Consider the following 57,671-nt stretch of genomic DNA (forward strand, 5'->3'; position numbering starts at 1 on the left):
CTGTTATCCTGACACAGGACAAGGAAAAACAGGACGCCGCATGGAAATATCTAAAATGGATTACTGGCCCTGAAGCGCAGAACGTAATTGTTCGCATCACCGGTTATCTGCCAACCAACAAACTGGCAACAGGTGAAGACTATCTTGCGCCTTATTATGCTGAACATCCAAATGTCAAAACAGCTTCATTACAGGCAGACCGCTCTCTGCCATGGGCTGGTTATCCGGGTGGCGATTCCGTTCGCATCTGGCGTACCCAGCGGGACATTATTGGCACTGTAATGCGTGGCGAAGTTTCACCTGAAGATGGCCTCAAGCAGCTTGTCGAGCAGACAAACGCATTGATGAAATAAGGCTCTGGAGACCGCCAGCTTAGCAAAACCAGGCTGGCGGTTTCCATAAATACTTCAATAATCTATTCTGACATTTATCACTCAACTGATACGCATCGATTAGAGCATGATCCGATCAGAGTGAAACGCGCTCTAACGCCGCTTTGCAGGATTATCAGTAATTTTCATTCCGTGTCGTTTGGCCAGCTCAGCGATTACAGCATCAAGCTCCTGCATCTTACGAGCTGCATCCCAGCCAAGTTCAAGGCCGACAATATCAGCAATTGCCGACAGATTGGCATATGAAAGCGCACCATCAATTGCCAGTGTCGTGCGCCGCAGAACGACATCAGACAGATGAACCACAAGTTCATTGCTTGCAATCCACGCAATTTCTGCGCGGCTGATGCTGTCCGTATCGGGCAGAAGTGTAACGCCAAGTTTGGCCTCGATCTGAATGATCGGCAAGGCGGTGGTGCCATAACGCTGCAACAGGATCTCGACACGCTCGGATGCCAGCCCGGTTTCCCTTGCATTTTTAACCACCCATGCAGCACGGGAACTGGCATCAAGAGGATAATCCCTGCCCCCGCCAATGCTGAGATTCCGGGTTGTTTTAATACGCTCGCGGCCAAAGCGCTTGAGCACCACATCTGCCACTTCTTCCGCAAAGCCGCGAAACGTCGTCCATTTGCCACCCACAAGCGAGATGATCGGGAACGGACGCCCTGTTTCCGGCTCAATAAGCGGTGCGGAGTGATCGCGGCTGATAAGGCCCGGCTCCGAAGCATTGGAGGCAGGCAGTGGGCGAATGCCGCTATAGGTATAGACAATCTGGCTATGATCAAATTTCAGCTTCGGCAACAGCGAACGCAGGCTTTCGATGAAATAATCGATTTCCTTATCTTCAGCAAAAACCTCATCAGGATTATTCGCCGGGATATCCGTCGAACCAACCAGTGCCAGACCATGATAATCATAGACAAGGCAGATGCGGCCATCATCTGCCTCAAAATAGATCATGCGCCCTTTAAGGCTCTTAACCAGCTCAGGATGATCAATCAGGATATGCGAGCCTTTGGTGCCGCCAATCAATCTGGTTTCTTTACCCAGCGCCGCGTTGACATGATCGATCCATGGACCAGCGGCATTGATGACGATCTTCGGCTTGATCGTGAAAGCCGTTCCATCCTGATCTTCAAAGCTTACTGCACCGTCGCGGGCTGCAACAATGGAAGTAAAATTGGCCGCTGCGTTCTTCGGATTGGCTTTCAATCCATCGCTGACAAGCTCATAAACCAGACGTTCCGGTTTACTAACCCATGCATCATAATAAATGCCGCCACCAACAATAGACGGTGTCATATATGGCATTTCCTTCAAGGCTTTTTTCCTGAAGAGAAAATTATGCTTTGGCATAACGCGCTCACGCGCACCAAAATAATCATAAAGCCCAAGACCGATCTTGATCAGCACCGCACCACGACTGCGTGGTGCGGTCGTTGAGCCAAACAAGGTCCTCAGTGCTGCGGGAATCCCCTTAGTCCACGAAAAAACCGGAATGAAAGTCGGCAATGGCTGGACATTATGCGGTGCATTTTTCAGCAAAATATTGCGCTCGACGGTTGATTGCGCAACGAGGCCAAACTCACCCGTTTCCAGATATTTCAGACCACCATGAATGAGGCGTGAAGGGGCCGCACTCGTGCCCGAGCCAAAATCACCCTTATCGACAATAAAACAGCTCACGCCCTGTTCACTCAAATCACGATAAAGACCCGCACCATTGATGCCCGCACCGAGAATGAGCACATCAACACCATCAGCTTCGAGCTGTCTGATGCGGTTCTTCATTTGCGCACTGTTTACGAAATCATTCATTTCATTGTCTTCGCTATGTTTTAATCAGTTAAGGCGTCAATTTTGGGCCAGATCGGCCCCATCGCAGACGCTATTTCCTTGAACAGCGAGTAACGCTTTTCATATTGCCCAGCTCGCGCTGCATCCGGCACATAGGTCCGGCCAATCGCATCCAGATCGCGCGGATCGCTGTAAACATCGGCAAAAACACCAGCCCCCTTGCCTGCACAAAGTGCGGCGCCCCATGCCGCCGCTTCATCGGTGTCAGTGACTGTGACCGGCATACCAAGCACATTGGCAAACATTTGCGCGAAAGATGGGCTGCGCGAAACGCCTCCCGTCAGACGAGCACTCGAAATTTCAAAACCGTCTTTGAGATGATCAACATGGATACGGTGATTAAAGGCAATGCCTTCCCAGACCGCACGCAACATGTCACCCCGTTCCTGCCAACCACGAAGCCCGAAAAATGCCCCGCTTGCCATCGCACCATAGGGCGAGCCAAACAGATAGGGATGAAACAGAGCCGTTGATGGTCTGGCCAATGCTGCATCGATTTCCCCGCGCAGCATATCATGAATAGAACGGCCCGTTTCCTCAGCTTCACGACGTTCTGCCGGGCACAACTTATCAAGAAACCAATCATAATTGGCAGTCGAGGCAGGCGAAATGGACATATTGTTCCACTCACCCGGCGCAATAGCATTGCGGCAGAACCAGCTCTTATCAACATTAGGTTTTGACGACAGCGTTTCATTGATCGAGTAAGTGCCGGCAACAACCGCAACCGTTCCGATTTTAAGACCACCAACACCCAGCGCTGAAGCCGTCACATCATGCAGACCGCCAACAACCGGCGTTCCGGCAACAAGTCCGGTGCGGCTCGCACATTCCTGTGAAACGCCGCCAATGATTTCGTCCGAGCGTGACATCCGTGGCAATGCATCCCAAAGTGCCTCCAGCCCAAACAGCTCAAGCGCATCTTTGGAATAGTCCTGCGTATTATAATCAGTGAATGAGGTCGAAGCCTCGGTACGGTCAGTACCGACCTCCCCCGTCAGACACAGCCGAAGCCAGTCCTTGCAGGCAATCACATGACCAATTTTGTTATAACGTTCAGGCTCGTTTTCTTTTACCCAGGCCAGAATTGCAGAAGGGGCAGAAGCATGCGGCAGTTGCCCGGTAATGGTAATCGACTGATCTGCAACTGCACTGCCCAGCCACCGCTCAGCAACATCAACAGCGCGGCTGTCGAGTGAGAGAATGCCCTTGCCAAGCGGCCGTGCATCGTGATCGAGCATATAAATGCCATCACCATGCGCAGTTGTGGCAATGGCGAGAATATCCGATGCCGGGCGTCCGCTTTTGGCGATTGCTTCAACAATTGCATCAGCCGTAGCGCTCCAGAATTCATCCATATCGCGCTCGACATGGCGCGGTTTGGGAAAATATTGGGGTACGCGACGGCGGGCAACGGCAAGCGTCGAGCCATCAACGTCAAATATCACGGCCTTGGTGACGGTCAGTCCGCTATCAATTCCCAACAAAGACGGCATGGATTGTATTTCCTGATATATATGCGCTGAATTCGTGAGCCTTCACGCTTGTTATTTTATTCCAGTAGCGCGGGCGACAACCACATTGATGTTTTGCGACTGCATGCGTTCAATATGCTCATAGGGTGTTTTGTCATCGACGATAACCACATCAAAATCTTTCAAGGCACCGAAATTATGCAGTGCTCTGCGCTCAAATTTGGTGTGATCAATCAAGAGGACACGCTTTGCAGCACTCTCCAGCATGGCACGCTTGGTTTCGACCATTTCCGGTGACTGGTGAAACAGCAGATCATCAGTAATGGCCGCGATTGAAATGAAAGCCACATCAGCACGCAGCCGACGAATTTCATGTATAGTCATGCCGCCGACAAAGGCATTGCACCAGTTATAAAGCTGACCGCCAAGACCAAGCAGGGTGATATCTTGCATATCACGCACTTCGTTCATCAAAATCAGGGAATTGGTAATGACAGTCAGCGGTCCTTTGCCGGAAAGGAAAGGAGCCATCTGAAGAACTGTTGTGGAATCATCGAAGAAAATTGCCTGCCCTGGCTCAACAAACTGCATTGCAGCTTCGGCAATCAGTTTTTTCTCTTCAGATTGGCGCGCAACACGATAGAGGTCACTTGCTTCAATAAGACTTGTGGGCGCTGCGGAAACAATCCCGCGCGTTTTACGAAACAATCCCCGACTGACCAGCTCATCCACATCACGATGCGCAGTCATCAGGCTGATCGCAAAGCGCTCTGTCAGATCTTCAATGCGTACCGATCCTTCTGACATAATCATTTCAGCAATTTGCTGACGACGAACCAACTGGCGTGCATGCCTGCTGTCGTTCGGCACCTGCTCCGTCAGAAGACCATCAATGTTTGCTTTATTTCTTGTAACCATGCCTGTCACTCGTCCCCAGCCCGTTCATTTTATTGACCGGTCCCGATTCATAGCATCGGTACGAAAAAATTGAACAGGGCACGGAATTTAATCCGCGCCCCGTTCATACAGATCTTACTGCTCAAGAACGAACGGCGCTGTATATTTGTCAACATTATCCTTGGTGATCAGGAAGCAATCAAAAAGCTGCTTTTCCTGATCAACACCGGTCTTGCCTGTCTTGATGAAGTTATCGGCCTGCCTGACAGCAGCTTCCGAGAAGATCGCAACCGGCTGCAAAACAGTGTACTGAAGTTCACCGGCCTTGATTGCTTCAACTGCATCAGGCGAACCGTCGAAACCGCCAACCTTGACCTGATCCAGCTTGCCAGCCTTCTTCAGAGCCGCGATCGCGCCGAGAGCCATTTCGTCGTTACCGGAGATAACGCCGATAATGTCAGGATTTGCCTGAAGCAGTGCCTGCATCTTGTCGTGGCCCTGTGTACGGTTCCAGTTTGCAACGTCCTGACCAACTTTTACAAGGTCCGGATACTGCGAAAGAACAGTTTCATAGCCATTGGAGCGGGTGGCAGCATTGTTGTCCGACGGCGAACCGAACAGCTCAACATATTTGCCTTCTTCGCCAACGCTCTCAACCCACTGTGTTGCACCCAGTGCTGCACCCTGTGCATTGTTGGAAACGAGCTGTGCTTTCGCAAGGCCTTCCTGGTTGATTTCAGCATTTACGAGGAACACTGGAATACCGGCTGCAACAGCACGCTTGACCGCACCAACCGAACCATCAGCATTTGCCGGGTCAAGAATAATCGCAACCGACTTGTTGGTGATCGCGGTATCGATCAGGTTGCTTTCAGTATTGGTGTCACCCTTGTGGCCGCCAACAACAGCCGAATAGCCGAGGCCTTCAGCGGTCTTCTTGGCAATTTCACCTTCGGTGTACCAATATGGGTTTGAAGGATCGTTGACCACGATTGAGATCAAGCCTTCAGCCCATGCTGTGCTTGCGATAAGCGGCAATGCTGCTGCTGCAGCAAAAAGAACGCGCATACCCTTCTTAAACATATCTCACTCCCGTAAAATTATCTTTGCGTTTACCGGTTACCCGGCGTTTCCATTCCAGGGGGCGAGACTTTTAAAGCTGATCGCCATCTTGGAACGTTTTCTCTATTCCCGAAAATCCGGCTCCGCCCGGAACGGGAGCGGAGCCGTAGAGATTAACGTTTGGAATATTGAATGCTGTTGAGCAGAACGGCGAGCACGATAACAGCACCCGTAAATACAGTCTGCCAATAGGATGATACACCGATGATCACGAGGCCATCGGAAAGGAAACCGATAACGAAAGCGCCAAGAAGCGTACCCAGAATTGTGCCGCGACCACCCGTCAGCGCCGCACCACCGATAACGACTGCGGCAATTGCTGTCAGTTCATAGGTTGTGCCTGCGGTTGGACCGGCTGAAGTCAGCTGCGATGCGAGAACCAGGCCAGCAATGGCAGCGCAAATACCTGAAATCACATAGACTGAGATCTGTACACGCTTGACCGGAACGCCTGAAAGTTCTGCAGCACGTTCATTACCACCCGAGGCATAGAGCCAGCGGCCAAATGCGGTGCGGTTAAGCACGACTGCAACGATAATGGCGAGAACTGCCAGTATAAGAACGCCAATCGGCACCCCAAACAAAGTGTTGAAGCCCAGCCAGTCAAAACCTGTATTGCCCAGTTCAGGACGACCACCAAGGTTGTTATAGGTCAGGCCGTTGGTCATCAAAAGCGCCACACCACGCGCACAATAAAGAACGCCGAGCGTTGCCACGAAAGCCGGAACGCGCAGATAAGCAATCAGAACGCCATTGATAGCACCGACAAATGCGCCAAGCGCACAGGTGATAAGCACGACTGCCCAGACCGGGAAATAAAGAATGACACCGAGTTCTGGAATATTGACGCCTTGCATCAAAAATCCAGCAACAACCCCTGCAAGCCCCAGCGTAGAGCCGACCGAAAGATCGATACCACCATTCAGAATAACCAGCAGCATGCCAATTGCCAGCAAGCCGAAAATGGCAACATGCGACGACATGATCAGGAAGTTATTGACGGTAAAATAATAGGGCGAAAGAAATGAGAAAGCTGCGATAATAGCGATCAGGGCAAAAAATGCGCGACCTTCGAGCAATAAATGCACGATGCTGATTTTCCGCTTTGCTCCGTTCGGAGCCGCTTTGTCTTTTGTAGTCGTGACTGACATTCTATCAGTGCTCCATAACTATATTAATGGCCGACCATGGATTCGCCCGAGGCAGCCATGATCTTTTCCTTGGAGACATCAGAGCCGAATTCGGCTGAGATACGTCCACGGTGCATAACAATGATACGATGAGCGATGCTGAGGCACTCGCCTACTTCTGATGTGGTATAAACGACAGCCAGACCTTCTTTGGCCTTTTCGGCCAGAAGCTTGAACACTTCAGCTTTCGCGCCAATATCAATACCGCGGCTTGGCTCATCAAGCAGAATAACTTTTGGCTCTGTCGCCAGCATCTTGCCAATCACGACCTTCTGCTGATTGCCACCGGAAAGCGAGCCGATTGCTGCTTCACCACCATCGGTCTTGATATGAACATTCCTGATCGATTGATCGACAATGTTCTTTTCACGTCTGGTCGAAGTAAAAAGACCTCTCGTCATTGCACCAATGCTTGCAAGCGAAAGATTGCGGCCAACCGTCATTGTCTGCACAAGACCATCGCGCTGGCGGTCTTCCGGCACCAGAACAAGACCCTGATCAATACGCTGAGCAATTGTGAGATCTTCAACGTCCTTGCCTTCAAGGAGAATACGACCTGAACTGGCTTTAAGCCGGCCTGCAACTGTTTCCAGAAGCTCAGTCCGTCCTGCGCCCATCAGACCATAGATACAAACGATTTCACCGGCACGCACATTAAGCGATAAATTATCAACAAGTGCGAAATCACCAGATTTATCCTGAACCGTCAGTCCTTCAACAGACAGTGCGACATCGCCCCATTCATAACCGGTTGGAGGAGAACCAAGATCAAAGTTCTCGCCAACCATGTTACGAACGATCCATTCCAGATCAATCTGCGCGCGTGGTGCATAAGCAGTCATGGTTCCATCGCGCAGCACAACGGCATGATCCGTGATTTGCAGTGCTTCTTCGAGGTGATGGGAAATATAGACGATCGCCACACCACGCGCAGTCAGATCACGAATAACCTTGAACAACACTTCCACTTCTGACGCGCTTAGCGCGGAAGTCGGCTCATCCATGATCAGAATGCGGGAATTAACTGAAAGCGCACGCGCGATTTCGACAACCTGCTGCTGGCCGAGACGAAGCTCTTCAACGGGGGTCAGTGGATCAATATCTTCTTCAAGTTCCGCCAGAAGCTCACGGGTCAGACGTTCTTCTTCTGCGAAATTCACACCCGATGCACCACGGATTTCGCGACCCATGAAAATGTTGTCACGCACATTCATATTGGGTGCGAGGCTCAGTTCCTGATGGATAATCGAAATTCCGCGGTCGCGTGCCTCGGTTGAAGAATTAAACACAACCGGTTCGCCATCAAGAACAATCGTGCCGGAAGTTGGCTGAATAACACCCGACAGAACCTTCATCAGTGTCGACTTGCCAGCACCATTTTCGCCAAAAAGCGTTGTGACCTGACCGCGGCGAATTTCAAAATTCACACCCTTGAGCGCATGAATGCGCCCATAAGCCTTGGCTACATCATGTGCAGAAAGAACGACTTCGCCGTGCTTGCCTTCAACTTTGTTCTGAGCGGTCATTTTACTTCCAGCACCACTGGCGTAACCAGCCAGTTTTTCGGGTTGACCAGCTTGAAAACGCCCGTAACTGAAACTGTCTTGCCGATAAGATTATCGACATCAACACCTTCGAGAACCTGCTTTTTCATTTCATTATTAAGAGCGGATCCGGCATTCTGGAACTCGATCTGGTTCTTGAACTGGCCAAATTCGATAGTGCCGGTTGCATCCCGCAAATCGGTGCCATTGACAGCAGGCCCCGTCTGGACACGGATTACCATTCCTTCAGGAAAACCATCGACTTTAACGACATTATAATTTGATTTACGCTCCTCAACGGTTCCGGTAAATTTGATCGGAATGACCGGGTTTACGTTGCCAACGCCATATTTCTTACCGGCTGCATCCTTGTCAGCAACAATAGCAGTTGCAACTTCAACTGCGTCAACAGCACGCTCTTCAATACTTGTTTTGACCTTGGGAAATTCAGCGGCGCCATAGGCCTCAGGCGAGAAAACCTGCTGACGCACATCGGCATCGGAACCGATTTTCACAACTTTCGTATCAAAACCAATTGCGCCGATCACCACAACCGCAGCAATCACACTCCAGAGGGTAGCGCGGCTTGTTTTGGCTGGCCTTGTTGCAACCTGATTAGCTTGTGTACTCATTATCAAACGCCTTCAGCAAATTTTGCCGGATTGTCGTTATAAACACGGGTGATGCAGCAAACCTTATTCAGCTTCACCACTGCGCCAACGGCCCTCAGGAATTGCACCCACAAACCCGGGCACAGACACAGAGATAACAAGAGCAGAACTCTGAAACATAAATCCTCCGCATGTTACCAGCACCGCTCCTCCGCGTAGCCTTGAAATAAGTATGCCGCCGTCATGCACTATGATGGCAGCATGTTATCATCTCCAATAATCATGTTATAAACAGTCATATCTGTCAATCAGCTCTTTTCAGGATGCGGCCTATTTTGCACAAATACGAGACAAAAACTCACAACATCCCAGTCATATAAGCATCAGAGCTGGTGGGCGCTTCACGATTTCAAGACCCGTTTCATTGATGCCGATTGTCATATCTATTGAATATTTTATTATTTAAAAACAAATATATAATAAAATATTCCCTGACTTATGTCACTGCATATTCCCTGTTTTCGACCATCCAGCCTTCTCATAAATTGCGCAAAATTCACAAGCTTCACTCTTTGGTGAAAAAAAATGCTTATGCACAAAAATTTTACAGACAGGCCGCAATCGTTATGTTATCTCGACAATAGAAAAGGGTCTGTTATCTTCAGAAATTGCAGGAAACGAACGACTGAATTTGTCGTGGGAGGAGATCCAGATGTTCATCACGGGTTACATGAATTGCCTGAGCTGCATTAAGAAAGCATCATTCTGTCATGCATGATAAAGGTGATATTATCATCGGCATCGACGCGGGAACCTCCGTCGTCAAGGCTGTGGCTTTTGATCTGAGTGGCCGCCAGCTCGACTCGGCCGCCGTCCGCAACAAATATGAAACCGGCGAGCACGGTGCGGTAACTCAGTCACTTTCCCAGACATGGGATGACTGCGCCAGCGCTTTGCGCAATCTTGCCGAGAAAATTCCAGGTTTAAGCAAGCGCACTGCCGCAATTTCTGTCACAGGTCAGGGCGACGGCACATGGCTGGTTGGAAAAGACAATAAACCGGTCGGCGATGCCTGGATCTGGCTTGATGCTCGCGCAGCCAATACAGTTACAAAGCTTGCAGCAGGCCCAATGAACCGTGCACGCTTTGAAGCAACCGGCACCGGCCTTAATACCTGCCAGCAAGGCACGCAAATGGCGCATATGGACAGTTTCATGCCGGAACTGCTCGATAATGCGGAAGTCGCCCTTCATTGCAAGGACTGGCTTTACCTTAACCTCACCGGCGTCCGCGCTACAGACCCATCAGAAGCAAGTTTTACATTCGGTAATTTCCGTAATCGTCAATATGACGATGTCGTTATTGAAGCGCTTGGCCTGCAAAAGCGCCGCAGCCTGCTGCCCGAAATTGTGGATGGCACTCTGACACAACATCCACTATCCCCCGATGCAGCAGCGCTCACAGGACTTAAGGCCGGAACACCGGTGAGTCTTGGTTATGTCGATATGGTGATGACCGCACTTGGTGCAGGTGTTTATTGCGGCACGGCTGATGCAGGCTGCTCAACCATCGGATCGACCGGTGTGCATATGCGGGCAAAATCTGTTTCCGACATTCATCTGAATGCAGAAGGTACAGGCTATGTTATTGCGTTGCCGGTTCCCGGCATCGTCACGCAGGTTCAGACCAATATGGGCGCGACAATCAATATTGACTGGATTTTGCAAATTGCTGCCGACCTGATGTCCAGCCCGGATAAACAAGTCTCCCTGAGCGATCTTATCCCGCGCCTTGATGAATGGTTTAACATGAGCCGCGCTGGTGCATTGCTTTACCATCCTTATATTTCGGAAGCAGGCGAACGCGGACCTTTTGTCAATGCCTTTGCCCGTGCCGGATTTATCGGTCTTTCAAGCCGCGACCGCTTTCCTGAACTGGTTCGTTCAGTGGTTGAAGGTCTCGGTATGGCAACGCGCGACTGTTATGCCGCCATGGGTGGAATGCCAGCTGAACTGCGACTGACAGGCGGTGCGGCACGCTCACGCGCACTACGCAGCACGCTTTCAGCAGCACTCAATGCACCCGTGCGCGTTTCATCGCGTGAAGAAGCGGGGGCTGCCGGTGCCGCAATGATGGCAGCGGTTGCCATTGGCGCTTACTCAAACATGGAAGACTGTATCACGCAATGGGTTGCACCTTTGCTGGGTGCTGGCGAAGCACCCGATGCGCAACAGGCTCAACGCTATGCTGAACTGTTCGTCGCTTATAAAGAGGCCCGACTGGCATTAACTCCGGTCTGGGACAAGCTTGCAGCCGGTCAATAATTTAACAACCGACTGAAATGACATATTATTTTGCCGGAATGCCGGCATCCGAAGGAGCATGAGATGGCCGAACCGGAAACCTATGATCTGTTTGTGATTGGTGGCGGTATCAATGGTGCGGGTGTTGCCCGCGATGCAGCAGGGCGCGGCCTTAAAGTTGTGCTGGCAGAAAAAGACGATCTCGCGGAAGGCACATCCTCACGCTCCGGCAAGCTTGTGCATGGCGGTCTTCGCTATCTCGAATATTATGAGTTCCGTCTGGTGCGCGAAGCTTTGATAGAGCGCGAAGTTCTGTTGAATGCAGCGCCGCACATCATCTGGCCAATGCGCTTTGTTCTACCGCACAGCCCGCAGGATCGCCCGGCATGGCTCGTGCGTCTTGGCCTGTTTCTCTATGATCATCTCGGTGGCCGCAAGAAACTGCCCGGCACCCGTACGCTTGATTTAAAACGCGACCCGGAAGGCACCCCAATCCTTGATCAATATACCAAGGGTTTTGAATATTCCGATTGCTGGGTCGATGATGCACGTCTCGTTGTTCTCAATGCTCTGGGTGCCGCTGAAAAGGGTGCAACAGTTCTGACCCGCACGCCGGTTATTTCTGCACGGCGTGAAAATAGCGGCTGGATCGTTGAAACCAAAAACCGCGATACGGGAGAAGTGCGCAGCTTCCGTGTGCGCTGCATCGTCAATTGTGCTGGCCCATGGGTGACAAATGTTATCACCAATGTTGCCGGCTCCAATTCTTCGCGCAATGTGCGCCTCGTCAAGGGCAGCCACATTATCGTGCCTAAATTCTGGTCCGGTGCGAATGCCTATCTGGTTCAGAACCATGACAAGCGCGTGATCTTCATCAACCCCTATGAAGGGGACAAGGCACTCATCGGAACCACTGATATTGCCTATGAAGGTCGTGCGGAAGATGTCAGTGCGGATGAGAAAGAAATCGATTATCTGCTCAGCGCAGTAAACCGCTATTTCAAGGAAAAGCTGCGCCGCGAAGATGTGCTGCACAGCTTCTCCGGCGTGCGCCCCTTGTTTGATGATGGCAAAGGCAATCCATCTGCTGTCACCCGTGACTATGTTTTTGATCTTGATGAAACCAATGATGCGCCGCTGCTCAATGTCTTTGGTGGCAAGATCACCACATTCCGCGAGCTGGCCGAGCGTGGCATGCATCGCCTCAAACATATTTTCCCGAAAATGGGTGGTGACTGGACACATGATGCACCGCTTCCGGGCGGCGAAATACCGAACGCGGATTTTGAGACTTTCGTCAACAGCCTGCGTGACAGCTATCCCTGGATGCCACGCAAGCTCGTCCATCATTATGGACGTCTTTACGGTGCACGCACAAAAGACGTGGTCACAGGCGCATTAGATCTGAGCGCTCTCGGCCAGCATTTCGGTGGTAATCTCTATGAAGCAGAAGTTCGTTATCTCGTTGCAAAAGAATGGGCAAAGACGGCAAATGATATTCTCTATCGCCGTACCAAGCACTATCTGCACCTGAGCGAAGCCGAACGTGCTGCATTCGTTGCATGGTTTGATAACGCTAAACTTGCTGCCTGAGGACAAGATGGCTCTTACGCTTTCACTCAATACCAATCCACTTGTAAACCGTTTTGCCGAGCCGGGCGATCTGATCGAAACAGTTGCACGTGACCTGCGTTTGCGCGATTTGCAGCTTACACATGAATTCATAAACCCAAGCTGGCAGGCTTCAACCATTCGCCGCCTCACCCGTGATATGGGCAAGGCATTGGAGCGCACCGGTGTCCGCATCACATCCGGCATGACCGGGCCTTATGGCCGCCTCAACCACTTCGGTCATCCAGATGCGCAAGTGCGCCGTTATTATATCGACTGGTTCAAGACTTTCGCCGACATTATCGGTGATCTTGGCGGCAAGTCAGTCGGTACGCAATTTGCGATTTTCACCTATAAGGATTTTGATAATCCCGAACGCCGCGAAGAGCTGATCAAAATCGCGATCGATTGCTGGGCGGAAGTTGCCGAACATGCGGCTGGTGCCGGCCTTGAATATATATTCTGGGAGCCGATGAGCATTGGACGTGAATTTGGTGAAACAATTGCTGAAAGCATCAAGCTTCAGGATCGGCTGACTGCAACCGATATGGCAATTCCGATGTGGATGATGGCCGATATAGATCATGGTGATGTCACATCATCAAACCCGGATGATTTTGATCCATATGCATGGGCACGCGCAGTACCCAAAGTTTCGCCGATCATTCATATCAAGCAGAGCCTGATGGATAAGGGCGGCCATCGCCCTTTCACAGCAGAATTCAATACCAAGGGCCGCATTCAGCCAGAACCACTGCTTAAAGCCTTGAGCGAAGGCGGTGCTGTGAACAATGAAATCTGCCTTGAACTGTCGTTCAAGGAACGTGAGCCAAATGACCGTGAAGTTATTCCGCAAATTGCCGAAAGTGTAGCCTTCTGGGCACCGCACATTGACACGGGCGTAGGTGATTTGAAAATATAAGCACAAGAAAACAATAAAGAATCGGGGGCGTTAAGCGAAAAAATGGCAGATGCAGACGATTCTTTGGCACTTCGTGCGGCCTGGCTCCATTTTATCGGTGGTATGACCCAGTCAGCCGTTGCAAAACGGCTCGGGCTTCCTTCTGTGAAAGCACACCGGCTGATCGCCAAAGCTGTTGCCGATGGAGCGGTCAAAGTCACCATAGACAGCGATATTACCGAGTGTATCGATCTCGAAAACCGGCTTGCTGAACTATATAATATTGAATATTGCGAAGTCGTTCCTGATCTGGGTGAAAGTGAAGACGCCCTTCCCCTGCTCTCACTTGGAAATGCTGGTGCAGAATTTTTGCGTCGCGAAATCGAGCATGGTGATCATGAAGTCATCGGCCTTGGTCATGGCCGCACTCTTTCAGCCGCCGTCAATCATATGCCCCGTGTAAGCGCCAAAGACATACAGTTTGTCTCACTGCTTGGTGGCTTGACGCGTAATTTTGCGGCCAACCCACATGACGTAATGCACCGGATTGCTGAAAAGACCGGCAGGCCTGCTTATGTGATGCCTGTGCCTTTCTTTGCCAATACATCCGAAGATCGCGAAGTCCTGCTGGCACAAAAAGGCGTGACTACGGTTTTTGAAATGGGATGTCGTGCAGAACTTAAAATTGTTGGCATTGGAACAGTCGATTCCCATGCACAGCTTGTAACATCGGGCGTGATTGATCTCACGGAAGTCGAAGAACTCAGCACCCGTGGCGCTGTGGGAGAAATGCTCGGCCATTTCTTCGATAAAAATGGTATCCGGCTTGAAACGGGCCTGACTGCACGCACAATTGCCGCATCAGTTGAAAATGCCGATATGAGCCGCATTATTGGTCTGGCAGGCGGGCTTTCCAAGGCTGAAGCCATTCGTGCCGTACTTAAAAGTGGGCGTCTTTATGGGCTTATCACCGATGAGCGAACCGCAATGGCCCTTTTAGACTAAATCGAAACAACTCAACAAAATATCACAAAATCACATTTTATATGGATTGTTATGTGATTTTGTGATTTATATATGCGCCATAAGCAACTGGCTTTTGGATCGGAATTTTCGTGAAACGCGACGAAAGAAGACAAGCGATCATCAATCTGCTGATTGAAAATCATGCCGTCGATCTTGATGATCTTTCGGAACGTTTTGCAGTTTCCAAAATGACCATTCATCGTGATCTGGATTCGCTTGAGGAATCCGGCGTCCTGCGCAAAGTCCGCGGCGGCGCAACGATGGATGCCGGCTCCCAGTTTGAAAGTGATTTCCGTTTTCGTGTACAGCAGGACAATGAAGCCAAAATTGAAATGGGCCGCGCTGCTCTTGATCTGATTGAACCAGGTATGACAGTCATGATCAATGATGGCTCCACCGCTGCGGTTCTGGGGAGCATGCTGATCGAAAAACGCCCCCTGACAGTGATCACGAATAATGCGGTCATTATCGAAAATCTCAAAGGCGAAGGCGGCATCAATCTGATCGCTCTTGGCGGCGTATTTTCTGCAAAATTCAACGCATTCTTTGGCCTGCTGACGGAGGAAGCTCTTTCAAAGCTCAGCGCAGACATCGCTTTTATTTCCGCGCCTGCAATCAATGGACGCCTCGTCTATCATATGGATGAAAACGTTGTGCGTACCAAGCGTGCCATGACCGCATCGGCAACCCGTACATGCCTTTTGGTCAACCATCAGCGTTTTCGCCGCACAGCCCTGCATGTCATGGCTGACCTTGGCGATTTTGATGCAATCATTACGGATAAATCGCCGGGCGATACTTTGCTGGCCGAGCTTGAGCCGGCAGGCATTAAACTGACAATCGCAGAATAAAACATCAGAAGAAAGAGCATTCAAGCATGACACAATTCGGAGCCAGGTTCTGGGTCGGAACAAGCTGGAAAATGAACAAAACACTGGCGGAAGCCCGCGCTTTTGCGAGCGCATTGAAGGACGCCGATCATAACCGTTCAGAAGACATTCAGCGCTTTGTAATCCCACCATTTACCTCAGTTCGTGAAGTGAAGGACATCCTGTCGGATACATCCGTCAAAGTGGGTGCGCAAAACATGCACTGGGCTGATCAGGGGGCATGGACCGGCGAAATTTCTCCGCTGATGCTTAAAGATTGCAATCTCGACATTGTTGAACTCGGACACTCCGAACGCCGCGCTCATTTTGGCGAAACCAACGAAACCGTTGGCCTCAAGGTTGAAGCAGCCGTTCGTCATGGTTTGATTCCGCTCATCTGCATTGGTGAAACGCTGGAAGACCGCGAAAGCGGACGCGCCGCGCAAGTATTGGCAGAAGAAGTGCGTGGCGCACTCTCAAAGCTTTCGGATGAACAGAAAAAGGCCGAAATCCTGTTCGCCTATGAACCAGTATGGGCAATTGGTGAAAATGGCATTCCGGCCTCGGCTGATTATGCCGACGCACGTCAGGCCGAAATCATCGCTGTTGCGACAAGCATTCTTGGCCGCCGCATAGCTTGTCTCTATGGCGGTTCAGTCAATCCCGGCAATTGCGAAGAACTCATCGCCTGCCCGAATATTGATGGTCTGTTCATTGGTCGTTCGGCATGGAACGTAGAGGGTTATCTCGACATTTTGAACAAATGCGCCAAGAAAATCAAAGCTAATTAAGGAGTAATATCATGAAAGTAGCAGTAGCAGGCGACAGTGCCGGTGAAGGTCTTGCCAAGATTCTTGCAGATCATCTGAAGGATCGTTTTGAAGTGTCCGAAATTTCCCGCACGGACGCAGGTGCTGATGCATTTTACGCAAATCTCTCGGACCGCGTTGCATCTGCCGTTCTCGATGGCACCTATGACCGTGCAATTCTGGTTTGCGGCACCGGCATCGGTGTTTGCATTGCAGCCAATAAGGTTCCGGGTATCCGCGCCGCACTCACCCACGACACCTATTCGGCTGAACGTGCAGCGCTTTCCAACAATGCGCAAATCATCACCATGGGCGCACGCGTTATCGGCTCGGAAGTTGCAAAGACCATTGCTGATGCATTCCTTGCACAGACCTTTGACGAAAAGGGGCGCTCGGCTGGCAATGTTGACGCAATTAACGAAGTCGACGCCAAGTATAATAAATGCTGATAATTTTATAAGCTATGATACTGAAAAGCGGCGGGTTTTCCCGCCGCTTTTTTATATTTGTTAAGAGGAACTCTTAACTGAACTTCGGGTCCAGCGAACCATCGCGGTAACGCTTTGCCATGTCTGACAACGGGATCGGACGGATAGACTGAGCATGGCCAGCAGTACCAAACTGCTCGAAACGCTCTTTGCAAAGCTTGGTCATCGCAGCCATTGCAGGTTTCAAATATTTGCGCGGATCAAACTCGCTTGGATCTTCCTGCAACACGCGGCGGATCTGGCCGGTCAGCGCCATACGGTTATCGGTATCAATGTTGATCTTGCGCACGCCATGCTTGATACCGCGCTGAATTTCCTCAACAGGCACACCCCATGTAGGCTTCATCTTGCCGCCATACTTGTTGATGATTTCCTGAAGCTCTTCCGGCACCGATGAAGAACCATGCATGACAAGATGCGTATTTGGCAGCTTGCGATGGATTTCTTCGATCACGTTCATGGCAAGCACCGAACCATCAGGCTTACGGCTGAATTTATAGGCGCCATGGGATGTGCCCATGGCAATTGCCAAAGCATCTACCTTGGTTTCACGAACGAATTTTACGGCCTCATCAGGATCAGTCAGAAGCTGATCATGTGAGAGCTGACCTTCTGCGCCATGGCCGTCTTCTGCTTCGCCCATACCGGTTTCAAGCGAGCCGAGAACACCCAGTTCACCTTCAACGGAAATACCCCCAAGATGGGACATTTCGCTGACCTGTCGCGTAACGGAGACGTTATAATCCCAGTCAGCAGGCGTTTTACCATCAGCCTTGAGCGAACCGTCCATCATCACGGAGGTAAAGCCAGCCTGAATTGCAGTCATGCAGGTGGCAGCTTCATTGCCATGATCAAGATGCACGCAGACCGGAATATGCGGGTAGATTTCTGTCACGGCATCCATCATGTGGCGCAACATAATATCATTGGCATAGGAACGTGCACCACGCGATGCCTGCAGGATTACCGGCGCATCGGCAGCATCTGCCGCTTCCATAATGGCGAGCGCCTGTTCCATATTATTGATGTTGAAAGCCGGAACACCATAGCTGTGTTCAGCAGCGTGATCGAGCAATTGACGCAGCGTGATACGTGCCATCTGAGTTTCCTCCTGATTAGTGCGCATCCCGAAAAATGCGAAGCGGTTTTCGGAACAAGATGCGTGTAAAAATGATCAGCAAGAGCATTAAATGCTCTGGCTTTGCGAACGCGCGTAATATTCGCCGAGCACATCGACTTCTTCAGCAACGCCAAACACCAGCGCACTGCGCTCGTGATAGGTTTGTGGAATGACATCGAGGATCGGTGTGGAACCGTTAGTCGCCTTGCCACCCGCCTGCTGGCTAAGAAATGCAATCGGATTGGCTTCATAAACAAGGCGCAACCGACCTTTTTCATAGCCCGGACGTTTATCGTCCACGTAGAAGAAAATCCCGCCACGTTGCATGATACGGTGCATGTCGCCAACAGCGGCACCCAGCCAGCGCATGTTAAAATTGCGCCCGCGCGGACCGTCTTTGCCCTTGTAGCAATCGTCAATATAAGCCTTCATACCAGCCGAAAGGTGATGATAAACGGAAGCGTTATAAGCAAGATCGGACGTGCGCTCAGGGAGCGTTACATTCTGGCGCGTGATCTGGAAAATGCCACTGGCTGGATCAAGTGTTGCGAACAATACCCCCTCCCCAACCGAAAAGGCGAGGTCGATAGAATTGCCAAACGACACGTAACCTGCGGCCAGTTGACGGTTTCCGGGTTGCAGAAAAGGCTCTGCCGTATCCGCCGGAAAAATCGAAAAAATTGTGCCAAGCGGTGCACCAAGACCAACATTGCCCGAACCATCCAGTGGATCAATTGCAACTGCAACCAGACCATCAGCCTTACCCGGAACCGGGAGGTCAGCTTCTTCAGATAATACCGAGGCAGCACCCGCAGCAATTAACAATTCGACAAAGAGATTATGTGCACCGACATCGATGCTCTTTTGTTGATCCTGATCGCTGTTGACACCAACAAGCTTACCCGGATCACCGGGGAGCGAGCCGCGTGCAATACGCCCGGCAAGACGCCCTGACCCTGCAAGGATAGCTTTAATAGCGTTGCTCGTTGCTAGACGCAGATTGTCTGCACCTGCCCAGCGGTCAAGATATTCACTGACAGGCTGCGCCGCCACATGCTCATTATCACCAGCCAAAACCAGTGGTGCAAAATTGCCTGCTAACGTCATTTACCCAACTCCCGAAGAAGTGGCGCATCAGGCGTGCATTCTGCACATTGCAGTATGGTCAAAACAGGGGGAAAGAAACTCATTTACCGGCAATCTCCATGCAGATGTCTTTAAGACACACCCTCATCAGGCGCTGAGACATGGGGTGCGTAACACCGTTTTGAGATCATCACAATAATCGCCATAACATTATAACGATTTAAATGTGATATTATGTTTTAAAAAGATGTTAATTACCGATATGCCACGTCATTTTTGGTGCAACCGCTCCATAGAAAGCAAAAAGCTTTGCGGTCGCCATCAAAGCTGATAATTCCCTTTCAGGGATTATCTTCATCGGTATTGGCAATGTTTTTTCTGCTGGTTACATTTATCGCAAGCGCCATTCTAAGTGGTGTCGGCCTTTATATTTTGTCTGCGGTCCTACCTGGCTCGTTTATGGCAGCGGGTTTTAACGCGCGTTCAAACCATATAGTGGCAGCCCGGCAGATAGGAGGGTTGGCTTTCATTCCCGCAGCACTCATTACCCTTGTCATGTTCGGAACAGATCTGGGCATTCCGATAGAGCTCGTCATCTGCCTTACCTTGGCTTCTTTACTATTATGGATCATAGGCGCTCTTGATGACCGTTACGAGTTGCCGATCTATCTGCGTTTCGGATCACAACTTATTGCGAGCCTAATCGTCATCTATGGCCTTGGTCCTGAATTCCGCTTGCTGCCGGACATTCTTCCACATTGGCTCGAAGCCACGATAATCCTCGTCGTACTCCTCGCTGCTATTAACATAACCAATTTCATGGACGGTCTTGATCTTATGACCGTTGCAGGACTGGGAATCCCGTTAATTGGCATAGTACTGCTTTCAGCACTTTCGCTTGCCGGTATGGAAAGCGGCGCAATCGCTGCTGTCCTTGCTGGAGGGTTGCTGGGATTTGCGTTCTTCAATCGTCCGCCTGCCAGCATATTTCTAGGTGATTCCGGCAGCCTGCCCCTTGGTTTGATGGCAGGCACAGCCTTGCTTATCCTTGCCCGGGAAACCCATATTGCAGTAGCGCTCGTTTTGCCGCTCTATTATCTTCTGGATACAGGCACCACAATTATTCTGCGCCTGGCAGAAAAAGAAAATATTCTAAAAGCCCATTCGAAACATGCATATCAAATGGCGAAACGGTCCGGCTGGAGCGTTTCTAAGATTGTTGCTCACGCCGCTCTGCTAAATATCATTCTCATAGCCTGCGCCTGCGCCATGCTGCTATTTGACCATCTCTTGTCGCAAATTGTTTTTCTGGTTATTTCAGCTGTTGCTGTCCTGCTGCTGTTGCTCGATTTTCGTGGACGCTTCAGAAAGCTATGACGCTAAAAAGTATTTTTCGAATTGTATCGACATCTTCAGTCTCAAGAGCTGCGCGTAAAGCATCCAGACTTTCAGGAACATTGACGGCAACCTTACGCCCCTTTGGTGCACGCATGATCTTCGGATGACATGTCGTCTGAGCCTGCGAAGGATCATAGAAGAGTTCTTCATACATCTTCTCGCCTTCTCTGATACCCGTAATTTCAATGGCAATATCGCCATTTGGGTTAGCCTCATTGCGAACGGTAAGACCAGCAAGCAGGATCATATTTTCAGCCAGATCGCGCACTTTGACCGGATCACCCATTTCAAGAAGAACCGTATCACCGGATTTTGCAATTGCACCCGACTGCACAATCAGTTCAGCAGCTTCCTTGATTGACATGAAATATCGGGTCATGTCTTCATGTGTCAGGGTAATCGGCCCACCATTGGCAATTTGCTCACGGAAGAGCGGTACGACAGAACCATTAGAACCCAGAACATTACCAAATCGCACTGAGTAGAATGTTTTGTTGGATTCTGATTTTTCCGCCAGCGTGCCATAATAATAGACAACCAACTCAGCCCAGCGCTTGGTGGCGCCCATCACATTGGTTGGTCGCACGGCTTTATCTGACGAGATCAATACCATCCGCTCAACATCAGTTTCTAACGCAGCCGCCGCAACGCTTAACGTCCCGAAAACATTGTTGTAAATTCCAACAAGTGGATTCTTCTCCACAAGAGGTACATGTTTATATGCAGCGCAATGATAAACCGTATCAACACTGTGAGCGCGGATAGTTTTTTCAACATATTGCTGACTGGCAACGGTTCCAAGCACCGGAATAATATCGCATTGAGCGATCTGTCTTAGCTGCCTTTCAACCTGATAAAGCGCAAATTCGCTTGATTCAAAAAGCACGATGCATTCTGGGTTCCATTGTACAATCGTACGGCAAAGCTGGCTGCCAATCGAACCGCCAGCCCCTGTAACCATGATACGTCGACCTTCAACAACCTCACGCAACAAATTGACATCAGGTGGCACTGGCGAACGACCCAGCAAATCATCAATTTCAACATTACGAAGTGCGCTGACGAGATATTTTCCCGCCGTTAAATCCGCAATAGGAGGAAGGATACGTGTACTTATCTGAAGAGAGCCGAGCAACCGCGCCAGCTCCTGCCGTTGTTTCTGATCCATCTCCGGTTCTGATATAACAACCTGGTCAACGCCAAAATTCTGAATCAAATCCGGAATCGCAGCGATATCATAAACTCGTAAGCCTATGATATCCATGCCACTAAGCTTTCCAGCGGGATCTACAAAACCCACGACCTGTGTGTCACTGTGGCTTCTAAGCGCTGTTGCAAGCTGACGACCAGGTTCGCCAATTCCAATGATAAGAGCTGTACTTGAATAAACCTTACTCGATTCCGCTCGCCGCAGCAGCCATTTGGCACCAAACCGGCTTGCAGAAATCAGCACTGTGCTCAACAGCCAATAGAGAAAAGGAACCGATCGCGGCAAGCCTGAGCCGCCATAAGACTCCATCAAAAAGACCAGCCCCACCCAGAAAAGTGCCGCAATAGCCGTTGCCTGAAAAATTGGCCAAATGGCACGTTCAGCCAGATAACGGATAATCGCACGATAAAGGCCAAAACGAATGAAAACCGGGATCGCTAACACAGGAGCAATAGCAATCAAGAAAATCTGTGTCTGGCTAGGTACAAAAACAAAACCAAAACGTATCACAAAAGCGAGATAGGCACTCAGCAATAGCAATATGCAATCGCTAATCAGAAGAATAATCTGCTTACCCAAACGTGGTAATAAAGCCAGTCTCTGCCATGGATATCTAAAACTCATACGAACATATCCTGCCCTCGATGCGATAATGCGACAATCGCCGTTGAGGTTTCGGCTAAACCTAACTCTTTTTAAATAGTGAAATCAGATATCTAGATTCAATATCCAATCACCTAACCAGCTCAATAACCGCACCGTTACCATGAGTCCACCTACAGTGCCATATTAATTGAGTTCACACATGGTCACAAAGATTACAATTAGTTTCCCTTAATCGTTTTGTTTTAAATATATTAACACGCACTTTCAGTTAAAAAATTAATATCTATTAATAATCGCGCCAATTTACTAAATATTATTTCATATCACTATATCTATATATAATATATACTGCATTCTGCGAATCGGAATCCCTTTTTCGGAATACAGTTTATAATTAAACAAATACATAGAGAACTGATAATATTTCAACTTTATGCATTAATTCTCTACAATAGAACAGAAGAGCTTGGTCTCTGCATGAAAATTACTGGAACTGCTATTCTCCATTCACAAGTGAGAGCACAAGCTGTTCAACATTCCCACCGCGCCCCATTTCAATCTGGTCGAAATCACGGCCCTGACGACGCTGAACGGCAACAAGAGCATTGATACGATTGATCAATTCGCGGCGCATTTTCTGACATTTCGGATCATTGAGAATAGAAAGACCAACCGTAGTACGGACAATCTCTCGCGTCATTTCCTTGGCTGTATCACCATGCACCAGCTCATGTTTATAAATACCGTCATAAAACCGTTCCCATTTTTCTTTAACCGGCGGGCTTAGCTTCTGGGATGGTTTTGGCAATGTATAGGTGATTTTCAACTTGGGCTTTGCTGAAACAATCGTGCAGGCATTATTGGTATGATTGAACTTGCGATCCCATGTCAGCACATAGCTCGTATGTGCAATAACGCGCCCAATTCCAATCCGCGGCCCTTTTTGTCCAATAGACTGATAAAGCTCTGCTCCAGTACGACCACTAATCGTATATGGCTTTATGATTTCAACGGCTTTCCAGTTATCTTCAGCTTGCCCCTGTTCTGAAGCCAAAATACAGCAAACAATTCCTAACACAGCTATACGCACGATAACTCCAGCCATCCATACCAATAAAACCACGTTATACATGTTACAATATCACAACACGGTAAAGAAGGCCGTAGAGAAGCTTTTTCATAGCCTTATTGCTCAGACATAAATCTCCCTGAATAATTATATTATGTGCATGATTGACTATATATTCAGATTTTCGTAGATACGCAAATATGAATAAAAAACACCCAATCGACCCGAGCATAAAAACCCATCTCGCGGCCGACAAGGCAAGTGAATTCCTCAAAACAATCGCCAACAATCACCGGCTTATGATTCTTTGTCGTCTGCATGGTGGTGAAAAATCCGTGGGGCAGCTTGCTGAGTTAATTGGCCTGCGAGATTCCACCGTCTCACAGCATCTGGCTCTGCTACGGCGAGAGGGTATTATTGCCCGACGGCGTGATGGACAGACAATCTGGTATCGTGTGGAAAGCGATATAGCGCAGCAGGTTATGGCGGTAATCTGCAAACATTTTCAGATGCCAGTAGAAGACTAGCTGGAAATTGAAGGCAACTGCATAAGTGACTATAAAGAAGCATAAAACATGAGTGACCAGACCATTGCCCGTCGTAATATTTTAGTGCTGACCGCAGCACAGGCTCTCGGTGCTGCAAGTCCACCGATCATCATTTCGCTGGGTGGATTGGTCGGTCAACAGCTTTCATCTGATCCGACACTGGTCACGCTGCCCGTGAGCCTGTTCAGTCTTGGTCTGGCACTTGGCACTCTGCCGGCTGCTTTCATCATGCGTTCTTATGGGCGACGTAATGGCTATTTGCTGGGTGCATGTTTTGGCATAACCTCTGGTCTTGTTGCAGCTCTTGGCATCTTCTCGAGTTCCTTTCTCATTTTCTGCCTGGGCACATTCATTGCGGGTTTTTATGCATCTTACGTGCAGAGCTATCGCTTTGCGGCAACCGATGCCGCTACAGGTGCACTGAAAGCGCGTGCCATTTCATGGGTCATGGTGGGTGGATTGATAGCCGCCATTATCGGGCCGCAGCTTGTGATCTGGACGCGAGATGCCCTGCCAGAAACGCCCTATGCGGGGAGTTTTATCAGTCAGGCAGCGCTTGCACTGCTCGCCATTCCCGTATTGATGCTGTTTCGTTCACCAAGGGTTGCGAAAGTTGTCACTGCCGGAAACACTGGCCGTCCATTGAGGCAAATATTACAAAGCCCGCGCTATATCCTGGCAGTCGCCGCAGGTGTTGTATCCTATGGTCTTATGACATTCGTGATGACAGCAGCACCCATTGCCATGGTCGGTCACGGCCATTCGGTTGATCATGCCGCACTTGGCATTCAATGGCATGTTCTGGCAATGTTTGCGCCAAGCTTTTTCACCGGCCTGCTGATTACCCGTTTTGGCAAGGAACGTGTTACCGCTCTCGGTCTGCTGATCATCGCACTATCGGCAATTGTTGCTTTGTCTGGACTTGCCCTAAGCCATTTCTGGGTTTCACTGGTCCTGCTCGGTATCGGTTGGAATTTTGGCTTTATTGGTGCAACGGCAATGGTTACCGATTGCCATACACCGGAAGAACGAGGCAAGGCGCAAGGTGCAAACGACTTCCTTGTCTTCGGAACAGTTGCTTGCGCGTCCTTCTTTGCTGGCTCACTGCTTCACTCATCAGGTTGGCAGACAATCAACTGGCTGATATTCCCGGCTGTCGCGTTTATTCTGGTGCCACTGGTTTGGCAGTCAGAACAAAAGCAGAAAACCAAAATTGCAGCGCAATAAAAGACGATCACATTGCTCGATAATACGGTTACAACAGCTATTAGGTCGCATGAACGAATGCCACGTGTAATAGAAGTGAGATTCCCGACAGGCTTAGAGGTCTGTATGCTCTCAAAAATAATAGATATTGATTGAGCCATTGCATTTAAAGTGTTTTAAGAACCACGGCCACGCCAGGCTGACAGAAGCCATAATAATAGGCTTTTTTCTGGAAGCGTTACATTATTCTTCGATTCACAACATCATCTGGACTCAATGCCTTCAAAGGATAGTCTGATATAAGTAACGATCGCTCGCGCCCATGGCACGGGTTCGCGCCATTATCGCGGCAATGGATGCGAAGGAGATCGCAAGGCTAAGCGCTCGGCAGATTATTCGGTGACTGCACTACCCAGATCCTCAGGAAGACAAACTTCAATGTCCCTCTCATCGCCTTCAACCTGACAGGCAGCGAGAAAGGGATGCGCCGTACTTTCTCAACAAGAGTTAGCTCGGTTTGTCTGAACAGTTCGGGACAAGTTCTTACGTGGGTTTCTGCCACAATTATGCTGCCTGCATCATGATTGACAGTCGCCACGACAGAACCTTGCCGCCGAACCAATCCACGACAGCGCAGAGATAGACAAAATCGCGTACCATTGGAATATAGGTAATATCCATAACCCAAACTTAGTTAGATCTGATAACCGTCAACTTGTGCAGGAGATAGGGATAAATTTTCTGTCCAACTGCCGGTTTAGAGGTGTTGGGCCAACGATATATCACTTCAATCCCCATCTTCTTCATCATTGTGGCGACGTGCAAAAGACCGACACCAAATCCTTCTCCTTTTAAAAGTTCCTTCCAGCATTCGACTTCCCGCGAACGAATATTCGAAATGCAATTCATCGATCCCGTGCATCAGTACCAGATCACCATCAGATGTTGGATGCCCAGAATAGTAAATGCTGCCTCGGCTAAATCCAAGAAGCCTGATTTGCCGTGTGATCGACACCTTGTGTGTGCGGTTGATCATTTTTCCCGCTCAGCAATCCCACCTTGATGAGCGCACCGGCTAAAAAATCACTTTCTACTATTAGTTCGCCGATCTTGACATGAAACGTTTTGATGCCGACTGTTGAAGCTGGAGATTCTGCCTTGGTCTCATCGTCAAAAACACCGGTCGCCCCCATCAAGAAGCTGATCTTTCCATTGCTTGATTTGGTTGGCGTGCACATCAAACTGCTCGGATAGTTCCACAAGCGTCTGCTCGCATCTGATCGCAGCGAGTGTCACTTTTGCCTTAAAGGCTGGGCTATGGTTCCGGCGAGGTCGTCTCGTCATGGTATCTCCTGTTCACGGCATTTAAGCCGAGCTCAGGCAAAAATTCCACTTATCCCTGTTATACAAATTTATCGAACCACTTCTTCCACCCTAGCCTAAACAAGTAATATCGGACAATCACACATCTTTTAAGACTTCAATCGCATAGACCATCGCTCGCTGCCGTGATACTTTGTACTTTCCAATTGTCGTGGAGACATCCCTGTCAAACCAGCTTCATGGTGCTTCTCGTATATTGACCAAACTTGCGACAGACTCAGGTTAGGAGGCTTTCCAGCGCCCAACATAACCTGAGATAGAGATAAACACTTATCGACTTCCGAAACAGCAATATCAATGCGTCGATCAAACTCCGACAGTTAGCCAGGCGCTATGTCGCTTAGTGGCTTATATGAAAAGCCCATCGACTGTGTGATCTTGATTACCGCCTCATAGCGCTCCCATTCCGGCTTGTTGTCATTGCCAAATACCATAGCCGCCCAATGGGCTCATGTACTTGAGCCAATATCTATCGCATCTTTATGATTCTTGGTTTTCAGGCTGACTTTGACGAACGGGCGCTATCCATATACGCGATCTCAACCGGCACCCGCCGTAATAGCGGTAGATGCCGCTTGTCTGCCTGTGAACGTATTTGGATTTGTCGTCGGACATGTCACCCAGATTGTAAACCGATTTATAACCCAAATGGAGCACGCTAGAAAGATACCTGACAGAACATTCGCATAACTTATTGTTGTTGCTTGAGCAATATTTTTAGGAATTGTAACCCGAAAAAGTAACTGGCTCCCCGGGCCGGATTCGAACCAGCGACCAACCGGTTAACAGCCGGTTGCTCTACCACTGAGCTACCGGGGAAGAGGTGCTCTTTATGTCAGCGAGGTGCGTATAGCAGGATGATTTCTGATTTGCCAAGCCCTATTTTTGTTTTTTGCTAAATTTTTGCATTCTATCAATAAAAGCCCAGATTCTACCGTATTTTTACACTTAAAAAGTGCCTCAGCACGCTTTAAGGAACCACGGATTGAAGAAAATCCCTCCATGCTTCTTCAAAATCAGCTATTTCGATTCTTATTAATTAGGTCCAAATCAAATATGAAACACTTATGGACGCGTATAATTCAATTCTATCAATGTGCACCTCATTAAGGTTCAAAGCAGCATCGACGGCTGGCAAAACCTGACCGTCGATATCTTTTATTTTTCTCAATCCATCATATTTTTCGACGCCGCCTAATTTCGCCGGGGGTTAACTGTCGATATTTTTTTAATGCCGTTGTTAAGTGGCTCTGGCTTGCAAAGCTTAAACGCGCTGCAATTTCACTGATTGGCAGATCCGTTTCCACCAAAAATTTTTCAGCTTCATCTAATCGTAGACTCATCAAATATTGATGAGGCGGCTGGCCAAAGCTCTCTCGAAAACGAGTTGCAAAATGCCCTGCGGATATACCAAGCATCGCAGCCATTTCCGGGACACTTACCGGCATGTGAAAATGCTCTTTCAAGTAGCTTTCAATTTGACGACAAGCATAGCTGCTTAATCCAGAGTAATTTGATGTCGAATTTTTCGTAGAATGTGCATTCTTAAGAATTAAGTACACTAATGCCAAATAAAGTGATTTTATATAATTAATTTTATAAATGTTTTCATCCTGCAACCCATCAATAATTATTTTGCTCAAATGCAAGCATTGTCTGCTATTAAAACTAACAACATTTCCATTTATATTATCAATAGAGCCTTTAAAATCAGACATTGTATTTTTTATAAATGTTTTATCACCGATAAATACTTTTAAAATTTCTACTGATTCTGGCCAATTAATTAGCGTTCCCTGATTTTCAGGAAGAAGAAATACTGTACCTGCGGCGCAAGAAGATGAGATTTCTTCATTTTCTTCATTCTTCCACTTCAGGTTGCGCACGGGCTTGAGCAAAATTATGGCCAATATATTTTCTGGCGCATAAACACTAATTCCCTTTGGCGAATAGGTATGGGCGAAGAACTCTTCTTCTACGTCATCTGGAAAATTATTTAAGTCCAAACCATCAGATGAGCTGAATTGGTAACTATGATTTTTCTCATAATTTAATGTATTTAAGCTCATTAATATCCCCGATCATCAAATCAAAACGAAAAATGAATCTTGGATGCCAATTACTTTTTTGCACCGTCAGTATGTCACATATAATTAAGTTCTGCTTTCAAAAGGCGGTATAAAAAAGCATGCCCCCGACCGGAATGGTTGCATAAATAAAACGCGAATACAATTTAAAATTGTAATTGAATCCCGCATCCGATTCTTTTGCAAATGATTTGCAAAAGCGATTGATATCGTCCATTGCTTAATATATGCAATTGCATATTATTAGCATTAAGGAGACTAGAATGCATCGACCGATGAAAAATGTTCTAAAAACAGCTTTTGTGGCAAGCCTTGCGATGCTGTTGGCATCCGGCAGCGTTTTTGCGGGTGAGAAGTTCAAGGCTGTAACGACATTTACGGTGATTGCAGATATTGCACGCAATGTTGCCGGCGACGCAGCCACAATTGAATCAATTACCAAACCCGGTGCTGAAATTCATGAGTACCAGCCAACACCTGGCGATCTTATCAAAGCGCAAGACGCAGATCTTATCCTCTGGAATGGGCTTAACCTTGAACTATGGTTTGAAAAGTTCTTCTCACGGCTCAAAAATGTTCCGAGTGCAGTGGTAAGCGATGGCGTTGTGCCGATGAGCATCTCTGAAGGTCCTTATAGCGGCAAACCAAACCCGCATGCATGGATGTCGCCAAGCTCGGCTCTTATCTATGTCGACAATATTCGGGATGCCCTTGTTAAATACGACCCGGATAATGCTGATACCTACAAAGCAAATGCCGAAAAATACAAGGCTGAGATAATTGCTACCATCGATCCAATCAAAGCAGAACTTACAACAATCCCTGCTGACAAACGCTGGCTTGTGACAAGTGAAGGCGCATTCTCTTATCTCGCACGTGATTTTGATCTTAAAGAATTGTATTTGTGGCCCATCAATGCCGATCAGCAGGGTACGCCGCAACAAGTGCGCAAAGTAATTGATGCGGTTCGCGCCAATGATATCCCTGCTGTTTTCTCAGAAAGCACGGTTTCGTCAGCCCCGGCAAAGCAGGTTGCAAGAGAAACCGGCGCTAAATACGGTGGTGTACTCTATGTCGATTCACTCTCAGAAGCAGACGGTCCGGTTCCAACCTATATTGATCTTCTGAAAGTCACGTCAGACACGATCGCCAAAGGCCTCAAACAATGAATGTTCCGATAAATCATCATGATCAAGAACAGACCGCGCTTCCTCAAAGCGCGGTTCAGGGTTTGATCGTGAAAGACGCGACCGTCACCTATCGCAATGGCCATACAGCTCTGCGCAATGCCAGCTTTGAAATACCGACCGGCACAATAACAGCATTGGTTGGCGTCAATGGTTCAGGAAAATCAACACTGTTCAAGGCGATTATGGGTTTTGTCCGTCTGGCCAAGGGTAATATTTCTATTCTTGGCATGCCTGTTGATCAAGCGCTCAAACGCAACTTTGTAGCATATGTACCTCAAAGTGAAGAAGTAGACTGGAACTTTCCTGTCCTTGTGGAAGATGTCGTGATGATGGGGCGTTACGGTCATATGGGCATGATGCGTATTGCACGTCGTGCCGATCATGACGCTGTCGAAAAGGCATTGAGCCGTGTTAATATGCTCGATTTTCGCAAGCGGCAAATTGGTGAACTGTCCGGCGGTCAAAAAAAGCGTGTATTTCTTGCGCGTGCACTTGCTCAGGATGCGCAGGTTATCCTGCTTGATGAGCCATTTACCGGGGTGGACGTCAAGACCGAAGAAGCCATCATCGTCCTTCTGCGTGGGCTTCGGGATGAAGGCCGTGTAATGCTGGTTTCCACCCATAATCTGGGAAGCGTGCCAGAGTTTTGTGACCGCACAGTGCTCGTCAAGAATACTGTGCTTGCATATGGCCCGACAGAAGATATTTTCACACAAACCAATCTTGAAAAAACATTCGGTGGCGTCCTTCGGCACCTCATTCTCGATGAGACTACGAAGCAGAACCGTTCGGCCATTGGTGTAATTACCGATGATGAGCGCCCCTTTGTGCTTTATGAGCATAAACAGGAAGGGCAGAATTAATGGCCCTGCTTCTCGAACCATTTTCTTATGGTTATATGCTCAATGCCATGTGGGTTTCGGCCCTTGTCGGTGGTGTTTGCGCGTTTCTTTCTGCCTATCTGATGCTCAAAGGCTGGTCACTGATCGGTGACGCCCTCTCCCACTCTATCGTGCCCGGTGTTGCAGGTGCCTATATGCTGGGCCTGCCCTTTTCCATTGGTGCATTCTTTTCGGGCGGTTTGGCTGCTGCTGCGATGCTGTTTCTCAATCAGCGAACAAAGCTCAAGGAAGATGCAATTATTGGTCTGATTTTCACAGCATTTTTCGGCCTTGGTCTGTTTATGATTTCACTAAGGCCTACTTCGGTCAGCATTCAGACAATTGTGCTTGGCAATATTCTGGCGATAACGCCGGGTGATATTCTGCAACTGGCAATCATTGGCTTCGTTTCACTGGCGCTGCTTTTGCTCAAGTGGAAAGACCTGATGGTGGTGTTTTTTGATGAAAGCCATGCTCGTTCCATTGGCCTGAAACCAACAGCGCTGAAAATCATGTTCTTCACGCTTCTTTCCGCTTCAACGGTTGCTGCAATGCAAACTGTTGGCGCGTTTCTTGTGATCTGTATGGTTGTGACACCGGGTGCAACAGCATATCTGCTCACAGATCGCTTTTCACGACTGTTATGGATTGCCGTGCTGATTGGCTCTGTGACGAGCTTCATCGGCGCTTATGTCAGCTATTTCATGGATGGCGCCACAGGCGGTATTATTGTCGTATTACAGACACTGGTATTTCTCGCAGTGTTTTTTCTGGCCCCCAAACACGGCATGCTGGCAGCCCGCAGACGTGCGTTCAAAGCCTTGCAGGAGGTTGAGCCATGAGCTTTCCCGAAATGCTATTGATGCCGTTTCAATTCGATTTCATGATCTATGCACTGATTGCTTCGGTGCTCATTGCCATACCGACTGCCCTGCTCTCCTGCTTTCTTGTGCTCAAGGGTTGGTCCTTGATGGGAGATGCCATCAGTCATGCGGTTCTGCCAGGCGTCGTGGTTGCTTATATGATTGGCCTACCCTTTGGCATTGGCGCTTTTGTTGCCGGTATGATCTGTGCGCTTGCCACCGGTTTTCTCAAAGAAAACAGCCGTATCAAGCAAGATACCGTGATGGGTATAGTCTTCTCCGGCATGTTTGGGCTAGGACTGGTGCTTTATGTTTCCGTGCGGGCAGATGTGCATCTGGATCACATTCTGTTTGGTGACATTCTGGGTATTAATACTGGAGATTTGATTGAAACCGCACTTATTGCGGCGATAACGGCAGGCGTACTTATTGTCAAATGGCGTGATTTTCTGCTTCATGCATTTGATCCTGCACAGGCCCGGGCCGTTGGCTTGCCTGTGCGTCTTTTGCATTATGGGCTACTGTGCCTGATTTCACTAACAATCGTCGGCGTTCTGAAAGCTGTCGGGATCATCCTTGCAATTTCTCTGTTGATCGCACCCGGTGCAATCGCCTTCCTGCTGACACGCAAATTCAGCAACATGATGATTGTTGCTGTTATCGTTGCCATCTTCTCTTCATTCTCAGGCGTCTATTTGTCATTCTTCATTGACAGCGCTCCAGCACCAACAATTGTTTTGCTCCTGACATTGATCTTCATTGTCGCTTTCCTGTTTTCATCGTTAAAAACAGCACGAACAGAAGCACGGCATGAGGTGGAAACGCCCTGAATTCAAATCTGTAAGCTGTTCGTTCGTGTCAGGACGGCTTGCGTGCAGCGTGGACAACCTTGCAAGGTTGTCCACGCTTTTGCACAGCTGCGCCATATCAGTCATATAGCTGTTATAAATCCCCGATAGATAACAATCATAGCAGACAGCGTATAAATAGCTGCCCGCGCATATCCAGCCGAATAGAAATTGTTGCTTGTCGAGGTTATATAAAAATGCTTCAATCCAGATTGCACGGCTGTGCAGAAAATAATAATCCGGCCGTCAATCCTGGGGAGGATATGCATATGCCTGCTTTTTTGGAGGTTGCGAATGCACGTGTCCGTTATGGCAGCAATGAAATTCTTAAAGGGGTGGACCTGTCTGTTAAACAAGGTGAATTTGTAGCGCTGCTTGGTTCGTCCGGCTGCGGTAAAACCACTTTGTTGCGTGCCATTGCGGGTTTCAATACACCAAGCGAAGGCGCAATCCGCGTTGGCGGCAAGGATGTCACAAGCCTGCCGCCCGACAAACGTGGCATGGCTCTGGTATTCCAGTCTTATGCGCTTTGGCCTCATATGAGTGTTGCGCAAAATATTGGCTACGGCCTGCGCATTCGCGGTACTGCGAAAGAAACAATCTCGCAAAAAGTGCAGGAGGTTGCACGTCTTCTCGGGCTTGAAGCACTGCTTGATCGAAAGCCAGCGGCATTGTCAGGCGGTCAACGTCAACGCGTGGCACTTGGGCGTGCGCTGGCGATTGAACCCGATATTCTTCTATTGGACGAACCTCTTTCAAACCTTGATGCACGTATTCGTTTGTCCGTTCGCCACGAGATTAGTGCATTGCAGCGTCGTTTAGGTATCACTGCAGTACATGTTACCCATGATCGGGAAGAAGCGATGGTCATGGCTGACCGTATCGTAATCTTGAATAATGGCGAAGTAGCCCAGGCCGGAGCGCCGGAGGAAATTTACAATCATCCTGTATCTGATTTTGTCGCAGCCTTCATGGGTGCTGAAAACAACATCGAATTGCCGATAAGTGTAAAGGCTGATCGCATCGAGATCGCAGCAGGGGCACATAACAAAGCGAGTATCATTCCAGCAGGTCGCCGTAATCTGTCTGATGGCATCGCGTCATTACGCTTTCGTAGTGAAACAGCCAAACTGACCAGTCCGGGTGCGCCTGGCTCCGGCACCGTACCTGAACTCACCCTGACAGGAAACGTTGATCAAACAAGCTATCCAGGAGGCCTATGGCGACACATGATAAATGTTGGCGGCAGACATCTCATGGTCGATGCACCAGAAAGCCACCAACCAGGCTCACAGGTAGAAATTCATATTCCCGAGCAGGCACTTTTCCTGTTCGACAAATAATCCGATCGTAATGGATGATGTTTTTTCAAATGCACAGGTGTGCATGTATGAAAATCACCATCTCAACCGATCATCCCAGCAGGCTTGCCTGCTCAACAGAGGGCGCAGGCTTGCCTGCTTAATAAGATTGCGGGCTTTCATTTGTCCGCAATTGCATAAAATTCCCGATCACAGCTCACCGGATAGATTTATCCAACCGCCAAACCCTTCCGCCATGCGGATAAAAGCAGGAATTATTCGATGAAGACGATCCTGAAAACAGCTCTTGTTCTTGGCCTGACGGTATCACCTGCCGCAGCGCAGGAACTGACAGTTCTGACTGCCGGTGACCAGAACATGGTCGATTATGTGAATGAATATCTCGGCCCCTTGTTTGAGAAAGAAAATCCGGGCACAAGCGTTCGCGTTGTCGGCACTGGTCCAGGCGATGCCGGTTCACAGAAAATTCTTGAACGTTTTGAAGCGCAGTCAAAAGCCGGTGTCAAAACATGGGATGCAGACGTTGCTGTCATTCACGAAAAATTTGCTGGCCCAATGGTCGAAAAGAATTTTCTTGAAAACTATCGTAACAAGATCGACAGCGGCAAGCTCGTCACACGCGATAATGCCAAAATGGCGCTCGGCAGCAATGTTGATGGCTATGTCATGCCAATGTTCAACAGTCAGACCGCCCTCGCCTATAACCCGGCACTGGTGGCCAATCCACCAAAGAGTTATGACGAGCTGGTTACATGGGCCAAGGAAAATCCGAAGCAATTCGGCTATAATGGCATTAAGGGCGGTGCATCCGGTGTAAGCTTCGTTATGGGCTGGATTTATGCTTATGGCGGCGACGCCGACAAGCTGATGAAGGGTCCCTATGAAGAAAGTGAAGCTAAAAACTGGGATAAAGCTTTTGCTTCCCTCAAGGATTTCACCACCAATGCGACATTGACACCGGGTAATGCCGGAACGCTAGATATGCTCAGCCGCGGCGAAATCGCCATTGGGCCAGTCTGGGTTGATATGTTCTATTCGTGGAAGGCCAACGGTCAGCTCCCACCGGAAATGAAGCTTGTTCTGCCTTCACCGGGGATGCCGGGACAGCCGATGCATTATGTCATTCCAGAAAAGAGCGCCAACAAGGAATTGGCCGAGAAATTTGTGGCCCTTGCAACCAGCCCTAAAGTTCAGGCTGAAGGCATTGTTGAGCGTTTCAACTGGTATCCTGGCATTGATGCCGATTATGTCAAGGCAGAGCTCGATGCGGATACATGGAACAAGCTATTTACGGACATTTCACCTGAAGATCTTGCAAAATATGGCAAGCCTTTCCCGATTGCACCATACAACACAGCAATTCTGGAAGCTTATGAGCGTCAGGTCGGCAATTGATAAAGAATATTGATCGGGTGCGTAGAATATGCGCACCCGATCCCAAATCGTAAATTCGGGGAATATCATGTCGCAGAGAATGACAGGTTTTCTGTTGGTCGCGCCAGCACTGGCTATCGTATTGTTCCTGTTCATCGTACCGCTATTTGGTGCATTAACAGGAGCATTTCACGTTGGCGAAGATTGGGGATTAGGCAATTTCATCAAGGCTTTCGAGCTTTATTCAAGCGACATGATATTCACGCTTGTGATCGTCACACTTTCTTCTGCGCTGATCGCACTTCTCGCAATAGCCATTGGTGGTTATCTGACGCTCGGCTCCAATCTGCGTGCCGTAGCTGTCCTGCGCTGGCTTTACCGCTGGCCGCTATTCATTCCATTCATTGTGGTCGGGCAGATACTTCGCACATTTCTAGCCAAAAACGGGCTGATGAACAGCCTGCTGATTGAAAGCGGCGTCTTGTCTCCGCTTCAGGTGATAAGCTTTCTTGACTGGCGCGGCATTGTAATCGCCTTTGTCTGGAAACAAACGCCGTTCGTGACATTGCTGCTTGCAGGAGCCATGGCATCGATTGATCGCAGTACGATTGAATCGGCACGCAATCTTGGTGCGGGACGATTGCGCATTCTCATTGAAATTGTGCTCCCACAAGTTCGCCCGACATTGTTTGTCGGCCTGATCCTCAGTTTTGTCACCATGATGTCGGTGCTTTCGGTGCCGCTGATGATCAATGCCCAGTCGCCGACCATGATCACAGCGAATATGGCATTCCGTATCAATGCTTATGGCGATTATGGCGTAGCTAATGCGCTTGGGACAATATCACTCCTGATGACCAGCCTTGTTGCATGGGTTTATTTGCGCCAAACAATGAGGGAGCACGGCTGATGAAAACCACACTTGACTGGCGCTGGATACCGCGCGGCATTTTGCTTGGTCTGTTGGCTTTTGCTATATTCGGACCGCTTGCGAACCTTCTTCTCTGGGCCGTGGCAGAACGCTGGTATTTCCCGCATACATTGCCCATTCAATATGGCTTTTCCTTTTGGGCCAATGTGTTTTCACCGCGTGGCAATGCAGTTTCATCGCTCTCGACAAGTATGATTATTGCATGTTTGACAGTTGTTGTTGCACTTGGGCTGGCCATTCCGGCAGGCTATGCATTGGCAAGGCTAAAATTGCCATTTCGGGGGTTTATCCTGCTTATTCTGCTGATCCCACAGGCTTTTCCAAACCTGCCAATCTACGTCAATATTGCGCAGATGTTTTATTCACTGCAATTAAACGGGACAATAATTGGTGTGGTGCTGGTTCATGTGACGCATGGACTTGTCTATGCTGTGTGGATTGCAACCGCTGCTTTTTCCGCGATTGACCGCGAGCTGGAGGAAGCAGCACGTTCCATGGGGGCTTCGGCCATTAAAACTTTTTTTCACATCACATTGCCAATTGCAGCGCCGGGACTGCTTGCCAGCGCTATCTTTGTATTTCTTGAATCTCTCGATGAATTCACAGGAACATATTTTGTAGGTGCGCCTGATATTACAACATTGCCACTGATGCTTTATACAGCAAGCTCGGGCGGCAACTATCAAATCGCATCGATCAGTGCGCTGATTCTGCTGGTGCCATCCATTGCATTCATGTTCGTGGTCGAGCGTTTTCTGCGCGCCGACGTTCTCTCAAAAGTAGGTCGATAATGATGACCGACAAAGATTGTTTTCAGGACGAACTTCCCGAAAACCAGCCACGTTTCATCAGTGCTCATGAAGTCGCGGTGGAAGCAGGTGTATCGCGTTCGGCAGTTTCACGAACCTTCACGCCCGGTGCCAGTGTCTCGCCATCAACCCGTGAAAAAGTGTTGAAAGCGGCTGAAAAGCTTGGTTATCAGGTCAATGATCTGGCGCGTGGCTTGCTCGCCAAACGCAGTCACATCGTAGGCATGATAGCTGCCGACCCGGCAAGTCCATTTCGCTCACGCCAGATTGAAGCTCTTTCCCGCCGTCTGACTGCACGTGGCAGCGTGCCTGTACTGATCCCGACTGGGCAGCATGGTGAAAATCTTTCTGCAGCACACCAGACATTGCTACGTTATCGCGCAGAAGCGACTGTTGTTTTATCCGGCATGCCATCATCGTCTTTTATCGAACTGGCGCAGCGCAACGGACAGACATTAATCGTCGTCGGTCGCAATGAAGATGGGCCTGATCATATCAGGATTAATAATCGCCAGGCAGCAGAAACAGCCGTTGATGTATTTGCCGCACGCGGCATCAAGCATCTTGGACTTGTTACGTCGAATGTTCGTAGCCCTAATCTGCTGGAACGTGAAGAAGCTTATATTACACGAGCCAAAACCATTGGCCTTGACGTGAGTATACAACGTGGAGAACTGACAGATTACGATGGAGGCTTTGCGGCTGCTTCACTTCTGCTTAGCGAACGGGACCGTGTTGAAGCCGTATTTTGCGTCAATGACCTAATGGCATTCGGGTTGATGGATTGTGCACGCGATGTCTTTAATCTCTCAATCCCGGAAGACCTGTCTGTCATTGGCTTCGATAATGTCGCAGAAGCACGATGGGGCGCTTATCGTCTGACCACTTTTGATCAAAATGCCGAGCGTCTCTCGGTTGAAATTGTGCGTATGCTTGATGAACGCCAAAACAAACCCAATTTGCCTCCACAAATGGTGATGATTGACACGCCGCTTATCCTGCGTGGAAGTGTGCGGCCTCTTAAAAATGAGAATGTTACAAACGGAAAAATACCCTAAATGCCTGATCACTCCATTTGGCTGTCTCCAGCATATGATGATCTTGTTTTTCTTAAAGAAATCATACGGAATTTAAGCCAGCGCTTTAATACCCCACAATTTGAGCCGCATGTAACGCTTGTGCCTGATATGAAGTGTTCGGCGGAAGAACTTTTGCCTCAGGTGATACGTCTTGCAATAGGACGTAAACCGCTCGAGCTTCAGATTGAAAACGTAACTGGAAATGAAAGCTATTTTCGGTCTTTTTATGCGGCGCTCGAAAAGACCCCTGTCCTGATGCGCTTGAAACAAGAGTCCCTTGAAATATCCCGCGATGCCGGTTTGAAAAGTTTCCTGCCGCATGTCTCACTAGCCTATGGTGTTGAAGATTCTGAATTCAAACAGGCTGAGATGAAGCGCCTTGCCAAAGAGCTTTCAGGCCGAAAACTAAGGTTCGACCATCTGGTAATCGTGAGCTCATCAAGTCATACGCCAATCGACCAATGGCATTTAAAACACGACATATATCTGAAAGGCTAAGCCAGCCACAAAACATATGGCTGGCTATTGTTCCTCAAAGCGGGCGCGGATAAGAGCGATAGATCTTTTCTATGTCGGCCAGTACTTCGGCTGATAACATCACTTCACTTGCTGCAATATTGACCTTGAGCTGTTCAATCGAGGTCGCACCAATAATCACAGACGTCATGAAAGGCCGTGATAAAGAAAATGCGATCGCCATCTGCGCAATATCAAGACCGTGCTTTTTGGCGACATCAATATATGCGCGAATTACAGGCTCTGAATAGGAACTATCGCGCCAAAGCCCCCCATCCGTCACAGAAGCCCGTGAACCTTCAGGAACCTTTCCATTGAGATATTTTCCGGTCAGTACACCCGCAGCAAGCGTCGAATAAGCTAGCAAACCAACGTCTTCAAACAGTGATACTTCAGCCATGTCATGATCAAATTCACGCTGCAAAAGACCATATTCATTCTGTATAGATGCCATTCGCGGCAAATGATGCTCCTGCGCAATCTTTAACCACTGCATCGTGCCCCAAGCCGTTTCATTGGAAAGACCTACGTGAAGGATCTTGCCTGCACGAACCGCATCATCAAGCCCCAGCAAAACATCATGAATCTGCTCACGTTCAGCCTGAGGATCAACATGAGACGGATCAAAACCCCATCCTTGACCAAAATGGTAGTGCGGACGCGATGGCCAATGAATTTGATAAAGATCAATATAATCGGTCTGCAAACGTTTCAGGCTATCGTTAATTGCCTCGGCGACACTTGCACGGCTTGGCTTGGCACCATCGCGAATCCATTCCTGACGACCTCCACCAGCAATCTTGCTGGCAAGAATGACACTCTCACGTTTACCAGATTTTTTGAACCAGCTACCGATATAGCTTTCAGTTTTCCCATAGCTTTCCCGGCTCATAGGAACTGCGTAGCCTTCGGCAGTGTCGATAAAGTTGACACCCGCATCGACTGCGAAATCGAGCTGTTCATGCGCGTCGTTTTCAGTGTTCTGGACACCCCAGGTCATGGTACCAAGGCAAATTTCAGTAACATTGAGGCCTGTACGGCCTAAAAGCTTCATTTTCACGAGATTTTTTCCGGATCGTTTTCCCGCTAAACGCGGATGTGATGGGACATGATTGATAACCCTGCATTGGCGCATCTGACAAGACCGCCAGTCAAAAATCGAAGATGATTATAGAAACCGATTTGCTGAATAAGGAGCTGGATCAGTAAATGTTTTCTCGCCGCTCATCATCTCAGCCAGCAGACGACCACTCGCCGGACCAAGTGTGAGACCATGATGCGCATGTCCAAAATCAAACCATAGCCCTTTATGGCGTGAAGCAGGTCCAATCACCGGCCGCATATCCGGCAAACATGGGCGCAAGCCCAACCAGGGTTTTGTTTCCAGGGGTCCGCCCAGTTGCGGCACAAGACGCCGGGCAATTTTTTCGGCGCGTTTGAGTTGGATAAAGCTGGCAGGAGCATCGGGCGATGCAAATTCAATACCGGTTGAAAGCCGAACACCTTGCACCATCGGGGCAAGCACATAACCGGCTTCTTCATCGACCACTGTATGACCGAGGCGTTCACCATCCTGCATTTCAAAATGCATATGATGGCCGCGTTTGATACCAAGCGGTATTGGATAACCACATTTCTGGAAAATCAGGCCCGATTGCGGACCAAGTGCTACAACAACCTCACGCGCAAAGGTGAGACCTTCCTGTGTCGTGACTTGCCAGCCATTTGCACTTTCTGTCAGCGTTTCTGCATCGCCATGAACAAATCTGCCACCATTCGAGCGAAACAGATCAGCATAGGCTTGCACCAGACCACCCGGATTAACAATGGTTTTCGGATCAAGCCAGTGAATGCCGCCGGCAACATCTCCCAGTGCTGTTTCGCGTTGTTTGAGCGCTTGAGCATCCAGAACATCATAGGCAAGATTAAAGCGTTGTAACTGTGGCAGGCGTTGTATAGCTGCGTTAAATGCAGCTTCATTGCGAAAGACTTCAATCCAGCCCTGTGAACGCACAAGTCGTTCACAACCGGCCTGTGCAATAAGTGCATCATGCTCGCGAACGCTCGCTTCAATCAGCGGCAACATGGCCTCTGTTGCGATTTTCAAGCGCTCTGGCGACGATTCACGCCAATACGCAAATAGCCAGCGGGCGATACGGGGGATGTAGAGTGGATCATAACGCACATCGCAACGACGGTTCAGGGCATAGCGCAGCAACGTAGCAAACCCTTGAGGGAAGGAATAGGGAATGACGCTTGAACGCTCAATTAAACCCGCATTACCAAAGCTTGTGCCTTGCCCCGGACCTTTGCGATCGACCAATGTGACTGAGCGACCTCGCGCTTGCAAATGAAGCGCTGCCGAAACCCCGATGATACCCGCACCCAGAACGATGACATCTTGTTGCTGCATGGTATCCCCGAGCTATTTCATAAAATGAAAATGCGCATTGACGGTCTGCCGATGCGCATTTTCATACATCAAAATAGCGAAACTTTTACAAGTCACTTATTTTCGATCAATAAATGTCAAAATCAAAATACTTTTTGCGGATTGTTTCATAAGTGCCGTTGTCGCGAATCTTTTTAATCGCCGCATTAAACTGTTCACGCAAATCATCGTCACCCTGACGCAAGGCAACAGAAATCTTGGTTTCCGAGCCCGGAATATCGCCAAGGAACTTACAGCAATCAGCGCCCTGCTTCTTCAGCCAATCAGCAGCCAGAAACTTGTCAGCGGCAATCGCATCAATTCGGCCATTTTCAAGATCGGCATTGGCTTCATCAGCGGTCGGATAAAGCTTCACATCCGCACCGGCTTTGCCATAAACATCATCGGCGTAATTGCCCTGTGTCGTGCCAGCCTGCGCACCAACAGTTTTGCCATCAAATGCTGAAGGCTCCAGCGAGGTAATATCCGTGTCCTTCGGAACCACAACTGCGAGTGGTGTTGTGTAATAACGTTCCGAGAATGCCACCTGCTTTTCGCGCTCAGGGGTAATTGCCATGGATGCAATCACTGCATCAAACTTATTGGCCTGAAGGCCGGGGATCATGCCGTCCCAGTCATTGGCAACGATTTCACATTTGGCTTCCATCGCTTCACAAAGTGCATTTGCAATATCAATGTCAAAGCCAATCAGCTTGCCGTCTGGCGACATGTAGTTGAAGGGTGGATAAGCGCCTTCACTGGCAATACGGATTTCTTTCCAATCCTTTGCCTGTACAGGCATGGCAAGAACGACAGAGGCCAGACCGGCCATTAGAATTGTCTTGAACATCGCTTCCCTATTTCATTTGTAGTCGTGAATTTCTTATGAAGTCCCGGTTCGGATTGCCCGTAAAATCATACAAATTCAATAGCAACTTTGTGGTTATATTCAATGCAAAGTAACCCGTTGCGCAGTAAACGCAACGGGTCTGATGTGGCCTTAAAGGTGCTTTCAGGCAACAAGACGCGTCGCGTGATCTTCCTGAGCATAGGCTTTTCCAAAGCGGTTTGCGAGAAATGCATCCAGTGTAATGTCTTCCTGACGAACAAAGCCTTTCTGGGCAATTTCCCCCTTGGCGAGCATATCAAGCACGGCACAAATTGCCGAAGCAGTGGTGATCTGAATGCCTGAACGCACGATTGTGCCAACCTGATTGGCATAAACCTTGTTTGCATAGGTTTCCTGAACCAGACGACCGTTTTTCATGCCTGATACAGTAACGAAGATCACGATAACATCCTGCAATGTGCTTGGCAGGGCGTTTTCAAAAATATCCTTGAGCACTTCACGGCGATGACGCAAACCAAGATCGTTCAACAATGCCTTCATCAGGGCAACATGACCCGGATAACGGATCGTGCGATAGTTGAGTGTACGAACCTTGCCTTCAAGTGTATCGCATAATGTGCCCAGACCGCCCGAAGTATTGAACGCTTCATAGGTTACACCATCCAGCGAAAATTCTTCACGCTCTTCAAGAGCTGGCACCTTGGTCAATTGACCATTGACGATAGCTTCACACGGTTCAATATATTCGTTAATCAGGCCGTCAGTGCTCCAGGTCAGGTTATAGTTAAGAGCATTGGACGGAAATTCTGGCAGAGCACCAACACGCATACGCACGTTTTCAAGCGTGTCGAAGCGTTTTGCAAGATCATAGGCCACAATCGAAATAAAACCCGGAGCAAGGCCGCATTGTGGAATGAAAGCGGTTTTGGCATTTTTCGCCAGCTCCATAACGCGCTTGGTGCTGGCAACATCCTCAGTCAAATCGAGATAATGCACGCCGGTTTTGGCAGCAGCTTCAGCAATCATCGTGGTAAGCTGAAACGGAGCTGCACTCAGAACGGCAAACTTGCCAGCCAGAACGGCTTCAAGCGCCTGCGCATCTGCAATGTCGAGCGCCTGTGTCTTGACTGTTGCGCCAGTGTCCAGCGCATCAAGCTGTGTCTGCGAACGATCGACAACCGTTACAGCATAATCACCAGTTGAAGCCAGTAGATCGGCAATGGTCGCGCCAATTTTTCCCGCGCCTACAACAACGATCTCTTTCATATTTTTCCCCTTGGTTCATGCAATTTCAATAGATAAAGAATCTCATAAATTTCGGCGAAAAGAAGCGTATAAACTGACGATTTCACATTGTTTATTTATACAAAATGACGTAATTAATATGCATTATGACGACAAATGCCGATCTTGCCCTTATCGCCCTGCTACGTGAAAATGCACGTGCATCCACCGCCGACCTTGCGAGACGGCTGGGTGTATCGCGTACGACCATACAAAGCAGGCTGGAAAAGCTTGAAAAACGAGGCGTGATTGAGGGCTACACCGTTCGAGTAGCTTCTGAATTCGAGCGTGATCTGGTGCGTGCGCATGTATTGGTGACAGCGCTACCGAAGCTCGCACCAAAAGTTGAAACAGCATTGCGCGGAATTATGGCTGTGCGTATGTTGCACTCTGTCAGCGGTCATTTCGATATGATTGTAATTGTTGAAGCACCATCAATTCAGGAACTCGATATTGTGCTCGACAAAATCGGAGCGCTTGAAGGAGTCGAGCGCACCATGTCTTCAATCATTTTATCAACGCGGATTGATCGATAATCAATCTTTTGAACTGCCTTCCCAACCTGCGTAAAACACGCCCGGCTGCTTTTCCATAAATTGAGTGACTGCGTTTATTTCCTCCGGGTCAATCGATGTGCTGACAAGAGTTGCAAGAATTTCAACTGTCTCCGTATTACGATCCGTAATTTCCACATCGCCAACCGGATATTTTGCCTCATCCAGCTTCTCGGCAAGAAGTTCGCGCATTTCCTCCATGACCTTGTGGGTCGCAATCACCCGCACCTCATAGGTCTGTTCAAGCGCCTGTTGATCAATCGGTATGCGATTAATGAGATTGACCAGTGGGCGAAGCAATGTATTTCCCAGCAAAACATAAAGCGTCAATAATGCTGCTTCCGCCAGCATATCCGTGCCTGCACATGCGCCAACCGCCGCCGAACACCAAAGTGTTGCAGCCGTATTAAGGCCGCGTACATTCATGCCCTCTTTCATGATCACACCGGCACCCAGAAAACCGACGCCAGACACGACATACGCAATGACGCGTAAAGCTTCCGCATTGCCTGCGAGACGTGCCGCCAGATCGACAAAAGCTGCCGATCCGAGTGCGACCAGCGCATTGGTCCGCAACCCCGCAGTTCGCTGGCGATATTGACGTTCAGCACCAATCATTGTGCCAAAAATGAAGGCAGCAGTAAAACTTACAACGGTATCGAGAAACGGGTAGAAATCAAAACTATTCAAAAACTGCATATCAAAAATCCGGTTTTCACCAGCGCACTAGCAAAATAAATTAATGCAATTATGACGATGAACTCAGTCCGTTCAATTGCCAACAAATTCAAACCTGTCCACATCGACAAGCCCGCGATCGGTGATTTTCAGATGCGGAATAACTGGCAAAGCGATAAAGGCCAATTGAAGGAATGGCTCTTCGAGCACAGAGCCCAGTTCTTCTGCCGCATGACGAAGAGCACGTAATTGTTCGCGCACGGCTTCATAAGGCTGCGCACTCATCAGCCCCGCAATTGGCAAAGGCATTTCCGCAAGCACTTTTCCATCCCGGACGACAACAAAACCGCCTTCGATTTCACCCAGCCGATTGGCTGCGGCCGCAATATCTTCATCTGAAACGCCGACCACGCAAATATTATGGCTGTCATGACTGACAGTCGAAGCGATGGCGCCGGCTTTCAGACCAAAACCATGCACGAAGCCTGTAGCGATATTGCCATTCTTGCCGTGCCGCTCAATGACTGCGATTTTCACAACATCGCGCTCAATATCCGGCTCCACACCATGGGGACCGACATGCAAATCAAACTCCAGGCTTTGGGTAATAATCTTTCCGGGAACAATGCCGATAGCCCGGGTTTTGCCGCTATTTGACTGCGATCTGAAATTTGATGCACTGACCTTTGGCGCTTTCACACTGTTGCGACCAACTTCGGCAACCGGGTTGCGCTTTGCAAATAATTCTTCGCAAACCAGCCTGCCCGCAGAAAATACAATTTCAGCGTTACAGGCTTCAAGACTATCAATGACTACGAGATCGGCCCGCTGCCCGGGCGCAACCAGACCGCGATCAAACAGACCAAAAGCACGGGCTGCGGATATGCTCGCTGCGCGATAGATTGCAAGCGGCTCAACACCACCGGCAATAGCTGTGCGAATGAGATAATCAAGATGCCCCTGATCGGCGATATCAAGCGGATTACGATCATCGGTGCACAATGCCAGAAATTGCGAATGGCGTTCAGTTATGATCGGCATCAGGGCATGAAGATCTTTAGACACCGAGCCTTCACGCACCAATACATGCATGCCTTTACGCATTTTCTCAAGCGCTTCTTCAGCACTCGTGGCCTCATGTTCGGTTCGGATACCGGCGGCAATATAAGCATTCAGATCAAGCCCACGCAAAAGAGGGGCATGACCATCGATATGGCGTCCCTGAAAGGCTTCAAGCTTCGCCATAGATTCCGGGTCTTTGGATAATACGCCGGGGAAGTTCATAAATTCTGCAAGGCCGATCACCTTTGGGTGTTCGGCAAAGGGCAGCAAATCATCAATAAGAAGTTTTGCACCAGATGTTTCCATATGGGTTGCCGGTACGCAGCTTGAAAGCTGAACACGAATATCCATGATGGTCTCAAGCGAACTATCAAGGAAATATTTCAGCCCTTCAGCGCCAAGCACATTGGCAATCTCATGCGGGTCGCAGATGACGGTGGTAACACCTTGCGGCAATACACAACGGTCAAATTCATGCGGCGTGATATGCGAAGACTCGATATGCAGATGCGTGTCGATAAATCCCGGCACAACAATGCGTCCGCTAATATCTATCTCCTGCTTGCCGTGGTAAGTACCAAATGTTCCCACAATGCGATCACCGCAGATTGCAATGTCGCTTTCAACCAGTTCTCCGGTTACAAGATCGAAAAAGCGGCCACCTTTCAACACGATATCGGCGGGTTCACGACCGGCACCCTGATCGATCATCTGTTCCAGCATTGGCTCACTCCATTCAAGTCATTATCGGAATCATTTTCCGAAAATAACACAATAAAGCGCTTTCAACGCTGATATTCGATTACACGACTGCGGTTGAGAACCAGTTCCAGCCTGTTTTCACCTAAAAGGTGAATGCAGATACGACGGCGCCAAGGTCCATCCTGCAATGTAAACAAAGCCCGTCCTTTACCCAGATCTTCAAGTGGCATGACCTGACGCACTGGCCCAATGCCCATAATGATATGTCCGTTATCGACAGTGAAGGATGCACCAAAGAGTGATGCATTCCAATATCCATCAAACTCATTGCCGACTGGTTTTGCCTGCACTGGACGCAGTTCACGTGTCACATGGCCGATTTCGCCTTGCAATGCTTCTCCGTCCCAGCGCAGCCTGATCGGAGATGATGAAGACAAAGAAGAAACCCATCCGTCACCGATATCATAAAGCGGATCATCGGCTCCCAGAAAGCTTGCAACACCGCCACGCATCTCCAGCCAGAATGGGCCTGTATCGGCGACATATAATCCATCATCAATAAAAGAGGCCCGCTCAGGCAGTGAAAGCCCGTTAAGGGCAGCCATACAATCACGAGCAATTCTATATGTATCTGCATCTTCACGATTGCAGACAACAATCATACCGGTTTTTTCAGCTGGATCGAGGAGGAAATAGCTTTGATAGCCCGGATGCGATCCACCATGACCAACAAACTGCTTGCTATCAATTTCGCTCGAGCGCAGACCAAGACCATAACCTGTTGGTCGTCCGTCACTCAAAAAATGCTCGGCAGAAAGTTCAGAAAGTACACCGCTCAGTGCGCCTTCTCCTGCCAAAAGAGCCTGCGCCCATTTTGTAAGCGCCATACCACTTCCAGCCACACTGCCCGATGCAGAAAGATGCAATCCGGCACTGCTTTGCAGCCATTTATCACCAGATTTCCAGTAGCCGGGCATAAGTCCTTTAACTGTATCTGCCCATTCGTCGGGCGCATCCATAAAGATATTGAATGGCTGATTTATCTCTGAGCAGACAAAATCTTTAAAAAACACGCCCTTACGTTCCAAGGCAGCTTCCACAAGCCGATATCCGGTATTCGAGTAGGAAATTTCAGTGCCTTCACAGAAATTGAGCCGTGTGAGCGATGATAGAAACTCTATCAGGCTTTCTGCACTTGTATGCGAATATATGGATAGGCCTAACAATGTCAGGCACTCACGTGTATCAGGCAATCCCCCCGTCATATCCAGCGCACGAGCGATAGTCACATCACCAAGTGGTGCCTGTAATTCAGGCAAGTGATCACCGATGCGATCATTCAGACCAACCAGATCAGAATGACGCAAAAGCATTGTGCAGAAAATATGCTTGGTGATGGATGCGTAGCGAACAACCGTATTTGCGGTAAAGGGAATACCGGTGGAGAGGCTTTCCAGCCCTCCTGCATAGGCAAATTTTACGCCATCCGGGTCAAAACCAATGATGACACCACCCGGTTCATCCTTTCTCCATGTTCTGGAATAAAGCTTTGCAGCCAACGAGGCTGCATTCCAGTCAGCACGAATGGGCATAAATACTCCGTCATGCGACTTAAAAATCGCTTAGCGCTTTGTTACCAATATGCCTATGCGAGCTCTCACATATTCACTGATGAATTTACCAGCCCGCAAAACATTGTAATCCACATAATTGGGATTCTTGCTAACACACAAGCCCGTGACATCCTTTATGTTTTATCTATGCATGGATTATAAACACAGTTTTGTCAGCACTTAAAAATACCTTTGCCTTGCAACGCAGCGGGCTCCGCCAAAAACTCTATCGCTTCATTTAAAGCTGCAAATACTGGCGCTATCCACATCTTCTCCCCATAATTATCGTTTCTTTTTCGTTTTTTTTCCTTTCCACCATTATCATTTTCGGATTTATTCTATTATTGGGAGTAAAAGTTGATCCAAAACGAAATTGCAGTCATATAAGTGTAATAACCATAATGCAGGTATCGGAACCGAGAGAGTGGATCGAATCCGTTCTTGACGTTCACGAAACCGCGTTTCCTGAGGAGGAAATATGCTTACCCGTCTGATCACAACTTCAGCGCTGACTGGCGCCCTTGCCCTCACCCTTGGCTCACAAGCCTTTGCACAGACCGAGCTAAGCTGGTGGCACGGTATGGCTGGCGCAAATAACGAAATGGTCAATGAACTGGCAAATGAGTTCAATGAAAGCCAGAGCGAATACAAGATCGTTCCTGTCTACAAGGGCAGCTACCCGGAAACACTCAATGCAGGCATTGCCGCATTTCGTTCCAAGCAACCTCCTGCAATTATTCAGGTTTTTGATGCCGGCAGCGGTGTCATGATGGCGGCTGAAGGTGCAGTCGTTCCTGCAGCTGATGTGCTTGAAAAGGGTGGATACAAATTCGACAAGTCGCAGTATTTGCCGGGCATCGTAGCTTATTACTCCAAACCGGACGGCACCATGCTGTCATTCCCATACAATTCGTCTTCACCAATCCTTTATTACAATAAGGATGCTTTCAAGAAAGCTGGTCTTGACGAAAATACCCCGCCAAAGACATGGCCGGAAGTTTTTGAAGCTGCCAAGAAAATCAAGGCAAGCGGTGCTTCCCCTTGCGGTTTCACATCGACATGGCTGACCTGGATCCAGACCGAAAATTTCTCTGCCTGGAACAATGTCGCATACGGCACCAATGAAAATGGTCTTGGCGGCACAGACGTTGAACTCAAGATCAATGAACCGATTTTTGTAGAGCATTTTCAGGCAATTGCCGATCTCGCCAAGGACGGAACTTTCCGCTATGGCGGCCGCACTTCGGAAGCCAAACAGCTCTTTACTTCCGGCGAATGCGCGATGTTGACGGAATCTTCGGGTGGTCTCGGTGATGTGGTCAAATCGGGTATGAATTATGGTATTGGCCAGCTGCCTTATTATGAAGGTCATGGCCCACAGAACACCATTCCGGGTGGTGCAAGCCTTTGGGTTTTTGCTGGTCTCAGCGATGACGAATATAAAGGCATTGCCCAGTTCTTCAACTTCCTTTCACAGACCAATATCCAGCAGAAACTGCATGAGAAATCCGGTTATCTGCCTGTGACAATGGCTGCTTATGAAGCAACGAAGAATTCGGACTTCTATGAAAAGAACCCGGGCCGTGAAACACCGATCCTCCAGATGATGGGCAAGGCGCCAACGGAAAACTCCAAAGGTGTCCGCCTCGTCAACCTGCCTCAGGTTCGTGATATTCTCAACGAAGAATATGAAGCGATGCTTGGCGGTAAACAGGATGCAAAGACTGCGCTCGACAATGCTGTAAAGCGTGCAAACGAAGCGATTGCCGCCGCACAATAATCTGATGAACTAAAGCGTGCCGCCTTCCCTCAAAGGGTCTGGCGGCACTGCTCTTAGTAAGGAAATTCCCGTGCAGAATGTCACGTTTCCAAACAAGATCTTGCCCTATTTTCTGCTGGCACCGCAGATCATATTGACTGTGATCTTCTTTTTCTGGCCAGCAAGTCAGGCAATCTATCAATCCTTCATGCGTGAAGACGCCTTCGGACTGAAATCAACATTTGTTGGATTGGCAAATTTTACCAATGTTCTGTCTGACCCGAATTACCTGCACTCGGTTCAGGTAACGATTGTCTTCAACCTTCTGACCGCATTTGTTGCCATGGGCGCAGCATTATTGCTTGCAACTGCTGCGGACCGTGTCATTCGTGGCAAGACCCTTTATCGTACACTTCTGATCTGGCCTTATGCTGTTGCACCGGCTGTTGCCGGCATGCTCTGGCTGTTCATGTTTAACCCTGCCATGGGCACCCTTGCCTATATGCTGCGTAGCGCGGGTTTTGCATGGGATCCTTTGCTCAATGGCAATCAGGCTATGGCGATGATTGTGGGTGCAGCCGCCTGGAAACAGATTTCCTATAATTTTCTGTTTTTTGTTGCAGGCCTTCAGGCAATCCCGAAATCGCTTATTGAGGCGGCAGCCATTGATGGCGCACGCGGCGCGCGCCGTTTCTGGTCGATTGTTTTCCCGCTTCTTGCGCCTACAACTTTCTTCCTGCTGGTGGTCAACACGGTTTATGCCTTTTTCGATACGTTCGGCATCATTCATTCCGTTACCGGCGGCGGCCCTGCCAAAGCAACCGAAACCCTCGTCTACAAGGTTTATAATGACGGCTTCGTCAATCTCAACCTTGGCTCTTCATCGGCGCAGTCGGTTATTCTGATGATCATTGTTATCGCGCTAACCGCATTCCAGTTCCGCTTCATTGAGAAGCGCGTGCATTATTCGTGAGTGAGGCGAGCATGATTGAAAAACGTCCAATCTCAAATCTGTTCGGCCACCTGATCCTGATCATCGGAATCATAGCTGTTGCCTTTCCGATTTATTACACCTTCGTCGCCTCCACCATGACATCGGGCCAGATCATTCGCCCTCCGATCCCACTGGTGCCCGGTGGACATATGCTGGAAAACTACAACGAAGCCATTTTCGGTGGCGTCGAACGTGTCGTCGGCGTCAGTCTGGAACGGCTTTTGTGGAATTCCTTCGTGGTCGCAATGGTGATTGCTATCGGCAAAATCATCATCTCCTTCATGTCAGCATTTGCGATCGTATTCTTTCGCTTTCCCTGCCGCATGTTCTTCTTCTGGATGATCTTTGTTACGCTGATGCTGCCCGTGGAAGTGCGCATCCTGCCAACTTACAAGGTCATCGTCGATCTGGGCCTGATCGATACTTATGCAGGCCTGACCTTGCCTTTGATAGCCTCGGCAACAGCAACTTTCCTGTTCCGGCAGTTCTTCCTCACCATTCCCGGCGAACTGGTAGAAGCTGCACGTATTGACAATGCAGGGCCGCTCCGCTTCATGCGCGACATTCTGCTGCCGCTGTCAAAGACCAATATTGCTGCCCTCTTCGTCATTCTATTCATCTATGGCTGGACCCAGTATCTATGGCCACTGCTTGTCACCAATGATGCAAAAATGAATACGATCATTATCGGCCTTCGCCGTATGGTCGATTTCGCTGATGCGTCCACACCGTGGAACTACGTCATGGTTACAGCTATTCTGGCAATCATACCGCCGATCCTCGTTGTTGTGTTGATGCAGCGCTGGTTCGTAAAAGGTCTCGTGGAAACGGAAAAATAATGAGCAAGATCACTCTTGATAATGTCCGCAAGAGCTATGGCGGCGGTGTTGAAGTCATCAAAGGCGTCTCGCTGGATATTCAGGATGGCGAATTCGTCGTTCTCGTTGGTCCATCGGGCTGTGGCAAATCCACACTTCTTCGCATGATTGCAGGGCTTGAAAATATTACTGACGGCACGATTTCTATCGGCAACCGCGTTGTAAATGACGTGGAACCTGCCGAACGCGACATCGCAATGGTATTTCAGAACTATGCACTCTATCCGCATATGTCCGTGCGCGATAATCTTGCCTATGGTCTGAAAAACCGCAAAACACCAAAAGACGAAATCGAACGTCGCATCGCCAAAGCTGCACAAGCACTCGAAATCGAGCAGTTTCTTGATCGCAAACCACGCCAGCTTTCCGGTGGTCAACGCCAGCGCGTTGCAATGGGGCGTGCAATTGTCCGCGAACCATCCGCATTTCTTTTCGATGAGCCGCTCTCAAACCTAGATGCTAAACTTCGCGTGCAGATGCGCGTTGAAATCAAACGTTTGCAACGTTCACTTGGCACAACAAGCGTTTATGTAACCCACGACCAGATGGAAGCCATGACCATGGCAGATCGTCTGGTGGTGCTCAATGCCGGCAATATCGAACAGGTTGGCACGCCAATTGAACTCTACGAGAAGCCGGCTTCCACTTTCGTTGCTACATTTATCGGTTCACCATCGATGAATCTGCTCGAAAGCGGTGAAAACAACGTCTGGCAACCGGGCAAAGCTGTGCCACTCCCTTCCGATCATTATACTTTTGGTGTGCGCCCGGAAGACATCTATATGATTGAAAATGGTGAGGCAGATGCTGATGGCTTTAATGCTACGGTTCGTATTGAAGCAATCGAGCTGGTCGGTGCAGAAAGCTACATTCATAGCTCACTCACTGATGGCAAGCCTTTGATTTTCCGTGTGCAGGGCCGCTCAGAACATGCAATCGATGAAGTGGTCAAGATTGGCGCATCAGCAAAAAAAGTGCATATTTTCGGTGCTGATGGTCGCCGGACAGAGAATTAGAGCATAGCTCAAATATAAAAACCGTTTTCAGGAATGCACTTTCATTCTCATATCGGGCGTTCAGACTTGTGAGCGTCCGATATAAAAGAGGTGTTCTTATAGTTTTAGAGCATAATCCGACCGGAGTTAAACGAGGATCGATAAGATTATGCTTCAAATACAAAGACTTTAGAGCCCCGATCTGATTCAATCAGATCGAAACGCGCTCTAAAGTAATCCGCCTTTCAGAGCGCGAATCCACTCGATGCTTTCAGCCACGATTTTATCAACGGGATCTGCAATATCTGCCCGGAAAACCAAAGGCTCGCCAACTGGGCTTTCAAGCGTTGCAAGCTGGCTTTCCAGCATTTTCACAGGCATGAAATGGCCAGTACGTTGGCCCATATGCTGGTGCAACAGTTCAAAACTTCCATCCAGAAAGACAAATATCAGCACTCCGCCGGAAGCAGCGCGCATCCGCTCACGATAGGTTTTCTTAAGCGCTGAACATGACACAACAATGCCACCTTTGGCAGCAGCGATCCGTTCTCCAATCTGGTCCAGCCAAGGCCACCGATCTTCATCCTGCAAGGGAACCCCTGCCATCATTTTATCGACATTGGATTGAGGATGCAGACTATCACCTTCCAGAAAAGGCAAATCTAACGCTTCTGCAAGCTTGTCGCCGATAGTTGACTTTCCCGAACCGGAAACACCCATAACAACAATATTCATGCTCTCAATCCTCAGAATGTTTCTGGCCTCAGAGTGCTTCGGGCCTCAGAATGTTTCAAGCTGAAGATTAACGCGGCTTGCAGCACCCACAACATGGTTGCGCATCACTTCACGCGCTTTTAGCGGATCACGCGCAGCCACTGCATCGCGAATGGCAACATGTTCGGCAATCGTTATTTCAACAATTTCTTCCAGCACAGCGCGTGCACGTGCTGCGCGAATAGCCTGACTGATACGTTCGGCAATAAAGCCCAGCACAAGAGGGAAATATTCATTATGCGTGGCGCCAGCAAGCACCCGGTGAAATGTAAGGTCAGCTGCAATACCATCATCAGACCATTTCTCGCTGCCGGTCATCTCGGACAATGCCTGATCGAGCTTATGCAAATCGTCAGATGTATGATGCACCGAAGCAAGCCCTGCTGCTTCAATTTCAAGCGCCATACGCAATTGAAAGAGGCTACGGAAATTATCACGATTTACCAGTGTTTCCGGCTCGATACGGATTGAATGGCGACGGTCTAGCTCTGTGACAAAAGCACCAACACCCTGTCGTGTCTCAATCAAGCCCTCATTGCGCAATTGAGCAATCGCCTCCCGTATTACTGAACGACTGACACCAAAACTCTGCGCAAGATTATGCTCTGTCGGCAATTTATGACCCGGCAACCAGCCACCTTCGCTAATCTGACGAACAAGTTCGGAGGCAATACGCGCTGGCAGCTGTTCGTTACGCCTGATTTCACCGAACATGATATGCTCCTCCATCGCATTGCCTTATCGTCAGCTTTATTTCAATGTCAGTTAAAAGCTGGAATCCCGATTCATAATTACTTAATGCTCCATAGCCTCTTTTAGTCATTTAAGAAATGATCAGTTTTCCAGATCAAAGAGTGGCTTAAAATCATTCTAGTTGCGGCAGCGAATGGCTTTCGGAGTTATCTAAAAAGACCAATAAAACAATAGCGCAGAAAGCAGTTCCCAAAAAGGCAATATACGGTTATCAGACAACCCTACAATGGTTTTTGCCCTCTGGTGTGGCGAATCTGAAATTCGTATCACTTTGGAACTGGGCTTTGATAGAGTTTCAGATTCAAATCCGCCACGCTAGAGCACACGAATAAAATGAGAACCAATCAGGAGGAGCTACTCGTGCAAGACAAACTTAATCTAAACTCATCAATCATCCTACCCGATGACAGTGCATCAGCCGTCCTGATTGGCCGTGTATGGTCAAAGGCTGAGAATGGTCCCTGCCCGGTTCTCGTCGTCAATAATCATGTGCATGATCTGTCTGGCCTGGCGGCCACTGTTTCTGGTCTGCTCGAGCGCAAGGAACTGGTTAAAGAACTCAAAGACATCGCCCGTTTTCCCGATCTGGGAGCACTTGATGACTATCTTTCCGGTGACAAAGGCGAATTGCTTGCGCCAATCGATTTACAGTCAATCAAAGCAGCAGGCGTCACCTTCGCTGACAGCATGCTCGAACGCGTGATTGAAGAACAGGCCAAAGGCGACCCAAGCCGTGCACGGGAAGTTCGCGAACGTCTTGCACCTGTCATCGGGGATAGTTTGCGTGGTGTGGCTGCCGGTTCCGAAAAAGCGGCACAGGTGAAAAAGCTGCTTCAGGAAATGAGCCTCTGGTCGCAATATCTTGAAGTCGGCATCGGTCCAGATGCAGAAATTTTCACAAAATCGCAGCCTATGTCTGCGGTTGGCTGTGGTGCGAGCGTTGGTATTTTGCCAATTTCCCAATGGAACAATCCAGAACCGGAAGTGGTTCTGGCAGTTGCATCCGATGGCCGTATTGTCGGGGCAACATTGGGCAATGACGTTAACCTGCGTGATGTTGAAGGCCGTTCCGCACTTTTGCTTGGAAAGGCCAAGGACAACAACGCATCCTGTGCGATTGGTCCTTTCATTCGTCTTTTTGATGGCGACTTCACCATGGATATCTTACGAAAGTTAAAGCTGTCATTGAAAGTCAACGGCACTGACGGTTTTGAGATGACCGGTGAAAGCCCGATGGAAGCTATCAGCCGCGACCCTGAAAATCTTGCCGGACAGATGATGAACCGCAATCATCAATATCCAGATGGTGCAGTTCTTTTTCTGGGAACCATGTTTGCACCTGTCAAGGATCGTCGTGGTGCGGGTCAAGGCTTTACTCATGAAGTGGGCGACCGGGTCGAGATTTCAACACCAAAGCTTGGCCGTCTGATTAACTGGGTTGATCGCACTGATAAATGTGCAGAATGGACTTTCGGCATCCGTGCCCTGATCCAGAGCCTGCACAAGCGTAATCTGCTCGACAAAGTTTAACATTCAAAAAGCCGTTTGGGGCAATTCCTTCAGCCAAATAAAAATGCCGGGATATTACCCCGGCATTTTTGTTATTCTGGAAAGAATGCAAAGCGGATTACAAACAATGCTGCGACAATCCACGTGGCAAGATGAACTTCACGAACCTTACCCGTCACCGTCTTCAGTATGACGTAGCTGATAAAGCCAAATGCAAGACCATTTGCAATTGAATAGGTCAGTGGAATAGCAAGTGCGGTCAATGCGGCAGGTGCTGCCTCTGTGATCTCTTCCCACTTGATTTCAGCCAGTTCACGCATCATCAGGCATGCAACGTAAACAAGTGCTGGCGCCGTTGCTACAGCTGGAACCGAGCCAGCCAGAGGTGAAATGAAAAGAGCAGCAAGAAACAACAGCGCTACAATAAGGGCAGTCAATCCTGTCCGTCCACCAGCCTGCACACCGGATGCGCTTTCGACATAAGCGGTCGTGGAAGACGTTCCGAGCAGCGAGCCACCAAGAATTGCAGTGCTATCTGCAAACAAAGCTTTACCGAGACGGTTCGGCTTGCCAGGTTCAATCAAGCCACCACGCTTGGCAACACCAATCAATGTTCCGGTCGCATCGAACACTTCTACAAGTACAAAAACAAGGATTACATGCAAAATGCCAGTATGTAATGCCCCCATAATGTCGAGCTGCATGAATGTTGGCATCAAGCTCGGAGGAGCAGAGAACACCCCGCCAAACTGGGTAATGCCCATCGAAATCGATGCAATTGTAACGACAAGAATACCTATCAATATTGCGCCGCGGACTTTAAGAGCATCCAGTGCTGCAATAATGAAGAAACCTGCAATAGCCAGCAGAGGACCAGCTTCACGCAGATCTCCAAGACCTACAAGCGTTGCCGGATTATCAACCACAATACCTGCGCTCTTCAACCCTATCAGGGCCAGAAACATACCAATACCGGCAGCAATAGCGCTTCGCAGTGAATGAGGAATACCTTCAATAAGCCATCGCCGGATACCTGTTACAGTCAGGAACAGGAAGATAATACCCGAGATAAATACGGCTCCAAGCGCCTGCTGCCAGGAAAAGCCCATGGCACCGACGACTGTAAATGCAAAGAAAGCATTCAACCCCATACCGGGCGCCATACCAATTGGCCAATTGGCAACAACCGCCATAATGATCGAGCCAAGAGCGGCCGCAAGACAGGTCGCTACAAAAACAGCATTTCGATCCATGCCAGTTGTAGACAGAATATCAGGATTGACGAAGATGATGTAAGACATGGTCAGGAATGTCGTTACACCGGCGATTACTTCCGTTCGCACCGATGTTCCATGTTCCTGCAATTTGAACAGCTTTTCCAGCATGATCCCTCCAGGGCAAAACTCTCGCTTTCGAAGCACCAGTAAAGAGCCAAATGCAAAAGCTTGCGGTCAGCTGATTACGATCAGTGCAATCTGTTGCGATTGCCATATTTGTTAACCGCAGTCACTTTTGCGCACGCGGATTTGTTCCCATACACCCAATACGATCAAAATCACAGTTCTGACGCAAGAATGCCTGTTTATTAACTTGAATTAGTCCGTGTGAACGGGTTTTGCCCACATGCAATGGAAATGAGACACCCCGGCTGATTTGGAGGTCTGTATGCGTTCAAAGATGACAGATAGTGATTGAGCCATTGCGCTTGAAGTATTTCAAGCGTCACGGCATCCCCTGGATGGCAAAAGACGTAATAGTAAACTTTTTCCTGGAAGCGCTCCCTAATCGGGGAAGTCCACATCTTTTTTGTTTGCTCGCATTCACGCAGCAAAAGAAAAACCAGCGGCTGGCTAGCAGTCGCTGGTTGATGGAGGAGTTACAATAACCTGCCCCGGTATAATGGTTATATTAACCGCCAATTACGGATGGCAGCCATAGTGTCAGTTGCGGCACATAGGTAATGATAGCAAGACCGATCAGCAGCAGAATAAGCGGCACCAGCAAGCCCTGAACAATTTTCACGACACTAAGACCCGTCAATCCACTGGCGATATAAAGATTTGCACCTACTGGCGGGGTAATAAAGCCGATAGCAAGATTAACAGTCATAATCATGCCAAAATGAATCGGGTCAATATCGAAACCTGTCATCAATGGAAGAAGGATCGGGGTCAGGACGATGATTGCTGCAATCGTTTCCATAACCATGCC

At 48.9% G+C, this 57,671-nt stretch carries 50 protein-coding genes, 1 tRNA gene and 1 pseudogene (2 of these 52 running past the window's edge); 27 read left to right on the forward strand and 25 right to left on the reverse strand.

All coding sequences use genetic code 11. The annotated features are described in order from the left end of the window. Nucleotides 1-353: the end of an ABC transporter substrate-binding protein gene (locus tag FHY56_RS01520; RefSeq protein ID WP_140903544.1), read on the forward strand. Its footprint begins 946 nt before the window's first position; the window shows 353 of its 1,299 coding nt (coding positions 947-1,299); the start codon falls outside the window, past its left edge; its stop codon occupies nucleotides 351-353. A gap of 132 nt (nucleotides 354-485) precedes the next feature. Here FHY56_RS01520 and FHY56_RS01525 read toward each other — a convergent pair whose 3' ends face one another. From FHY56_RS01525 to FHY56_RS01555, 7 genes are all read right to left on the reverse strand, one after another. Further along, nucleotides 486-2,213: a glycerol-3-phosphate dehydrogenase/oxidase gene (locus tag FHY56_RS01525; protein ID WP_140903406.1), complete on the reverse strand. Its 1,728-nt coding sequence runs from the start codon at nucleotides 2,211-2,213 to the stop codon at nucleotides 486-488. Between the two features lie 20 nt (nucleotides 2,214-2,233). Continuing rightward, nucleotides 2,234-3,748: an FGGY-family carbohydrate kinase gene (locus FHY56_RS01530; RefSeq protein ID WP_140903407.1), complete on the reverse strand. Its 1,515-nt coding sequence runs from the start codon at nucleotides 3,746-3,748 to the stop codon at nucleotides 2,234-2,236. Nucleotides 3,749-3,799: 51 nt separating this feature from the next. After that, entirely contained in the window at nucleotides 3,800-4,645 is an 846-nt protein-coding gene (locus FHY56_RS01535) for a DeoR/GlpR family DNA-binding transcription regulator (protein WP_140903408.1), read from the reverse strand. A 114-nt stretch (nucleotides 4,646-4,759) separates the two neighbouring features. Continuing rightward, nucleotides 4,760-5,707, reverse strand: coding sequence for a D-ribose ABC transporter substrate-binding protein (locus FHY56_RS01540; RefSeq protein ID WP_140903409.1), 948 nt, complete (start codon nucleotides 5,705-5,707; stop codon nucleotides 4,760-4,762). Between the two features lie 152 nt (nucleotides 5,708-5,859). Further along, complete coding sequence (locus tag FHY56_RS01545) at nucleotides 5,860-6,897, reverse strand: ABC transporter permease (protein WP_140903410.1); 1,038 nt, start codon at nucleotides 6,895-6,897, stop codon at nucleotides 5,860-5,862. 23 nt (nucleotides 6,898-6,920) lie between these two features. Next, complete coding sequence (locus FHY56_RS01550) at nucleotides 6,921-8,462, reverse strand: sugar ABC transporter ATP-binding protein (RefSeq protein WP_140903411.1); 1,542 nt, start codon at nucleotides 8,460-8,462, stop codon at nucleotides 6,921-6,923. Beyond that, the gene (locus tag FHY56_RS01555; protein ID WP_140903412.1) at nucleotides 8,459-9,112 is read right to left on the reverse strand and encodes a DUF2291 family protein; all 654 of its coding nucleotides are present in this window, start codon (nucleotides 9,110-9,112) and stop codon (nucleotides 8,459-8,461) included. Before FHY56_RS01555 ends, FHY56_RS01550 begins: the two co-directional genes overlap by 4 nt. Before the next feature lie 749 nt (nucleotides 9,113-9,861). Between FHY56_RS01555 and FHY56_RS01560 the strand changes: the two genes are divergently transcribed. The 7 genes from FHY56_RS01560 to derI all read left to right on the forward strand — a co-directional run bounded on the left by FHY56_RS01560 (nucleotide 9,862) and on the right by derI (nucleotide 17,059). After that, complete coding sequence (locus FHY56_RS01560; protein WP_140903413.1) at nucleotides 9,862-11,415, forward strand: FGGY-family carbohydrate kinase; 1,554 nt, start codon at nucleotides 9,862-9,864, stop codon at nucleotides 11,413-11,415. 63 nt (nucleotides 11,416-11,478) lie between these two features. Continuing rightward, on the forward strand, nucleotides 11,479-12,987 hold the full coding sequence (locus tag FHY56_RS01565; protein WP_140903414.1) for a glycerol-3-phosphate dehydrogenase: 1,509 nt from the start codon (nucleotides 11,479-11,481) through the stop codon (nucleotides 12,985-12,987). Nucleotides 12,988-12,994: 7 nt separating this feature from the next. Next, on the forward strand, nucleotides 12,995-13,927 hold the full coding sequence (locus FHY56_RS01570) for a sugar phosphate isomerase/epimerase family protein (protein ID WP_140903415.1): 933 nt from the start codon (nucleotides 12,995-12,997) through the stop codon (nucleotides 13,925-13,927). Between the two features lie 42 nt (nucleotides 13,928-13,969). After that, entirely contained in the window at nucleotides 13,970-14,911 is a 942-nt protein-coding gene (locus FHY56_RS01575; protein WP_140903416.1) for a sugar-binding transcriptional regulator, read from the forward strand. A gap of 110 nt (nucleotides 14,912-15,021) precedes the next feature. Continuing rightward, entirely contained in the window at nucleotides 15,022-15,783 is a 762-nt protein-coding gene (locus FHY56_RS01580) for a DeoR/GlpR family DNA-binding transcription regulator (RefSeq protein WP_140903417.1), read from the forward strand. 26 nt (nucleotides 15,784-15,809) lie between these two features. Then, the gene (locus FHY56_RS01585) at nucleotides 15,810-16,592 is read left to right on the forward strand and encodes a triose-phosphate isomerase (protein ID WP_140903418.1); all 783 of its coding nucleotides are present in this window, start codon (nucleotides 15,810-15,812) and stop codon (nucleotides 16,590-16,592) included. Between the two features lie 11 nt (nucleotides 16,593-16,603). Then, nucleotides 16,604-17,059: a D-erythrulose-4-phosphate isomerase gene (derI, locus tag FHY56_RS01590; RefSeq protein ID WP_140903419.1), complete on the forward strand. Its 456-nt coding sequence runs from the start codon at nucleotides 16,604-16,606 to the stop codon at nucleotides 17,057-17,059. A 73-nt stretch (nucleotides 17,060-17,132) separates the two neighbouring features. On the opposite strand, the gene fba is transcribed toward derI, so the two are convergent. Together fba and FHY56_RS01600 are read right to left on the reverse strand one after the other, a co-directional pair. Continuing rightward, nucleotides 17,133-18,197 carry a class II fructose-bisphosphate aldolase gene (fba, locus tag FHY56_RS01595; RefSeq protein WP_140903420.1) on the reverse strand — a complete coding sequence of 355 codons (1,065 nt, stop codon included), beginning with the start codon at nucleotides 18,195-18,197 and terminating at the stop codon, nucleotides 17,133-17,135. An 87-nt stretch (nucleotides 18,198-18,284) separates the two neighbouring features. Further along, on the reverse strand, nucleotides 18,285-19,325 hold the full coding sequence (locus tag FHY56_RS01600; RefSeq protein ID WP_140903421.1) for a class 1 fructose-bisphosphatase: 1,041 nt from the start codon (nucleotides 19,323-19,325) through the stop codon (nucleotides 18,285-18,287). A 348-nt stretch (nucleotides 19,326-19,673) separates the two neighbouring features. On the opposite strand from FHY56_RS01600, the gene FHY56_RS01605 reads away from it, so the two are divergent. Next, nucleotides 19,674-20,681, forward strand: coding sequence for an MraY family glycosyltransferase (locus tag FHY56_RS01605; RefSeq protein ID WP_140903422.1), 1,008 nt, complete (start codon nucleotides 19,674-19,676; stop codon nucleotides 20,679-20,681). On the opposite strand, the gene FHY56_RS01610 is transcribed toward FHY56_RS01605, so the two are convergent. Both FHY56_RS01610 and FHY56_RS01615 read right to left on the reverse strand, forming a co-directional pair. Further along, entirely contained in the window at nucleotides 20,668-22,536 is a 1,869-nt protein-coding gene (locus tag FHY56_RS01610) for a polysaccharide biosynthesis protein (RefSeq protein WP_140903423.1), read from the reverse strand. The two genes, FHY56_RS01605 and FHY56_RS01610, sit on opposite strands and share 14 nt — an antisense overlap. Nucleotides 22,537-23,014: 478 nt before the next feature. Further along, nucleotides 23,015-23,611 (reverse strand): DUF922 domain-containing Zn-dependent protease, encoded by a 597-nt coding sequence (locus FHY56_RS01615; RefSeq protein ID WP_235889406.1) that lies wholly within the window; start codon nucleotides 23,609-23,611, stop codon nucleotides 23,015-23,017. Nucleotides 23,612-23,787: 176 nt separating this feature from the next. On the opposite strand from FHY56_RS01615, the gene FHY56_RS01620 reads away from it, so the two are divergent. Continuing rightward, complete coding sequence (locus tag FHY56_RS01620) at nucleotides 23,788-24,114, forward strand: ArsR/SmtB family transcription factor (RefSeq protein WP_140903424.1); 327 nt, start codon at nucleotides 23,788-23,790, stop codon at nucleotides 24,112-24,114. 48 nt (nucleotides 24,115-24,162) lie between these two features. Then, nucleotides 24,163-25,362 carry an MFS transporter gene (locus FHY56_RS01625; protein WP_140903425.1) on the forward strand — a complete coding sequence of 400 codons (1,200 nt, stop codon included), beginning with the start codon at nucleotides 24,163-24,165 and terminating at the stop codon, nucleotides 25,360-25,362. Between the two features lie 549 nt (nucleotides 25,363-25,911). Here the strand turns inward: FHY56_RS01625 and FHY56_RS01630 are convergent. The 3 genes and pseudogenes from FHY56_RS01630 to FHY56_RS01640 form a co-directional block, all read right to left on the reverse strand. Then, a pseudogene (locus FHY56_RS01630) lies at nucleotides 25,912-26,685 on the reverse strand (IS3 family transposase); the annotation flags it as partial. Nucleotides 26,686-27,468: 783 nt separating this feature from the next. After that, nucleotides 27,469-27,543: transfer RNA gene (locus FHY56_RS01635), tRNA-Asn, on the reverse strand. Between the two features lie 356 nt (nucleotides 27,544-27,899). Beyond that, nucleotides 27,900-28,793 carry a helix-turn-helix domain-containing protein gene (locus FHY56_RS01640; RefSeq protein ID WP_140903426.1) on the reverse strand — a complete coding sequence of 298 codons (894 nt, stop codon included), beginning with the start codon at nucleotides 28,791-28,793 and terminating at the stop codon, nucleotides 27,900-27,902. A gap of 335 nt (nucleotides 28,794-29,128) precedes the next feature. On the opposite strand from FHY56_RS01640, the gene FHY56_RS01645 reads away from it, so the two are divergent. The 10 genes from FHY56_RS01645 to FHY56_RS01690 all read left to right on the forward strand — a co-directional run bounded on the left by FHY56_RS01645 (nucleotide 29,129) and on the right by FHY56_RS01690 (nucleotide 38,606). Further along, on the forward strand, nucleotides 29,129-29,980 hold the full coding sequence (locus FHY56_RS01645; protein WP_235889407.1) for a metal ABC transporter substrate-binding protein: 852 nt from the start codon (nucleotides 29,129-29,131) through the stop codon (nucleotides 29,978-29,980). Beyond that, entirely contained in the window at nucleotides 29,977-30,864 is an 888-nt protein-coding gene (locus FHY56_RS01650; RefSeq protein WP_235889398.1) for a manganese/iron ABC transporter ATP-binding protein, read from the forward strand. Before FHY56_RS01645 ends, FHY56_RS01650 begins: the two co-directional genes overlap by 4 nt. Further along, nucleotides 30,864-31,724: a metal ABC transporter permease gene (locus FHY56_RS01655; protein WP_140903428.1), complete on the forward strand. Its 861-nt coding sequence runs from the start codon at nucleotides 30,864-30,866 to the stop codon at nucleotides 31,722-31,724. The genes FHY56_RS01650 and FHY56_RS01655 overlap by 1 nt, the downstream gene beginning before the upstream one ends. Continuing rightward, nucleotides 31,721-32,575: a metal ABC transporter permease gene (locus FHY56_RS01660; RefSeq protein WP_140903429.1), complete on the forward strand. Its 855-nt coding sequence runs from the start codon at nucleotides 31,721-31,723 to the stop codon at nucleotides 32,573-32,575. The genes FHY56_RS01655 and FHY56_RS01660 overlap by 4 nt, the downstream gene beginning before the upstream one ends. A 287-nt stretch (nucleotides 32,576-32,862) precedes the next feature. Next, entirely contained in the window at nucleotides 32,863-33,936 is a 1,074-nt protein-coding gene (locus tag FHY56_RS01665) for an ABC transporter ATP-binding protein (RefSeq protein ID WP_140903430.1), read from the forward strand. A 240-nt stretch (nucleotides 33,937-34,176) separates the two neighbouring features. Further along, nucleotides 34,177-35,310: an ABC transporter substrate-binding protein gene (locus FHY56_RS01670; RefSeq protein WP_140903431.1), complete on the forward strand. Its 1,134-nt coding sequence runs from the start codon at nucleotides 34,177-34,179 to the stop codon at nucleotides 35,308-35,310. Nucleotides 35,311-35,377: 67 nt separating this feature from the next. Beyond that, a complete protein-coding gene (locus FHY56_RS01675; protein ID WP_140903432.1) occupies nucleotides 35,378-36,199 on the forward strand; it encodes an ABC transporter permease in 822 nt (273 codons plus the stop codon). Continuing rightward, nucleotides 36,199-37,011, forward strand: a complete 813-nt coding sequence (locus tag FHY56_RS01680; protein WP_140903433.1) for an ABC transporter permease — start codon at nucleotides 36,199-36,201, stop codon at nucleotides 37,009-37,011. Before FHY56_RS01675 ends, FHY56_RS01680 begins: the two co-directional genes overlap by 1 nt. Before the next feature lie 2 nt (nucleotides 37,012-37,013). Beyond that, on the forward strand, nucleotides 37,014-38,087 hold the full coding sequence (locus tag FHY56_RS01685; RefSeq protein WP_140903547.1) for a LacI family DNA-binding transcriptional regulator: 1,074 nt from the start codon (nucleotides 37,014-37,016) through the stop codon (nucleotides 38,085-38,087). Next, a complete protein-coding gene (locus FHY56_RS01690; protein WP_140903434.1) occupies nucleotides 38,088-38,606 on the forward strand; it encodes a 2'-5' RNA ligase family protein in 519 nt (172 codons plus the stop codon). Nucleotides 38,607-38,640: 34 nt separating this feature from the next. Here the strand turns inward: FHY56_RS01690 and FHY56_RS01695 are convergent, their stop codons facing one another. The 4 genes from FHY56_RS01695 to FHY56_RS01710 form a co-directional block, all read right to left on the reverse strand. Then, on the reverse strand, nucleotides 38,641-39,678 hold the full coding sequence (locus tag FHY56_RS01695; protein ID WP_140903548.1) for an aldo/keto reductase: 1,038 nt from the start codon (nucleotides 39,676-39,678) through the stop codon (nucleotides 38,641-38,643). A gap of 114 nt (nucleotides 39,679-39,792) precedes the next feature. Next, entirely contained in the window at nucleotides 39,793-41,037 is a 1,245-nt protein-coding gene (locus tag FHY56_RS01700; RefSeq protein ID WP_140903435.1) for an NAD(P)/FAD-dependent oxidoreductase, read from the reverse strand. 106 nt (nucleotides 41,038-41,143) lie between these two features. Further along, complete coding sequence (locus tag FHY56_RS01705; protein WP_140903436.1) at nucleotides 41,144-41,905, reverse strand: ABC transporter substrate-binding protein; 762 nt, start codon at nucleotides 41,903-41,905, stop codon at nucleotides 41,144-41,146. Nucleotides 41,906-42,067: 162 nt separating this feature from the next. Then, a complete protein-coding gene (locus FHY56_RS01710) occupies nucleotides 42,068-43,171 on the reverse strand; it encodes a saccharopine dehydrogenase family protein (protein WP_140903437.1) in 1,104 nt (367 codons plus the stop codon). Nucleotides 43,172-43,296: 125 nt separating this feature from the next. Here FHY56_RS01710 and FHY56_RS01715 point away from each other — a divergent pair, with 125 nt between their 5' ends. Next, a complete protein-coding gene (locus tag FHY56_RS01715) occupies nucleotides 43,297-43,725 on the forward strand; it encodes an Lrp/AsnC family transcriptional regulator (RefSeq protein WP_140903438.1) in 429 nt (142 codons plus the stop codon). Here FHY56_RS01715 and FHY56_RS01720 read toward each other — a convergent pair whose 3' ends face one another. From FHY56_RS01720 to FHY56_RS01730, 3 genes are all read right to left on the reverse strand, one after another. Then, on the reverse strand, nucleotides 43,726-44,442 hold the full coding sequence (locus FHY56_RS01720; RefSeq protein WP_140903439.1) for an MgtC/SapB family protein: 717 nt from the start codon (nucleotides 44,440-44,442) through the stop codon (nucleotides 43,726-43,728). It lies immediately after the preceding gene. A 72-nt stretch (nucleotides 44,443-44,514) separates the two neighbouring features. Beyond that, a complete protein-coding gene (gene ade / locus FHY56_RS01725) occupies nucleotides 44,515-46,206 on the reverse strand; it encodes an adenine deaminase (protein WP_140903440.1) in 1,692 nt (563 codons plus the stop codon). Nucleotides 46,207-46,268: 62 nt separating this feature from the next. Further along, nucleotides 46,269-47,777 (reverse strand): serine hydrolase domain-containing protein, encoded by a 1,509-nt coding sequence (locus tag FHY56_RS01730; protein ID WP_140903441.1) that lies wholly within the window; start codon nucleotides 47,775-47,777, stop codon nucleotides 46,269-46,271. Between the two features lie 499 nt (nucleotides 47,778-48,276). Between FHY56_RS01730 and ugpB the strand changes: the two genes are divergently transcribed. From ugpB to FHY56_RS01750, 4 genes are all read left to right on the forward strand, one after another. Further along, nucleotides 48,277-49,578: a sn-glycerol-3-phosphate ABC transporter substrate-binding protein UgpB gene (ugpB, locus tag FHY56_RS01735; protein ID WP_168927567.1), complete on the forward strand. Its 1,302-nt coding sequence runs from the start codon at nucleotides 48,277-48,279 to the stop codon at nucleotides 49,576-49,578. A 70-nt stretch (nucleotides 49,579-49,648) separates the two neighbouring features. Continuing rightward, a complete protein-coding gene (gene ugpA / locus FHY56_RS01740; RefSeq protein WP_140903442.1) occupies nucleotides 49,649-50,530 on the forward strand; it encodes a sn-glycerol-3-phosphate ABC transporter permease UgpA in 882 nt (293 codons plus the stop codon). 11 nt (nucleotides 50,531-50,541) lie between these two features. Further along, on the forward strand, nucleotides 50,542-51,390 hold the full coding sequence (gene ugpE / locus FHY56_RS01745; RefSeq protein WP_140903443.1) for a sn-glycerol-3-phosphate ABC transporter permease UgpE: 849 nt from the start codon (nucleotides 50,542-50,544) through the stop codon (nucleotides 51,388-51,390). Then, entirely contained in the window at nucleotides 51,390-52,445 is a 1,056-nt protein-coding gene (locus tag FHY56_RS01750; RefSeq protein WP_140903444.1) for a sn-glycerol-3-phosphate import ATP-binding protein UgpC, read from the forward strand. The genes ugpE and FHY56_RS01750 overlap by 1 nt, the downstream gene beginning before the upstream one ends. 207 nt (nucleotides 52,446-52,652) lie before the next feature. Here FHY56_RS01750 and FHY56_RS01755 read toward each other — a convergent pair whose 3' ends face one another. Beyond that, a complete protein-coding gene (locus FHY56_RS01755; protein WP_140903445.1) occupies nucleotides 52,653-53,159 on the reverse strand; it encodes a gluconokinase in 507 nt (168 codons plus the stop codon). 45 nt (nucleotides 53,160-53,204) lie between these two features. Then, nucleotides 53,205-53,912 (reverse strand): FadR/GntR family transcriptional regulator, encoded by a 708-nt coding sequence (locus tag FHY56_RS01760; RefSeq protein WP_140903446.1) that lies wholly within the window; start codon nucleotides 53,910-53,912, stop codon nucleotides 53,205-53,207. Between the two features lie 372 nt (nucleotides 53,913-54,284). Here FHY56_RS01760 and FHY56_RS01765 point away from each other — a divergent pair, with 372 nt between their 5' ends. Next, nucleotides 54,285-55,481, forward strand: a complete 1,197-nt coding sequence (locus tag FHY56_RS01765; RefSeq protein WP_168927568.1) for a fumarylacetoacetate hydrolase family protein — start codon at nucleotides 54,285-54,287, stop codon at nucleotides 55,479-55,481. Nucleotides 55,482-55,552: 71 nt separating this feature from the next. Here the strand turns inward: FHY56_RS01765 and FHY56_RS01770 are convergent, their stop codons facing one another. Then, complete coding sequence (locus tag FHY56_RS01770; protein ID WP_140903448.1) at nucleotides 55,553-56,845, reverse strand: NCS2 family permease; 1,293 nt, start codon at nucleotides 56,843-56,845, stop codon at nucleotides 55,553-55,555. Between the two features lie 523 nt (nucleotides 56,846-57,368). Continuing rightward, a protein-coding gene (locus FHY56_RS01775) for a TRAP transporter large permease (RefSeq protein WP_140903449.1) crosses the window boundary here: on the reverse strand, nucleotides 57,369-57,671 show its 3' end. It continues 978 nt past the right edge of the window; 303 of the gene's 1,281 nt are visible here — the last part of the coding sequence; its start codon lies off the right edge, out of view; it ends in the stop codon at nucleotides 57,369-57,371.

The organism is Brucella gallinifaecis, assembly GCF_006476605.1.
In the GTDB taxonomy this organism is placed as follows: Bacteria; Pseudomonadota; Alphaproteobacteria; order Rhizobiales; family Rhizobiaceae; genus Brucella; species Brucella gallinifaecis.

Bases quoted from the DNA above. Each gene is read 5' to 3' on its own strand.
- FHY56_RS01525 (WP_140903406.1), bottom strand. From the start codon at position 2,213: ATGAATGATTTCGTAAACAGTGCGCAAATGAAGAACCGCATCAGACAG.
- FHY56_RS01530 (WP_140903407.1), bottom strand. From the start codon at position 3,748: ATGCCGTCTTTGTTGGGAATTGATAGCGGACTGACCGTCACCAAGGCC.
- FHY56_RS01535 (WP_140903408.1), bottom strand. From the start codon at position 4,645: ATGGTTACAAGAAATAAAGCAAACATTGATGGTCTTCTGACGGAGCAG.
- FHY56_RS01540 (WP_140903409.1), bottom strand. From the start codon at position 5,707: ATGTTTAAGAAGGGTATGCGCGTTCTTTTTGCTGCAGCAGCAGCATTG.
- FHY56_RS01545 (WP_140903410.1), bottom strand. From the start codon at position 6,897: ATGTCAGTCACGACTACAAAAGACAAAGCGGCTCCGAACGGAGCAAAG.
- FHY56_RS01550 (WP_140903411.1), bottom strand. From the start codon at position 8,462: ATGACCGCTCAGAACAAAGTTGAAGGCAAGCACGGCGAAGTCGTTCTT.
- FHY56_RS01555 (WP_140903412.1), bottom strand. From the start codon at position 9,112: ATGAGTACACAAGCTAATCAGGTTGCAACAAGGCCAGCCAAAACAAGC.
- FHY56_RS01560 (WP_140903413.1), top strand. From the start codon at position 9,862: ATGCATGATAAAGGTGATATTATCATCGGCATCGACGCGGGAACCTCC.
- FHY56_RS01565 (WP_140903414.1), top strand. From the start codon at position 11,479: ATGGCCGAACCGGAAACCTATGATCTGTTTGTGATTGGTGGCGGTATC.
- FHY56_RS01570 (WP_140903415.1), top strand. From the start codon at position 12,995: ATGGCTCTTACGCTTTCACTCAATACCAATCCACTTGTAAACCGTTTT.
- FHY56_RS01575 (WP_140903416.1), top strand. From the start codon at position 13,970: ATGGCAGATGCAGACGATTCTTTGGCACTTCGTGCGGCCTGGCTCCAT.
- FHY56_RS01585 (WP_140903418.1), top strand. From the start codon at position 15,810: ATGACACAATTCGGAGCCAGGTTCTGGGTCGGAACAAGCTGGAAAATG.
- derI (WP_140903419.1), top strand. From the start codon at position 16,604: ATGAAAGTAGCAGTAGCAGGCGACAGTGCCGGTGAAGGTCTTGCCAAG.
- fba (WP_140903420.1), bottom strand. From the start codon at position 18,197: ATGGCACGTATCACGCTGCGTCAATTGCTCGATCACGCTGCTGAACAC.
- FHY56_RS01600 (WP_140903421.1), bottom strand. From the start codon at position 19,325: ATGACGTTAGCAGGCAATTTTGCACCACTGGTTTTGGCTGGTGATAAT.
- FHY56_RS01605 (WP_140903422.1), top strand. From the start codon at position 19,674: ATGTTTTTTCTGCTGGTTACATTTATCGCAAGCGCCATTCTAAGTGGT.
- FHY56_RS01610 (WP_140903423.1), bottom strand. From the start codon at position 22,536: ATGAGTTTTAGATATCCATGGCAGAGACTGGCTTTATTACCACGTTTG.
- FHY56_RS01620 (WP_140903424.1), top strand. From the start codon at position 23,788: ATGAATAAAAAACACCCAATCGACCCGAGCATAAAAACCCATCTCGCG.
- FHY56_RS01625 (WP_140903425.1), top strand. From the start codon at position 24,163: ATGAGTGACCAGACCATTGCCCGTCGTAATATTTTAGTGCTGACCGCA.
- FHY56_RS01640 (WP_140903426.1), bottom strand. From the start codon at position 28,793: ATGAGCTTAAATACATTAAATTATGAGAAAAATCATAGTTACCAATTC.
- FHY56_RS01645 (WP_235889407.1), top strand. From the start codon at position 29,129: ATGCTGTTGGCATCCGGCAGCGTTTTTGCGGGTGAGAAGTTCAAGGCT.
- FHY56_RS01650 (WP_235889398.1), top strand. From the start codon at position 29,977: ATGAATGTTCCGATAAATCATCATGATCAAGAACAGACCGCGCTTCCT.
- FHY56_RS01655 (WP_140903428.1), top strand. From the start codon at position 30,864: ATGGCCCTGCTTCTCGAACCATTTTCTTATGGTTATATGCTCAATGCC.
- FHY56_RS01660 (WP_140903429.1), top strand. From the start codon at position 31,721: ATGAGCTTTCCCGAAATGCTATTGATGCCGTTTCAATTCGATTTCATG.
- FHY56_RS01665 (WP_140903430.1), top strand. From the start codon at position 32,863: ATGCCTGCTTTTTTGGAGGTTGCGAATGCACGTGTCCGTTATGGCAGC.
- FHY56_RS01670 (WP_140903431.1), top strand. From the start codon at position 34,177: ATGAAGACGATCCTGAAAACAGCTCTTGTTCTTGGCCTGACGGTATCA.
- FHY56_RS01675 (WP_140903432.1), top strand. From the start codon at position 35,378: ATGTCGCAGAGAATGACAGGTTTTCTGTTGGTCGCGCCAGCACTGGCT.
- FHY56_RS01680 (WP_140903433.1), top strand. From the start codon at position 36,199: ATGAAAACCACACTTGACTGGCGCTGGATACCGCGCGGCATTTTGCTT.
- FHY56_RS01685 (WP_140903547.1), top strand. From the start codon at position 37,014: ATGACCGACAAAGATTGTTTTCAGGACGAACTTCCCGAAAACCAGCCA.
- FHY56_RS01690 (WP_140903434.1), top strand. From the start codon at position 38,088: ATGCCTGATCACTCCATTTGGCTGTCTCCAGCATATGATGATCTTGTT.
- FHY56_RS01695 (WP_140903548.1), bottom strand. From the start codon at position 39,678: ATGAAGCTTTTAGGCCGTACAGGCCTCAATGTTACTGAAATTTGCCTT.
- FHY56_RS01700 (WP_140903435.1), bottom strand. From the start codon at position 41,037: ATGCAGCAACAAGATGTCATCGTTCTGGGTGCGGGTATCATCGGGGTT.
- FHY56_RS01705 (WP_140903436.1), bottom strand. From the start codon at position 41,905: ATGTTCAAGACAATTCTAATGGCCGGTCTGGCCTCTGTCGTTCTTGCC.
- FHY56_RS01710 (WP_140903437.1), bottom strand. From the start codon at position 43,171: ATGAAAGAGATCGTTGTTGTAGGCGCGGGAAAAATTGGCGCGACCATT.
- FHY56_RS01715 (WP_140903438.1), top strand. From the start codon at position 43,297: ATGACGACAAATGCCGATCTTGCCCTTATCGCCCTGCTACGTGAAAAT.
- FHY56_RS01720 (WP_140903439.1), bottom strand. From the start codon at position 44,442: ATGCAGTTTTTGAATAGTTTTGATTTCTACCCGTTTCTCGATACCGTT.
- ade (WP_140903440.1), bottom strand. From the start codon at position 46,206: ATGCTGGAACAGATGATCGATCAGGGTGCCGGTCGTGAACCCGCCGAT.
- FHY56_RS01730 (WP_140903441.1), bottom strand. From the start codon at position 47,777: ATGCCCATTCGTGCTGACTGGAATGCAGCCTCGTTGGCTGCAAAGCTT.
- ugpB (WP_168927567.1), top strand. From the start codon at position 48,277: ATGCTTACCCGTCTGATCACAACTTCAGCGCTGACTGGCGCCCTTGCC.
- ugpE (WP_140903443.1), top strand. From the start codon at position 50,542: ATGATTGAAAAACGTCCAATCTCAAATCTGTTCGGCCACCTGATCCTG.
- FHY56_RS01750 (WP_140903444.1), top strand. From the start codon at position 51,390: ATGAGCAAGATCACTCTTGATAATGTCCGCAAGAGCTATGGCGGCGGT.
- FHY56_RS01755 (WP_140903445.1), bottom strand. From the start codon at position 53,159: ATGAATATTGTTGTTATGGGTGTTTCCGGTTCGGGAAAGTCAACTATC.
- FHY56_RS01760 (WP_140903446.1), bottom strand. From the start codon at position 53,912: ATGTTCGGTGAAATCAGGCGTAACGAACAGCTGCCAGCGCGTATTGCC.
- FHY56_RS01765 (WP_168927568.1), top strand. From the start codon at position 54,285: ATGAGAACCAATCAGGAGGAGCTACTCGTGCAAGACAAACTTAATCTA.
- FHY56_RS01770 (WP_140903448.1), bottom strand. From the start codon at position 56,845: ATGCTGGAAAAGCTGTTCAAATTGCAGGAACATGGAACATCGGTGCGA.